Below are 47,677 nucleotides of genomic sequence, written 5' to 3'. Positions count from 1 at the left end.
GTTGCGTCTTGTTTCATTTGTGAAAGGGCTTCTTTGAGCCGATTAGTGTATATATAGCTTATTTTGCTATACACATTTTTAATCGACTTAAAGAAGCCCTTTTTGTGTTGTCTTTAAGTTAGGAAATACATGTATTAGACCATTTAGGCTAAACGAATAATAAAAGTGATTAAAGCACAATTTTAAGGTGCTTTTTTCTATTTCAAGGGGGAAGTACAAATGAAATTTTATAAGGTTAGTTATGGAGAAGAACTTGCTATAAAAATTATTGCAGCCAATAGTCCATATGAGGCAGTAGGGTTTTATTTAATGGAAGCGCAGAGTGATTATGGAGAAGTGGAGTACGTTAATATTAATCGATTAGGTTTGCGTGAGCGAGTAAAGGTAGATTATGGGCATATAGCAATCTATGACACAGTAGAAGAAATTTATCATCGTCAAAAGATTGTAGATTTACCATGTGTTATAGCAAATTTACTACCAAAAATTTAATAAAGTAGGTGTATATATATGAATGTTGAAAAAGAATTAAAAGAGATTTTACATTGTAAACAACTTATGAGGGATATGTTCTCTTTGTCAATTGAGAGAATTGAATATTTAGGTAAAGGGACAGTTTATATGTATTTTGCAGTAGTTTCAGAGTATGAACTGAATGTTTTCTATCGTATAGATAAAGATCTTGATACATTCAGGCTTGAAAAAGGCTCCTGGGTCTATGCAATTACACTGTAAAAAAGCAAATTTAAAGAATCTCAAATATTAAAAGCGGTAAGAAATTATAACCAAATCCAGGGCTTTATCATATCCTACTTTTGTTAAGAATTTCTGAACTCTCCGTTTTTAAGAACAATTTATAAAAGAGACATAGTACAGTAGTTATAGAATGGAATGCAACTATAGAAAATATGGGATTTATATATAAGTAAGGTACTTGTTGCAATGCTAAAAGCACAAGGAATTAGAAAATGTAAACCTGAGAGGAGCACTACAATATGATTACAGTTAACCGAGGATATATGTATGATCCAGATGATAATGAGGTCATAATTACCGAAATTTATTATGAAGCTGCTACAGATACTAAATTAGGAAGTAAAATGAATAGCTTATCTTATTCAGCCATTCCTAATGAGATTAAAGAAAAAATAGAAGCAGCTGCTTCATTATCCTATATGGAAAGCATTGAGATGCCTCAGCCATTAGCTGTCGTATATCAAAATGAAATTAGCATGTATGGAAAACCAGAAAAATTATACTTTGAGTTAACTAGTATATAAGAGGGAAAAAGACATTGGACGTATTTGTTCAATGTCTTTTTTATTAATTTATAGAGGAGAATATAAAATGAATAATGTAACTGAAATAGAAACAAGTCTTTGGACAATTTGTGTAGGGGATATTTTTAGTAATGGTCGTATGCCGTACCATCTAAAAGTTGTAAAAATTGAAGTAGAAGATATGATGAAACCAGACGATGCGAAGATATATAGTATACCTGTTCACCCTAAAATCATAGAAGACGTATGAAAATAATGGATGTATCAGAACATATTTCTTATCGAGCTTGGTATTATAATGAATTTTGGAGCAAATAATATACTATGGATGAAAGAGTGATACGGTTGTTTCACTCTTTTTTACTTGCATTAAAAATAAAGATAGTTTAATATACAGATATATTTATTGTTTAATTGATTCCGTTTATTCCCACACCTTTTTTTGTGTTGTGGTTGAGTTGTAGAAGCAAGTTGCGTCTTGTTTCATTTATGAAAGGGCTTCTTTGAGCCGATTAGTGTATATATAGCTTATTTTGCTATACACATTTTTAATCGACTTGAAGAAGCCCTTTTTGTGTTGTCTTCAAGTTTGGAGTTATTGTATAGCCAGCACTTTAGGCAATTATTTTATTAATTAGGGGGAAACATCATGAATTTAGTCATGGAAAAATCACAAAGGAAATTACAAAATGATGCTCATTTACATGACATTATTAAAGAAATTAAAGAACTAGCTAATCCTTTATGGATCAGTTCTGTATCAATGTTGCAAGCGCACAATCAAAACTTCAATACGAAAGCTACGACATTTAAGGATATTACCATTTCTTATTTAAGAGATTTAAAAGTAAGTTTAAGTCTCATTTATGCAGCAAGGAATATCAGTTGTAAAAGTATAGAGGATTTGAATAAGCGTCTATCCATTCAATCAGGGAAAGATATTACTTCCCATGAGGATTGGCTGCTTCATGAAAACAGAGGAATTATATGTGAAATGATTGATGAATTTCGAAAGAAAGAGTGGAAACACCCAGATTCGAAATAACAAGTAATACAGGAGGATTATTATGACAAATATAATGGAAAGTTTACAAGCTGAATTTCCTGTCGAACAATTAGGATGGAAAATTATAAATACATTTGAAAGCCAAGGTCGTTTTTTTGCGTTTGTAGCTCCATTTGTTGACGCACGCGCCATTCAGGACCGATTTGATGAAGTCTTTGGTATTGATAACTGGCAGGTGTCGTATGAAAAATGGGGTGAGAAAGCAACGAAATGTACCATATCAGTGTTTTTGAATGAACGTTGGATATCAAAAGAGGATGGAAGTGAAGAATCTGACTATAGTTCTGTAAAAGGTGGCTTTTCAAATAGTTTAAAAAGAGCTGCTGTGCTTTGGGGCGTAGGAAGATACCTTGTGTGAACTGTTCTCGCACAAAAAGTTGTGGAAACACACTATATAAAAGCGAGGGAACTATAAAATGTTCTAACTGCATGTTTGACTATCAAGACTCGGAAGTAAGTCTTGCAAGAACATCGTAAACTCTTGAAAAGGTCTAATACTACGGATAGCAATAATAGAGAACCCTATCATTGTTATGAGCCCGTTGAAGGCGGTGAAAATCGAACCTAAATTCCTCAGGGAACATGGTAAGAAAAGTAATCGGGACGCCATAAAATAGCTATGGATAGAATGAATCATAGATTCTGGCGAATCACTGAATGTACGTGTCGATACTATCCGTTCCTTAGAAATATGGAGGAGGTAAAACCATACCTTTTCAGTTGTGGAAATGATAATAAGGTATATCAAATCTGCGGATAGGGACTATACCCTATTCATCTAATGAATCAAATTACGATTAGTTCATTAGTAACTGACGGCATAAAGGTGAGTCCTAAGGCTATATGTAAGGCTAAAACATGTGGAACAGTTGAAGTTGGTGAGAACGTCATACGATGGTTAATTATCGGTTCGTGGATATAAGGTATTACACATACAATACTGAAGTTCCTTAACACCAATGGCAGTAGGGTCATAGTACCAAAGAAGGTTATGTAATATAACTAGAGGGAAGGGCCCAAGTCTAATAATCATGCAAAGGCAAAATTATTCTAGGAATGTGTAACAGTAACCGACTAAACCTTAGAGCAAAATCTCAGCAAAAGAGGTGATGCAATTTGGTGCGAAAACTAGAAAATACTCTTGAATCAGAAACAGAATTAAAGAGAACATTAGACAAGCTGTACTCAAAAACAAAAGAGCATATGGAAAAAAAGACGAGAATCAAACACACATCTCTCCTTGAAATTGCGATGTCAAAACCTAATATTGTCACTGCGATACACTCGCTAAAAAGCAATAAAGGCTCCATGACTCCAGGGGTAGACGGAAAAACAATCCAAGACTACCTCAGACTATCCGAAGAAAAACTTATCGAGTTAATTCGTGGTAGACTCACAAATTTCAAGGCGCACCTAATAAAACGTGTGTTTATTCCAAAGGCTAATGGCGGACAACGACCTCTCGGTATTCCAACCATAGAAGACCGGATAATTCAACAAATGATGAAGCAAGTCTTAGAGCCTGTACTCGAAGCACAATTCTTCAAATACAGCTTTGGGTTTCGACCAGAAAGAACTACCTATCATGCGTTGGAAAGAGTAAAAGTCCTTGTTCATAACACTGGGTATCACTGGATCGTAGAAGGTGATATTCGTCAATTCTTCGACAAAGTAAACCATAGGATTCTTATAAAAAAACTATGGAGCATGGGAATCAAAGATAGACGAATATTGTGCCTAATAACGGAATTCCTCAAAGCTGGAATCTTCAAAAATATCATTAGAAATGACAATGGTACACCCCAAGGTGGCATATTAAGCCCCCTCTTAGCAAATGTATACTTACATTCCTTCGACAAATGGGTTGCCAAGCAATTTGAAGAATTTACAACCAGACATGAGTATTCGAAACACGATCATAAATTACGAGGTTTAAAATCTTCTAACCTTAAGCCAGGCTATCTAATCAGATATGCTGATGACTGGGTTCTAGTCACTAATAACAAATCCCATGCTTATAGATGGAAGACTGTTATCAAGAATTTTCTTCAGAAAGAACTTAAACTTGAACTATCCGAAGAGAAAACAAGAATAACCAACATCAGGCATAAGCCAATAGAATTTCTTGGCTTCAAATACAAGGTAGTCTTAAAAGGTGTAAAAGGAAAAAAGAAGAAGGATAAAAAGACAAGATATATCAGCCAAATAACTCCTTCTGATAAGAAGATTAAAAGAAAAGTAAAAGAACTCAGAGCCACACTCACTTCTCTCGGCAAAAGATTAAGCCACGATAAACTGAGTAATGCACAGCTAATCTTAGCCTATAACTCAAAGGTTAGAGGATTAATAAATTATTATTCATATGCCACCGAATCTCCCATAATGGATAGAGAAGGTTATAAGTTAAGAAAAAAGACTTTTAATCTTCTATCTAGGCGTGGTGGGGTCTTACATCCTATCAACAAGTGTATTAACCTTGCGGACAAATACCCTAAACGGACACAAAAGACTTTAGCTATTAAAACCGAAGTTGGCTACATTGGCATTATGCATTTAAACCTAACCAAGATGAACGAAAACCTATATAAACAAAAGGTTCAAAATGAAACTCCATACTCTCCTTCGGGACGTAAATTAATCGAGCGAAGAAAGGGAACAAAGGAGTTCAGTGTCAGACTAGATGAAATTACAAGCCTCTCTCTCCTTGAGAAAGTCAGGAAAAAACTTGTGAATTCACCCCGATACAATTTTGAGTACTTTATGAATAGAGGATATGCGTTCAACAGAGATAGAGGAAAATGTAGAATTACAGGAGTCCCACTTGGGAAGCACAACCTGCATGTTCATCACATTAATCCTAATCTCCCGTTAGAAGAAGTCAATAAGCTGCCAAATCTAGCCTGTGTAGATAAGGAAATTCACAAGGCAATACACAATGAAGTTGATATGAGCAGCATCTTGAATAATAAGGAAATTAATAAACTGAAACGATTCAGGAACAAAATTCATGCTATTTGATTATTAGATGGAGCGCCGTATGAGGTGAAAGTCTCACGTACGGTGTGGACCGGGGGAAAAGCCACTCTTAACAGGTAATGCTGAAGAATTGGCTTACCTATCGGTATTATAATGTAAAACCTACTAAAGTAGAACTTTCTACATGTAGTAATGGCCCAAATAGTATCTATATTTCTTATCAAAAGAAAGGATATTATTTTATACCACCTACTATGTTACAGCAAAAACATAAACAAGGAAGTTCAAAGAAGGAACCATCGAATGGCCAAGTAAGTCTAGGTGTACTAATTCAAAACATACAAGAGCTTGCAAAACCATTAAGTATTACATCCAAGGAAATTCTACTTGCCTATAATCACAATTATAATGCGCAAGCAAGAACATTTGAGGATACGACGATTGGTGGTTTAGAAGGAATTCTAACTAGTTTACAGTTGATTCACGAAGCGAAGAATATCCGTCCTGGAAATGAGAAACAGCTTAACCGGTGGTTATCAGCTCTTATTCCTGGTGATGTTACATCCTTTAGAGAATGGTTACTTCATGATCATACAGAAGCCATTCATCAACTCATACAACAGTTAAAAAAACAACAAAGCGCGTAAAGCTTTGTTTTATAGCAGGAAAACGAATGAACAGGATATGAGGTCTGTTCTTTTTTTATTACTTTTTGGAGGGATTTATTATGAAATTTACTATTAACCGTACATTATTTATTGAAAAATTAGAGAAAGCAAGTGCTACTGTAGACGTTAAAAACCCAATGCCGGCATTACAAGGTGTTTTATTGGATTGTAATTCAAAGGGAATGATTCTAATGGGTTCAGACGGTACAGAAACAGTAACATTAGTAACTCGCTTTAATGTAAACAGTGGGGATTGTACTGAACCGGGGAAGGTGCTTTTTGCAGCTGCTCCGGTACTTAAAACGATTAAGAAATTCAAAAGTGAATTCATCGGTCTTGAACATAAAAACAATGAGCTAAAGATTGTAGAAAGTAAGAAGAAACAATTTAGCTTTTGTACCATGGATCACGAAGAATATCCTGAAATTAAAATCGAAGCAGGGGAAGATTGGATTTCACTTTCACAAGAACAATTTGTATCAATGGCCAACGGAACGTTACATGCTATTCCTGCAATGGATACACGTAAGATTCTAACAGGTGTGAACTTAAAATCAGTTGATGATAAGTTCTTTAGTATAGCAACTGATGCTCACCGTTTAGCCCGTTTACATTTTGATTGTACAAAGATCACTATCGCAAAAGATGGTGAAGTCGTGTTACCAATTAAGTCTCTTAAAACAGCTCTTAAGCTCTTTAATCGTGAAACAAATTTACAATTAAAGCTCATTAGTGATACACAGCTGTTGATCCGTGGCGAAAGTATTATCTATCAGTCTAGATTACTAGCTGGTACATATCCCGATACGGCACGTATGGTACCCGACGAATTTAAAAGTGAAATACAACTATCACGTGAAGAATTTAAAAATACGTTGGAGCAGCTTTCAGCATTTTCTTCCTTAATCGTACTTACGTCAGAAGGAAAAGAAAGCATCCATCTTAAACCACAAAATTCTCAAGTAGGTACTGCAAGTGTAGAAATTCCATGTAATCAAGTAGAAGCATTTACATTGGCTTGTAATGTGGAATATCTGCTACAAGCACTACAAACGATAACTTCTGAAACAATCGCGATAAAAATGATTAGTAATCAGAGACCTATCGTGGTAGTGGGAGCAGAGGATACAACTCACTCTAATCTGCAGTTAATTCTACCGGTTCGCGTGTAAGGGGGCATCCAAATGAGTATGAATCACAGTGACTTCTTTGACTTTTTACAGTCAAAAGAAGTCCTTCCTAATAATCAAGAACTTCGTCAATCCTTTGAATTGATTATAAATGGATTTATTGCGAACGAAATGCCTGATTTAGAAAACATACCATTAGAACATATAGATGAATTTGAAAAGCAATTTGAGCAGCTACGACATTATGTCACGTTTTATAGTGATAATTCATTTCGTATAAATGGTCCAGATTGTGAATTAAAAGAAATGCTACATTTACATCTTTTCACTGAACAACTAGAAGATGTGGAAAAGCAGGGGCTAGAAGATGAGATATTTATTTAATCAAGGAAATGAGATGAAAGTATACATACGGATACTACGCATACAAAAATTAATTCGTAAATATAACATCCCATTCTTAATCAATATCAATGATTTTCACAGGGACAAGTTGCATATCACAAGTGAACTATTATTCGAGTCGTTTGCGCGTTTTAACGAGCAAACAAGTATATTTTGTCACTTTGCCTTTGGAACTGAAGAAGACCTGTTAGATGGGACGTTATTTAGCTCAGAAGACATGTATTCGAATTTCGCTTCGGATATTAGTTCTATGGCTGCGGAAGGATGTTACTTCGATACAGCTGGTTACTATTTATGTATAGGCTCGGAACATATAACACAATCTGATTTTCAATTCGTGTTACATGAATTTTCGTTTAACACCTATCAAAGTGAAGCGTATCCCAGTCATATTTTGATTGAATTTCTAGAGGATGGTTATGAACAGTACTCATTTGATGAATGGGTACTTTCTTATTATGAAATTATAATCCGTCTTGCGGCAATGATTCGAGAAAAGACGAAGGGGAACCAGGTATGAAATTATTATTTACATACAATCACCAGAAAGTAAGAAAGTATCTACTTTCGTTAAAAATGCAAAAGAATGCTCACTTACTGCATGAATTACTTGCAGATAAGAAGCATGAAGAAGAAATCTATATATTAGATTGTTTAGAGCACTCAAGAGAAATAGACTTCAGTAAGATTTCAGAACGATCCATTCAACAAGTAATGGCTACTGTTTCTTATTTAGAGGAAGACTCGAATTTCCCAATTGGTTTAATTGATTCGAAAACCTTACTTGAAATAATTATGATTGCGGAAACATCTTTAGATACTGATCTTTCCTGCTTCTATACATCGCAATTCTATCTTATGGAGATATTTATACGTATGTATAAATTGGGGATTCCTGTAAAAGATTATTACCCAACTTATTTAGAACAAGATAATTTCGAAGAATACGATTGTGAGGATTCATTTAAAAGCTGGGGTGATGACTTACTTCAAGATATGAAATTACATCACGAAGAGGTAGATAGCGACGATAAAGATACCTTAATCCAATATTCGAATTTATTTCATATATCTATGGATGAAATAAACCGTATTGTTGAGAATGCATGGAGTCCAATTGGCGAAATGCTCTCTAATATCAAGATAGAGGATCAAAGTTTCTTTCAGTCAATCCAGAATCAGTTTGATATACGTATGCTTTACCAAGCTGATGAGGAAAAACTTTACCTTTTCTACGATGATGATACATATTTTCCAGCAATTAAACGAATTGAGATGTTACTTCGTATCTTTGAAGAGATACAGTTAACAAAAAATATAGCAAATTAGTACAGAGGGCCTAAAAATGAAGAAATTATTTAGCTATTCATCTAATGTAGCGATGTCAAACTACTTACTATCACTTAAGTTAAACAAAACTTACAGCATCGTAAGTTGGGAACAAATTAAACAAAGATATCAAGAGGAAATATATATATTAGAAAGCCTTTCTAAAGATATAGAAATAGATTTCAACAAAATCTCTCATGGGACAATTAGTAAAATCCAAACTTGTGTGGACTTTCTAGATGAAAACCAAACAATAAGGTGGGAGGACATAGAATCAACAGATACGATTGTCATCTTCTTACTTTCCATGAACCTATTAAACATAAATCTATCTAAATTTTATTCATGTCAATTTCATATCTTACGTTACTTTAAAAGCATGCATGAGCTTTCGATTGATGTAACACAGTATTCTCCCTCGTATTTAGACCGAGAGAATATCTATGAATTAGACCATGAAGAAGGATTTATAGAATTGGGTACGGACATGATCGAAGATATGGGCTTAGAAGCTTTTCCAATTGATGAAGAAGAGTATGAAAAGCTCTCTACACTATTCGACATACCATTAAAGGAAATAAAGGAAGCAGCAGAGGACACATGGGGTGCTATAGCTGAAACAATAGACGGCACATCACCGAAGCATAAAGAAAAAATTTCAAAATTACTAGATTGTTATCCAGTAAAGTATTCTTACCAAATTGATGAAGAATCTCTTTATCTCTATTATGGCGACGAACCACTATACGGGCCATATAAATTTGAGATGTTACTAGATTTATTAGAAACAATCTATACGCAGGGGGAAACAACAAATGAAGACAGTAGCAATATTTGATGCTTTAGAGCCAAAAGGAATTGTAACCATACAGCAATTTAACAACGAATTATCTCGTGGAGAAACTGCCGTTACTTTTAAGGACTTTTATTTAGCTTTAAAAGAAGTTATGGAGCAGGGTACACAAGATAATACTCATTACTCTAGTGGCGTACTCCCAAAAGGTTGTATAAAACACGAGGTGTTATCTAAGAGTGGAGATAAACAAGCTGTTTGGATTGAAGTACCAAAGGCTCAGTGGGATATTCATTTCTTTGAACGACCGTTTCAACAAGTAGGCTTTCCACGTCTATTATTTCGTTATACGGTGTACCAAAAACGAGTTACGAATATCTCTGTCTTTGCTGTAAAAGAAGATATGGAGTTAGAAGAAGGAATGAAATTATATCAATTTCCATATTCTAATGTTCATCCTAGTGGATCTGTATGTACAGGTAGAGTTGTGATACCTGAATTCCGGACTTTAAAAGATTTAGAAACATTTCATGTTTTATTTTTTGCAAGTTCTTTTAATCACGACCTTACACATACTCATACGGAACCAGTTGGAGAGCTATTTAAACGATTTGAAAACCAAAGTTTTGATGATTCTATTTTAATGGAATCGGAAATGACTTTTTAATACACGCTCTTTAGAGTGATTGTTTATTAGAAGCAGGGGAGTATTTATTAAGAATAATAATTTTGTTGGAGTTTAGATTATAAACATTGGATCCAACATGCTTAGGAGGAAATACGGTGTATTTAGATTATGAAACACGAATGAGAATTGAGAGAGAAAGACAACGAATTATTAAGTTTTTAAACGAGAAGGGTATTACACAAAATTCAGATGGCAAAAGAGTCAATGATTTACCACTTTGGCCATTAACTTTAATGGAAAATAAGTTACTGGCAGACAGTAATTGAGTACATCGAATTTCTGAAAATAGCAGAACTATATATAAGCAAAGATACTAGGAGGATTTTTTATTATGACAAACTTATTCGATTTTTTTGATATGGAAACACAAGTAGAGGAAACAACAGTACCAGTGAAAAAAGCTGCTTCAGAGCAAGCCACTGCTAAAAAGGAAGAAAAAAAGGAAAAAGCAAAAGGTAAGACAAAAAGTAGTAAGAAAGCTAAGGCTACAAAATCTACAGATTGTCTAGATAAAATCAATACAACAACGGTTGTTCGCCACGTAGTATTTGGGGATATACCATTAGTAGATTGGTTTACAGAAGAAGAAATTATACATGGAATCGCTGTTCAAAATGGGGATTCAACAGATGTAAGAAAAATAGAAGCAGAGGATATCCGCGTAAAATTAGAGCATCGTTATCCCTCATTTGTTAAAGGCTTAACTGTCATTAAATATGATGAGGATACAAATGCACTACTTCCGATTTTAACTGTCGGCGCAAAAGGAGCAAGTATTGTAGAGGGACAATCCATTTCAGATTGTCCTTTTTCTTTTCTTAGTACTTGGCTGAATCACTTTTTACCTGGGGATTTTATTCCGAGAACACTATTAATGGACTTTATTATTATTGCACAAGCCATTTCTCGTAAATGTGATTGCGAATTGCATGCTGATATCTATTTCAATAAAGAGCGTGGTTATTTTATGGATTTTCCACCTCAGCAGGTAGCAACTGAAATTGTAATCCCAGAAACGAATATAGAGATGCAGTCTATCGCTATGAAAGTTATGGAGATACACAGTCATCATCGTTTCTCTGCTGAACCAAGTGATTTAGATGATCAAAGTGAACGTGCTCCTATTCTTTATGCAATTGTTGGCAGAATAGAGGATGTTTTCCCTGAACTACGAGTACGGACTTGTATAGATGGAAAATTTTATTCTATTAATCCTAACTTTATATTTGCAGGAGAGTATGCAACGAAAGGGATAAGCCAAGATTACGATTTAAGTAGGATCACACTTTTAAAATAAACACACAAGGGGGCGTAAAAGAGACATATTTTTATGTCTCTTTCTTTATTATGACAACATTAAAAACAATTCACGTTTCAATGTTTACAAAGATAAAGCACTACATGTTAGTTCTTACAAAGAATAAACAAGCAATAGAGGAATCGCATGATGACTATAAGCTATTTCAATTTATGTGCAAGTTAGAGATGAATCACATATATGAAGCATTAGAAGGACAGAGGAAGAATACTCATATTGATTTAGACACACATCAAGAATATATAGACACGCTTGTTGTGCAGTTGAATTTACTTCAATATGTTGTAGGCATTGTGCAAGAGGAAGGAGTTATTTATGCTGCATCGATACTAGTGATGCATTCATTTGACTTGTATACCGTGCATAGGCTTACAAATTTATCGATTCCATTTCTACGAAATTTAGAGAATACACTATCAAAAGAAAATAGGGGGCTATAAAAATGAGTATTGTTATTGATATTGCAGAAGGAAAGAAGATTGTACCACATATTGTATTAGTAGGTGCTGGAGGAAACGGAGGATTAATTTTACAACATATTGCTCAAATGATGAGTATTTTTCAATTGGATGGCGAAATTGTAGTTGCAGATCCAGACACGGTTGAAGAAAAAGTGCGCCCATAAGGGCCTTGTAAACTCTGATTTAGTAAATCAGCGGGTGAAGTGAAACAAGATAACAACCCGACACCGGTAGCCTTATCCGTAATCGAAAGTGAACGGGGAGTGTAGCATGGCTGCAACGGGATAAGTCACTCTAATGTCATGAGTGCGACTGAATTTCTAGGTGTACCGTGGTAAACAAGGTTGAATGCTAAACTGCGTGAAGGATAAATCAAGGGGTCTTATCGACGACCATATCGAAATAGACATTGAAACGATATGTCTCTAGTTCAGCTCATCTATTTTTTGTGGAGAGAGGTGTGTTTCACACTAGAGAACCAACTAAAGTACATTAGTAAAGATTGAAAGTCCCAACCGACATTACTACAAACTATTTACAAGGTACTAAATGGGGATTACCTAAGTGGAAGCGCCATTTATGGCTATAGAGGATGATTTCAAGGTAAAAACCAAGAAATGTGGCTCTTGAATATTCCATATGGTAACGGAGCCTTCGTAGTAGTCAGAGATAGGGAAAGCCTATCACACTAACGTATGACAAATTACGTTAGGTCATGGTTGTGAAATCAGGATGGCGAAGGAAGGTAGTCAATTAGTTCATGATGATAATAAACAGGAAGGAAGCGAGATGCTGATGAGAAATCCAGTTTATGTATTGAACACCTTGTCGAAGAATACTATTAAAGAAAACTATAAGTTCAAAAGATTATATAGAAATCTTTATAATCCAGAATTCTACTATAAAGGTTATCAAGAAATATATGCCAATCCAGGTAATATGACCAGAGGAACCATAAATAACACTGTTGATGGCTTCTCAAAAAATAGAGTATCTAAAATCATCAACAACATTAAAAATGGTAACTATAAACCTACTCCTGTTAAGCGAGTATATATTGATAAAAAAGGGAGTAAGAAAAAACGTCCTCTTGGGGTACCGACATTTGACGATAAACTTGTCCAATTAGTAATAAAGTATATCTTAGAAGCAATTTATGAACCAAACTTCTCTGAGAACTCACATGGATTCAGGAAAAATAGGGGTTGTCATACAGCTTTGAAACAAATTAAAAAGAGTGGTAATGGAACTAAATGGTTTATTGAAGGTGATATTCAAGGTTTCTTTGACAATATCGACCACCATATCCTAATTGACCTACTAAGAAAACGTATCAATGACGAAACACTCATCGGATTAATATGGAAGTTCCTAAGAGCTGGGTACATGGAGGATTGGCAATTCCACAAAACATTCAGTGGAACACCACAAGGAGGGATTCTCAGTCCTCTTCTTGCCAACATATATCTAAACGAACTAGATATATACATGGAAAAATACGCTGAAAAGTTCGGAAAAGGTCAACCAAAAGACAGAGAAGTTGATAAAAGATATCAATACTTACACCTCAAAATAAAAAGAGGGCGTAAGAAAGCAGACTTACTAAGAGAACAAGGTAAACACAATGAAGCTCAGGAATTAATCAAGCAAGTCAACGAATGGGTTAAGGAAAGGGGACAACGTCCCTACTACAATCCAATGTCGGATAAATTTAAGTCACTAAAATATGTTAGATATGCTGATGACTTTATTGTAATGATAATCGGCAGTAAAGATGATGCCAAAGCCATTAAATCTGATATAGCTCAATTTCTCAATGAAGAATTAAAATTAACTTTATCAGAAGAAAAAACACTTATCACCCACTCTAGCAAGAAAGCAACATTTCTTGGATACAACGTCAATATCACTAGAAACGAGTTATTTACCAAATACTCGGTGAAAGGTGCAAAAAGAAGACATCACAATCTAAAAGTAAGACTTGAAATCCCCCATGAAGCATGGCGAAATAAATTACTTGCCCTGAATGTTTTAGAAATGAAGTATGTGAATGGGAAAGAAACTTGGAAACCAAAGCATAGACCGGAAATGGCACACCTAGATGATTTGGAAATACTACATAATTATGTATTACAGATCAGAGGGATGTACAACTACTACAAATATGCAGTTAATTCAACGGTACTCCAAAAATTCAGTTACGTTCTAGAATACAGCATGTATAAAACATTCGCCAATAAATATAAAAGCTCAATCGGAAAAATTAAGGGGAAATATTGCAAAAACGGTGTATTCATAGTCAATTACAAAGATAAAAAAGGCAAACAACACTCTCATTCTTTCTACAGGGAAGGATTTAGAACGGTTGATATAACTAAGATGAAAACACAAGAAAATAACATCGACAACTTGTTAGCCTCAAGAGTTCATATGTCAACAACTAGTCTTATGGATAGGTTGTCAGCCAACAAATGTGAACATTGTGGTAAAACCGATTCTAACTTAGTAATGCACCATGTCCGAAAAATGAAAGATGTTGAGAAAGGCAAAGCCAAATGGCAAAAATTAATGATTGCCCGTAGACGCAAAACATTAGCCGTATGTGAGGATTGCCATAATGAAATTCACTATGATATGAGAGTAGAACTTATAGCGAAAAACAGAAAAAAATAACTTTGACAAGCAATTGATGGAGAGCCGTATACTCTGAGAGGAGTACGTACGGTTCGGTGAGGGGTTTTGAGAAACCTATCATAGCAATATGACAAGGCGCTCGCTTCCTACTCTACAACCTTGGAAATCAACTCTTTATTCGACCTGATGTTGGTAAATACAAAGCAGAAGTACTGGCTCGTCGATATAAAGCTGGCTATAACGTTCCTATCTCTTCCTTTACGTCGCAGTATATAGAAGACATAGAAACAATGCAGCAGTTGTTTGGTAACAAATATGATTTATTAAAAAAACAACATAAAGACGATTACTTGTATCTGCCAATTGTAATTGGGGCAGTAGATAATATGTTTTCTCGCGAGGTCTTTCATCAATTCTTCCATCAATCAGATAATCTTCTTTACATCGATGTAGGGAATACAGCTGTAACAGTTCCTGATAATTGGAGAGAAGTAAATAAAAGACATTGGACACCTCAACAAATAGCTGATTATAAAAACAGTGGTTATAACGGACAAGCAGTATGTGGAGTTAAATTGAATGGCGAGGTCATTCTTTCACCGCTTGGTGATTTATTTCCGGATGCTTTTACGAAAAAAGAAACAGCTCCAAGTCAATTAAGTTGTTCCGAATTAGCTGCTTCAGAACCACAGCGCGTTATTACCAATAAGTTCGCTGCCATGACTGTTGCTCAATTCGTCAACGAACTCTTTGATGAAGGTACCGTATCGAATCACTATATCATTTTCCAAGCTCAAAAGGCTTTTATGAAAGCTGCACCAATTGAGGGGTAATGATATAGGAGGGGACAAGATGAGAGTGTATCAATTAGATTCCACTCAATTACAACACAGTTTAACACCAACAAACATGTGTAATGGTGTTCTACAATACTACCAATATAAACAGTATACCGTTGTATCTGTACTTGATTTATCAAAGCAAGATTCCGGAATGATACCATTGCTTCTGGCTTGTTTAGCAGAGGCTTTGATTCATTTCAATCCGGATTCTTTTTTAGCGAAGGATGAATCTAGCATTTTATATTGGTGTAGAAAGAACTTTAAAGGCTTTCATAGTATCTCTGACGATGGATTTTTACAAGATTTCAAGCAGATATACGAATGTTATCAAGCATTGCAGAACGTTGGGAAACAAGAGAAAAATATAAAAATAAATATGTAATAGCAAGGAGAAGGGAAACGTATGTATAATATACTTAAACGTCAATATAATTACTTTATCCGAGGAGTGATTCGGATTAACGAAGAAGTACAAAGGGAATTGGACCTATTAGTGCAAAAGATTCGTGAAACTGTATCTTCTGTCCAAAAAATCATCCTTTTTGGCTCTCATGCATATGGCACACCAAATGAAGACAGTGATTTTGATCTCTGTATTGTTGTGGAAGGTGTCGGAGAAAGAAAAAGGGAAGTCATTAATCGTATCAATTGGGGTATTTATGATGTTATGGAAACACCAGTTGATATTTTAGTGTACGGACCAGAAGAGTTTCAAGAACGTGCTAGCCGTACCGTTACTATGGAACATAAGATTGCACTAGAAGGGAAGGTCCTATATGAGGTGCGAGACGTTCTCGAGTAAGCAATACGGAAGTATAAGCGACAACGAGGACTGTTCTTAATTGGAAAAACAATCAAAGCAATAAAGAACAGGATAACTGTTCAGATAAGTGGTAGGAATGAAGGAGTAACGCCCCGAAACTACCCCAGTGAGATTCCCAACTGCATACACTAGGCATAGCGTGATGTGGAGAGCAGGGTAAAATATACGGTCACGGTTCGTAGTGCACAACTGTATAACCGAAAGCCAACAGGAGTAATAAACCGGTTGGAACTAACCAAGTACCGTATGCTGTCAACCGACATGGTGAGAATGTGGTAAACCATTGACGAACTTGCGAATGTACGCCTCGAAAAGGACACGGATCAGAAATGATTCGGAGTCTGAAAACAAGACTTGTCTAATGGATTGGGGATATCTCATAATTAACAATCCTAACGTTGTTATAGGCAACGGAGCTAGACACGGGGTATAGCAAGCACCTAAATCGGAGGTCAAAATGACCTTTAAAACAATGATAGTCTGAATGGAACGTCGAAAGCCACCAACGTTGAGAGTAATCTCTATCGGCGGATACAGTTGAATACGAAATGGACAACCAAGGGAAGTATTCTTAATAGTGGTGAGAGTAGTGGCACGACCGTTGAAGGTTCTGTAATGGAACTGGAGGAACAGCCACAAGTCTATATAGTAGGAACTGAAATTTCATCTAATCTTGCATGGATTCTGGTAAGACTCAAAAGGTCACCAAAAATCAATTTGAGAGTAGGTGATAGACCATGAATGGCAATTCTAAGTCCGCGCCAAAGGGGAATAAACTAAGACACAACGAATACTACGGTATTCAACCTGTCCTAGATAACCTATACCAAAAAGCAACAAAGGGAAATTCTTTCAAAAACCTAATGTCTATCATTATATCAGACGAAAATATACTTCTCGCCTACCGCAATATTAAGGGGAATAAAGGAAGTAGAACTGCAGCTTGTGATAATGTAAATATAAAGAATATTGAGGGAATGGAACAAAGCTATTTCTTGAATGAAGTTAAAAGACGCTTTCAAAACTACCAACCGCAGAAAGTAAGACGTAAAGAAATTTCGAAGCCCAACGGACAAACCAGACCCCTGGGAATACCGGCTATGTGGGATAGGATAATCCAACAGTGCATCTTACAAGTCATGGAGCCAATCTGCGAAGCGCACTTCAGTAACCGAAGTTATGGTTTTCGCCCAAACAGAAGTGCTGAACATGCCCTAGCAGATGCATCAGTGCGAGTAAATAAACAAAACCTTACATATGTAGTAGACGTAGACATTAAAGGTTTTTTTGACGAGGTAAATCACGTCAAGCTCATGCGTCAATTATGGACATTGGGTATCCGTGACAAACAACTTCTGGTCATTATCCGAAAAATACTGAAAGCCCCAGTGCAAATGCCTGATGGCACAACAATGTTCCCGACCAAGGGCACCCCACAAGGCGGGATTCTTAGTCCTATACTTGCCAACGTCAATCTTAATGAATTCGACTGGTGGATAAGTAGACAATGGGAGACATTCAAAGCTAAAAAGGTAAAACCGAGATGCATGAGGGGAATTTGGTGCAATGACGTTGTAACGACACAACTCACCAAAACTTCCAAGATGAAACCAATGTACATCGTAAGGTACGCAGATGACTTTAAAATCTTCACAAACACACGTAGTAATGCGGAGAAAATTTTCAAAGCGACTCAAATGTGGTTAGAAGAACGTCTAAAACTGCCTATCTCAGCCGAAAAGTCTAAAGTAACCAATCTGAAAAAGCAACAAAGTGAATTCTTAGGTTTCACCCTCAAAGCTGTAAAGAAAGGTAAAAAGAAGAACGGTGACACACGATACATTGCAGTAACACACGTTTCCCCAAAAGCACTGGAAAAAACAAAACAAGATTTAGCAAAACAAGTGAGAAGAATACAGAAAACCCCAAACTCTAATGAAACAATTAAGAGAATCAGCATATACAACAGCATGGTCATTGGTAAGCACAACTATTATAAAATAGCTACGCATGCCTCCCAGGATTTCAGTAAAATGAACCATAATCTTGACCACATAATGTATAACAGATTCCCTAAGTCAACAACTGGAGGTAAAAGCAATACAAATGGATACACGAATATAGGAGAATATAAAGGAAAAGACAAAGGTATTAAACCATATCTAAAGTCAAAAATGATGAGATTTCTCATGAAACGTCCCATCCTACCAATCTCCTATATTCAACACAAAAACCCGATGATGAAAAAGCAAGTCATTAACAAGTACACCGCAGAAGGACGAGCCCTGATACATAAAAACTTGGCAGACATAACCGAAGCGGAACTGAAATGGTTAAGAGAAAATCCAGTTATAAATGAACGGGCAACCGTAGAATACAATGACAACCGAATTTCTCTTTATGTCGCACAAAAAGGCAAATGCAGTGTAACAGGTGAGAAACTCTTACCTTGGGACATTCATTGTCACCATAAGCGATTATGGAGTGAAACAAAGGACGACAGCTACAAGAACCTTACCATCATCAAACCAAGTGTCCATAGACTAATACACGCAACCAAGATAGAAACCATAAACCAACTACTCAATGAACACAAATTCAATGAGGAACAGTTAGGCAAACTCAATAAATTGCGAAAATTAGTCAAAAACGAGGAAATCTGTATTTAATCACAAAATGAAGTGGAAATGAAACATGAATAACTAGCGTTGTTCGCTTAGAACTTATCATTATTTTGATGAAAAGAAAACTACAATATAGATGGACCGCGGTATGCCGTGAAAGTGGCACGTACCGTGCGGATCGGGGGAAAAGTTGGAGATAGCTTCAAAGACTTACCTATCGACAATAAATATTGAGGATCTAAAAGAGTGGGTATTTATTGCAAAATCTGATTTAGATTCTGCTAGTTACTTAACTCACATGAAACCTTTCCCAACTGCAATTATTTGTTATCATAGTCAACAATGTGTGGAAAAACTTCTAAAAGGATTTCTTGCACTAAACGGTAGGACAGTCCCAAAAACTCATAACCTTTTAATGCTGCACAAATCATGTCGGAAATTAGATGAGGAATTCTCATTGATTTTAGAACAGTGCGTGCAGCTAAATGGTTATGCTACAGACATTCGTTATCCGTATTTTGAAGCACTTACTGTTCAAGATGGATTAATCGCTATACAACATGCTCAAAAAGTAATGAGCTTTTATATGGAAAAGTTAAACAAGTTGAATATACATGAAATCACAGTTGATTAAAAATAGAGGATATACACAAAAGAGAGTGCCTATTAAATAGGGACTCTCTTTTTCTATCTAAAAACAGAGGAGGTATGCTCCATAGTAGTATGAAATGATACTTTGCTATGGGGATAACAATATAATGATGGATATATATAAAGAAATTAAAGAGGAAATGAAAAAAGTCTATTTATCTCGCGATTGTTGTTTTGTAGGTTACAGTGGGGGGAAAGATAGTTCTGCCATGTTGACGTTACTATGGGATGCAATTGCTGAGCTACCACTAGAGGAACGTACAAATCCAATTCATATCTTAACTTCCGAAGTTGGAGTAGAAACACCTGCTATGACAGCTTATATCTCACGGACATTACAAAAGATCCAGGAGAATGCAAATGAACAAAACCTACCGTTTGTTGTTCATGGTGTACAACCACTTATGAGAGAATCATATTGGTATAAGGTAATAGGTAGAGGCGTTTTACCACCGAGCGGAAACAGTAGATTGAGATGGTGTACTGACTCTCTCAAGGTCAAACCGATGCAGCGAAAGATGAAAGAAATCTTAATATCTTCTCAAACTACTACTGCAGTAGAATGCTTTGATGAATATGATGGAGTGCTTATGTTGGCCGTTCGTAATGAGGAGAGTGGTCGAAGAAGACACAGTATCCAAAGGCATGAGATAAGTACTGATTCCTTATTTTCACGTCATAATGACATGAAAAATATCCTCTGCTTTAATCCAGTTAAATTTTTAACCGGTGATGAAGTATGGATGTTACTTTTAGATAGAGGGATACTGCCTTTTGGCGTGGATGTGGAAGAAATGAGCATACAGTATGGACAAGCTATGTTTGAATGTGGCATAAAAACAGGTGGGAAACAGCAAGGAAATGCTTGTGGAGCTGCAAATTCACGTAGTGGATGTTGGACTTGCCTGATGATGAATGGTGAGGATAAAATGTTGACCCAGCTAATAAGTGAGGGGTATACGGACTATGCTTATCTACAATCCTGGAAAAGCTTCTTACGTTCGATTAGAAACGATATTCGGTATCGGAATGTAATGAATAGACGAAGCCTGCAAACGCTCCTTAGAAACGAAAATAAAAGGGATTCAGACTTGTTTTCCATATGTAATCATGTTGAATATGATTATATTATGTTTGATCGTACAGAAAAGGGAGACTATGCACCAGGAGGACTAACAGTAGAAGGTAGAAGAATGCTTTTAGAATATCTACTTTATATTCAACAAGAAATGAATACGAGTCTTATATCTGAAGAAGAAATTGAGGCAGTACTACAAGGCTGGTATGACACAGATGGTATTCGTGTATATCGAGATGAATTGGAGCCAATACATCACGCATGTCTTGGTGAATTGGTGTTCAAACCTGATTGTACAATAAATGAAGAAAAAACGACGTCTCCATTCCCTGTGTTTTTCGTGGAAATTGATGTTCATTTAGGGAAGCAGGAGATATTTCGTTGGATGAAGGAACGACAGAAAGTTACGCAGCAGAGTTTTTTCTTTTTCCCTTCAAATTATTCTAATGATTCTGCAAAGCTTACATGGAACAAACTAACCTTTGTTGTATCTAGATTTGATATAACAGAAGCAAGAGATGCTGAACGCATTATACGTCAATGGTTAGGTATGACGATGTACCATGAAAAGGCAGAAGCACAACATAAGAAGATGCTTGTACAGCTGTTCATTCATTCTATGAAGAATGAACAATTATTTAATCCGGATGAATTAGAAAATACGAAGATCCTATATACTACAGAGTTTATAAGTAGGCTCTCTCGATTGCTAGAAACAGCGGAGTTGCTATCCGAGGAGACTAATCACCTCTTTGCAAAAATACTTAAAGAAATGGCTAACGAAACATTTCTTATAGCGTGATATATAAATATTAGATATATTTAGAGAGTACCTATTCAATAGGTGCTTTCTATATTACAAAGGCAAGAGGAGATTATAATGGAATTTAAAAAACTTATGAAGTATATAGAAGAGAATAAGGAAGAACACTTTGATGAATTAATTAAAAAAAATGAAAACGCAATTAAAGAAAGCGATAAAAAAAATGAGAAGGAAACAGATTTTAAAAAATAGTTACGATATTTACCGAAGAACTATTAGGAACTTATAAATATAGGATTCAAGGAGGATACTTATGACTGAAATTAGTTTAAAAGACAGATGTATTCAAATTCTAGCCACAATTCCAACAATAGTATTTTTTATTTGGAGCATGTACTACTGCTTTCAGCTATTTGTAGGAAATGAAATACCTGGAGTAAATCCTTTTACAAAGTTTATACTTGGGTTGATTACACTGTTTATGGGAATAGGCGGACTTATTAATTTAACTAAGCCTAATGTAGATGCTGTCGAGTTCACCGTAAAGACACTTTGCGGGTTACTTGCAATTGGCTTTATATTATGGTCAGAGCAATTTATAGATATCGCAAAATTAATTAGTGAGTCATTGTAAATAAAAGACAGCAACACAAGCGTTGCTGTCTTTTATTTATGTATTGATTTAAAAAAGAACATTTAACTGTTTCAGAGTGATGAAGTGTTGAAAATCTTAATTACTTAAAAATTTTTGAATAACTTTTTCTTGTTCCAAATCCCAATCTTTTCCGCTTTTTATATAACATTCGTGCTTAATGGTTAGTTGAGTGTATTCATGCGAAGTAATTTCTTTATTAATTACAACACCACCACATTTTTTAGCAATTCGTTCGGCCATATCTTTATCTATAAAGAGAAATGCCACTTCTTCATCTTTTACAAACTCATAACTAAATGAAGTTTCATCGTATGGCATTCTGTGCAATCCACCTGCATAAAACAATTCTCCTAATTTTACTAAACATAAAGTTAAAGTGTTTTGCATAACATATATTCCTTTCTCGTGCATTTTTCTTATTCCTTTAAATACCTTTTGTGATGGACTTGTTCATCTAGAGCATTATTAACAGCTTAATCTTAAATATTGAAAATATCTTTTCAATGATATTTTAGTCTTAAAACCAATTCTATCAATTAATTCACTTTCAGAAAGTCCTTGCTTAATAAGGCGAAGGATAAATGTGTTCCTCATCTGCTGTGCAGAAATACGCCTATCTAATTCTGCTCGTTTCACTTCAAGTCGAATCATCTTTTGTATAGCAACCTCAGACAAAGCTTTTGGTGCATCATTTTCGTAAACCCATCGATAAGTACCTCGATTAAAATCAAATGCCACAAATAGAGGATTATCTGTGTGCTGTCGAGGTCTTACAGGTTCAGGGATAGTCGAATAATATTTGTAAAGCTGTTGTGTAGCTTCGGCTGTTAAGAAGATGGATCTAGTATCTCCGTTTTCTCCTGGAACAATTAAAGTGTTCCTAGCAAACTGTATATGGTTCATATTAAGCGATACAAGCTCTTGCAAAGACAAACCGTAGTTTACTATTAAATTAATTATACAAGCGTTTCTATCCATGATTAGAGGACGGTATTTAGCTTGTCTCTCTGTTAATCCCTTAGTTGATAGAACGGTTTGTTTTAAAAGTGCTTCTTCCGATTCGGTAATAAAATCATTGTCATTTAGTGATTGATCCGGAATTAAAGAGAGATGAATATCATCTAATGGACTAACTATACCTAAAAACAAGTGTAATTTCTTTAAAACCACCCATATCCTGTGCCTTGTTTTAAGCGAATATTCTCGTTTGTTTTCTAACACTGAGAAATAAGTTTGATAATCATCTACGGATATTTCATTCCATGATTTGATATGTAAAAGCAACTCATTTTCATTCAACCATCTATAAAAATCTTTAATATCGTATGCATAGCGTTGGATTGTAGAATGTTTTCGGCCTTTTTCACTTAAATATGTAGAGAAATCTTCTAAAGTTTTCTCTAAGCTAATTGTCTTGTTCAATATAATCACCTAATTTCTTTAGATATATTATAACAGAAAGCAAGTGAAAGACCTGCTACCGCCCTTTGCTACGCACGGTTGCTGGCATATCCAAAACGCAAACGGACAAACAACCCTTTGCGTCTTGGATATGTTGTTTATTAATTAAAAAGCCAGATAAATAGAGTTATCATAATACTCCAAAAAGGCACTACAAAAACTAATCCCCAAAGAATACCTTTAAAAAATCCAATCTCGTTATAGGTATTCATTTCTATGTAAGTTGTATCTTTTAATGCAGCCATGTTTAATCCTCCAATATAAATTGTTTATTAAAATGAAAAAAGGACAAACCTAGTCCTGGTAGGGATACATAGGTTTGTCCTTTTGTATGAGGGTAAATGATCTGTTTAATTACCATTATTATAACGCAATTTACAAATATTTTCAATTAGGTCGGACATCTTATTAACAATCATACTTGCTGTATTAAAAATCTAATATAAATATATATCTTATATAAAAAAGAAATAAAGATAAAACTATTATAGGTTATCAAAAACAGGGGAAAGATTTACTCTTACAAGGGAAAATTTCATGTTAGAACCTAAAAAATCATAAATAGCAGAAAATGTATTCGTAGATTCAATGATTATTAGACTTTTAATTCTACAAAAAAGCAGAAAGAAAATTATATGTTTCTACATGAAATCGGAAAGAAATTAATACAAATGACAGTATATTTATTCAACTGCTTAAATAGAATTTTTTTTACTTATTTTGGTGATTAAGTTGATTTTAACCGTCTGATTATCCACATATTATTCAGATTAGGCTGCTATTTGTTACCATTACTCAGTATTTACACATAACTCACATTTTTGTTGATGATTTTTATTAGATAAATACAACGACATTAATAATTACAATGATTTTAGAAAGATTATATCCACATTGGATCATATTTGTCCTCATATCCACTATTTTTATAATTTTTCTTTTGATTTTTTGTAGGTATTATGAGATAGGTTTTAATACATTAGAGGAATATACTCTAGTATTATGTGGAGAGTTATGTATTGATAGAATCAAATTTGTATAGAAGTGCATAAAAAAAGACTCCATTTTACATGAAGTTCTTTCGATTTAGTATTTATAAATAGAGTAGTAGGAAGGTGTTACTAATCAAATAAACACGAATAGCCCTCCACTTTTGTTTTTTTCAAAAATAGAGAGCTAGTTGCTATTATTTTATTTCCATTGCGGTTAGCACCTGATCTGGAGCTGTTATTGTTACACCAGCACGTACTAAACGTTCGAAGGTACGCATAAACTCTAGTAAATTAAACTGTTTTGGTAGCTCAATCACACGCAGCTGCTCTTGCGGTAGCTTATCAATTTCTTCAATAAACCATTCACGTACATCACTTGGAATTGTGCGTTCTTTATGGCCACGTACTTTTAATTTTTCACGCATTTCAATTTCTAAAGCAATATATGCATGAAGATTCACACCTTGATCATATGCATATTTTCTAAATAACGTTTCTTCCTGGTATTTTAAATAATTACGGTGATAAGATTCTTCTGTCACAGGTACCGCAAACTTCTGTTTCAGTAGTGCATGTACATTCTTAAATATCTTCTTAATGTTGTGTAGAGAGTACATAGAATAATGTAAACCGAAATTAAAGACAGCTTGCTCACGGTCACTATTTCTCTCTTTTGGTATATGTTGCGCAATAAGAGGGTAAATACCTTCTTTCGCTGCAGCATCAAGGATTTGATATTGAGATGTTTGATGTAATAGTTTTTTCAATGTATATACAATTTTCGTTGGATATCCTTCTTTTCGATCAATCATGTCACGGAGTCCACGAATTACGCTGCGGATTTGACGATGACAAGTATGCTTTAATACATGAATGAATTTATTCATGTCTGCAGACAGTTCACCGATATTCATCTCTTGTAGAACTGCTTCTATAAACTTCGCTTTACGAGCATAGGTAGTTTTTGGTGTAAATGGATCCCTATGTTGCTCTTCTCCAGATTCTTTTGTACATAAAAAGTCCGAATGAATAGATAAATATAAGGTTGTATATCGTTTTGTATGCTTTACCCCTTTTTGCATTTTGCAAATTTTGAATAGGGGATTCCCCGTACATGGTAATGCCGTTGTTAATTCATCGATAACGGAACGGATTTGATGCGGATATTTTTTATGTAAGAAACGATACATCCCACCGAAGTGAGTTTTGTTGCCTCTTTCGTCCTGCTTGTCCAATGAACGCTTTAATGTTGTTTCTGTATGTTGTTGCATGGCAATGTCTAAGAATAGTTTCTTAGCCGCTACAGATAGCTTAAAGAAAGCCTTGGTAAATACAACAGGACTAATATATACGTATGGATTTGCTTTTTCTGTTTCCTCATTCATAAAATGAGTCAGCTTGATTGTATATCGGCCATCTACTCCGTTTTCAATGGAGATAATGTTATGTAAGTTTAATTTCTTTAATGCAATATAGAATTGAGAGTGTTGGATATAAGCAAATTCTTCTTTATATTGCTTGTAATCTTCCCACATCATATGTATTGTTACATTCGGAATGACACCATTAGTAAAGCATTTCTTATGTAGATATAAGAAAACTTCGAGATCAGCATTCGTAATGCCGTATAATTTATGTTTTCTTCCCGTTTTTTCTGCAAGTGCAGACAATGCACGACGTGAAAAAGATGGTTTGGCTTTTTCGACAAAGCCTTCTTCGTCAGCAATACGTTCTTCGTATGTCATGTGTTGCAGAATATCTTCTAAATATGTATCTTTATAGCTGTAGTATTTCTCCTCAAATGTTTCCACAAATCTTTGCCAAGATTTTAATGTTACTAGCACAGCATTGGTTGTTTCCCCATTTAAGCTACGTTGATTTCGTATTACAAATGATTTCCCCATCTTTTTCACCTCCGTTCTGCAAATTCAGAAATATATGCCAAAAGACTATAAAATATTCCAATTTTGATTATATCAAAACGAATTTTGTAAAAACGTGCCCTTTAAGAGAGTTTTAAAAAAGAGGAAACACATGCTAAACCCTTGAGCTACAAGGCTTCAAAAAAAAGTTATAAAGAATTTCATGTGCAACTTTTGTGAAAATGTGTTTCCTGTTTCGATGCTAGAGGAAACAGGGAAATCACAATAAACCTTGATCTAATCACGTTTCTTACTCACTGTTCTTTAGTTACGCGCACGACTTGAGAAAAATGTTTCCTGTTTTCCGTTTTTTTACGCGCACGACTTGGGAAAAAAATAGAGTTTATTTATGTTTTGAAAAAATGAAGATACAATACAATTATTGATATAAAAGGGTTTATAGCAGGATTATAAAAGAAGTTACGCGCATGACTTGGGAAAAGTGTTTCCTGTTTTGTGTTTAAAGAAGAAATTTGTTTCCCAAAAGTAGTTTGTTTTGTTGCAGGTGTTTCCTTTTGTTATACGCACAACTTGGGAAAAGTGTTTCCTCTAAAAGAAGAAACACTACAAATTGAATCTGAAAAGTTAGCAAGGTATGATTAAATATATTGGGAAAGATGTTATAAGATAATTTTTAATAACATTTATACGGTGTACATATGTAGGGGGAATTAATTATGGAACAAAAAATAGAGAGAGCTATACAGAAATTAATAGATAATGACATATTCTTTCGTGTTAATAAAAATGTACTTGCACGTCACTTTTTAAATGATGTTCTTGAAGTAAATGTATTTCAATTAAATACAGAGGCAATTTCTAATAAGATTTGTGAGAAATATGATTATGATTTGGAGGAATTACCAAAGGGAAAAGAAGAATTATTTAGGTTAGTGGCAGAAGAGATAATGGGGCTTAAAGCTGATCTGGAACCGTATGAGGTTTTCAATAGCGAAGTCTTACTGGTAATGAAAGACTTAAAGAAAATTAATTCTCTGATCCAAAAATATGAAATACAGCAGCAAGTTAAAGATATTGATAGATATGAAAAGATAAAATATCAATACTTAGTTGAAAAGCTTAATAAGGCAAAAAATGAAGTTTGTGATTATATGGCAGAAAACATAAAATCATATGTATATAAGAAAATAAAGAGTAAAAAGAAACAACATAAAGATAATTTATTTTCAAATATCTTTTATGATATAACCAATCCTCCATATTCTTTTAGAGGTAATGAGAAAGAATATGAAATAACGGTATTTGCTGGATTGGACTATAAATTTAATCACATGACAATTAAGGAGAACATGGTATTAAAATCTCATTATATACATGACAAAAAAAAATTTCATGACCTCGTGGACAAATATATAAATTCAAATGATTTTTGTAATGATATTTTATCAATTATAGAGGGAAATCATATTCTTAATAAAAGGGGAATGATTAAAAAAGCTATAGAGATATATGGCGAAGAAAGAATGGAGTTGTTTTGTCAAATTATACCTCTTCAAATTGAAGGAATAATATATGATTATTGTATAGAGTTAGGGATTTCTCCCTCAAAAATAGATAGAGTTCCTTTTGATAAAAAATTAGAAGAGATAGTAGCTGTTGATAAAAATTTTAAATGTCACGAATACTTTATGTATGATTTTATTGAATTGAGAAATACTGCTGCGCACGGAAGACTACATAACGATGTGAATTATAAAGATACAGCTAATATGTTAATTTTAGATTTATTGTATTTATGTGAATTTGTGAATAGTTCTAATGCTACACCTGTTAATAGAATGAGAAACTTAGTAAATGAAATTGAACAGGAAAATACTCTATATGGTGAATGGGATGCTGAATTCAAAGTACTTGAATTTATAAATGAATATAGAAAAGAGCCACTTCCAACTTTTTACGATTCAAATGAAGGAATACAAAAAATAGTTAAATATGCTCATAGTGCAGACTTTATAAAATACATACATTTACTCGCTATGTATCCAGCATATTTATCACAAAAACAAATAGATGATATAAGAAAAATTCTTATTTATTTTAAAAAAACAACAAAATTTAAAGAAGAATGTACGGATTTATTAAAAGAATTATCAAAAACCGCTAACTATAAATAATAAATTTACCATTGCATTAGAGGTATTGGAGGGACATATGGATCAACTAAAACAATTGTTTCAAAATACTTTATTAGTGGCATACCCACTTTTTCACAATTTCAATAATAACGAACGTATTTTCCACAAATGGAAAGGCCTTTGTACATTAATTAATAGTGACGTAACATATGTAGATGATCCAGTGTATACATCTGCTTCCTTTAAAAAACTAGCAAATTGGATATCGTATAAGGAATCCCAAGGTGTTGGTATTATGGAAATTGTTGCGCAGATAGAAGGGTACCGACCTGAAGTATTTGAATTGCTTGCTAATGATATTGAAAAAGAATTTGAGATTCCTTTAGTGACACAAAAACGAGAAAAAAATTATACGGAAGAGCAGCAGAGCTTCATTGAGCATAGTAGTGCTGGTTTTATGTACCATTTAACGGACACAATTGCAAAAAACAATTTTACAGAAGATAAGGAATTAAATGCACATATTGCTGAGTTACCAGATAAAAGTAATAGTCTTGTAGTAGTGTCATCACGTTTTAATGACGGAGATATGAAATTAAGAGGTGCAGGAGAGTTAAATAGGTGGAATACATTAGTTGATTCTACTTTTGTTGATCGAGTAATGGATGATTTAACTGCAGATTGTTTAGATATTGTAACTGAAATCTGGGTGAAGTCGGCAAATGCAGAAAATAGCTCAGTGCATATAGGATATGAAGAGATACTCGAAATGTGTAGCATGAAGCAGGTGAGAAATGGTAAGTCTTATTATCGCAAAGAGGACCGTTTAAAGATTATGGAGCGTCTAGCTGCACTGGCAAGTATTTTTATATATGTAAACGAAGATAATGAAATAGTTATATTAAATGATGATGAAAATCCTAATGAGTCACTTGCTTATAAAAAGCAACGAGTACGAAGACTATTCGTAATGGATGAAATAGTATTTGCTAAAGATATAGAGACTGATGAAATGTTGGGTATTGAAAGTATGAATGTAGCGCCAGGAACATTTTTATCGAAATATTTATTTGGATCGGAAAAATTGACAGGTTTATTATCGAAGAAGGCACTTGAATACAATAGTAAACAGCAACGATATCATAAAAGGTTAACCAGGTATTTAAGTTGGAGGTGGCGAATTCAGCAGGCTTATCAGCATTTAGTTCATCCTTATTCAATTGGTGGCCCCAAAGGTCTTCTAAGTGTTATGGGTGTAAGTATGAATCAAAATCCTGCTAGAATAAGGAATGTATTCGAAAAAACGCTTGATGACTTAATGCGTGATGAAGTAATAAAGGAATGGCAGTATCAAACCCCGATTGATGAGGGGAAATGTTCTGGGCGTAACTGGCTTGAGAATTATTGGTTAAATCTTAAAGTAACGGTTACTCCTACTGATGAATTAGTATCTTTACAGCAAGAGCTCTTACAAAAGAAGAAAATAGCCCCTAAAAACAAATTGATAGAAACATTAGCAAAAGAGACAGTAATAGAAGTACAGGAAGAGGATATTCAGCCACTTCAAATGAATCAGCAGCAAGTAAATAAGGATATCAATTGGTACCAGCAGAAAATCCTGCAATATAAAGAGGAAAATAAATGTAGTTTAAGGGATATTGCAAAAGAAATAGGGATATCACCATCTAATCTTTCAAAACTATTAACAGGTAAAAGAAAAAGATTAAGCGAGGAAACATGTAATAAATTAGATAAGTGGATTGAGCGTCAAGAGGTAGTTAATCTGTTGTAATGTGAGTGTATAAATATATATGTTAATATAAAGAGGCTTAGCCAATGTAATGGCTAAGCCCTTTTAATTTCATTAAATACTCCATATACACTTATTATAAGTGCTTTATAAGCCTTGAAACATTAAATAGTTTTCTTTATCCTATTAAAAGGAAGGGGATTTATATGGATACAAAAACAGTAATAACTATTATCGGTTCATTTTTAGCCGCATCTACCGCACAATTAATAAGTCACATTCTTACCCTAAGAAGAGAAAAGAAAAACTATAAGAAAGCATGTTATCAAAACTTATATTCACCAATAATTTTTAAATTAACCGAATATATAAGATCAGAGGGATGTGATAAGGAGTTTCATGAACTTATCAATATTCACCAAAGCTCTTCTGAAATATTTAATGAAATAATGCAACATATTGAAAAAAACTTGGCTTATACAAGTTTGGATATTATAAATATCTTTCAAGTCTGGAAAAGGGATTTCTCAAACCCTTCAAATAAAGGTGAAGTACCTAACACTGTACAAAAAGAGAATGAAATTGATTTAAACATTACATTTGCTAATGTTTTCTTTGAGCAGTTTATAAAAATTAACAAATCATTAAAGTTTAAGCACAAAGTAGTAGATGAGGAATTAAGAGCTCCTTATTTTTTTACTCATTTTTTCTTACTTATTAAGGAATGTACCCGACCTTATTCTATAACATTCGCGGAAATATTTGCTATGTATGATTTAATAGAAGCTATGTTATTACCAGATAACAATTATACAGAGCGAATTATCTCTATTCGAGATGCTTTGGACAAAGTTCACTCTACAAATCTTTATAAAAATGATGAACGGGTTCATGAATCGTATCTTTCTGCGTACGAACTCTTATATGAAATTGTAAACGAGATGGCAATCATTAGTGAAGATAGGGCGACAGATTTTAAAGAATTTCTTGACTCTCAAATTCAAAAGTAGTTTCAACAAATGAAAAGGTTAAGGGATTAGCAGAACAAGTTTATAATGAAGAAATAGAAAAAGAGGCATTTTAAAATGCCTCTTTTTCTATTTAACATTTATTCTTTTGGAGAAAATATATTTTTCGTCCCAATAGTACACACATTAGTTCGCTAGCGGCAGCAACTTTTGTAAAAAAATCTTGAAATGTAAATCTAAAATGTATAATATATAGGTATATTGTTAGTTTATTTGATTCCGTTTATTCCCACACCTTTTTTTGTGTTGTGGTTGAGTTGTAGAAGCAAGTTGCGTCTTGTTTCATTTGTGAAAGGGCTTCTTTGAGCCGATTAGTGTATATATAGCTTATTTTGCTATGCACATTATTAATCGACTTGAAGAAGCCCTTTTTGTGTTGTTTTCAAGTTTGCAGGCGGGGTTATTTATTAAGAATAAAATAACAAATTAAACAGTAGAGGAGATAGTAAAATGAAAAAAGATTGTAGACACTTAAAATTAGTACCAACAGTAGAGGAACATAAAACACGAATGGAAAAAAATCAGAAATCATATGCTGCTGCAGCGATGTCATCTGAATCCAGAGCAAGAGTGAATCAAATGAGAGGATGTTTTGAAGCTGAAATTATATTACCAGATGGGAAATTTCAATACTTTAAACCAGATACTCTTAATGAAAAGGTTGCTATTCAAGAAATCGCTTTATACATTGAAGGCATACAGGAAGCAAAAGAAGGCTACGTAATCTTATGGCGTTTTGTCGGGCAACAAAGTTTTTACCATGGTACAAAGATCGTAGCTGAACCGAAGTTTCGTACAATCCTACGTAAGCTGAAAGATTATTTTTTCGATTACGAAGAAGTTGTATATGAACCTGAAAAATAAGAAGGATAGAGGGATATGAAAATGAAAAAAGATAGCATTTGGACAGAATTAGATGATCCAAAAGAGCAGGAAACAAGAAAACAATCCCAAGAGCCGGATGATATTTTTGCTGGTATGGATGAGCTACCGGAGATTACAGATGAAGAACTACCTTTTTAATAAAGTCGAGGTAGTTTATAGAGGGTAAAAGGAAGAACTAAGTGATGTATTTACTTGGATCTTCCTTTTTTTATTGTAAAAAAAGAACTTGGAGGGAACGATTATGCGGTGCGAGACGTTCTCGAGTAAGTAATGCGGGAGCATAGGCGACAACGAGGACTATTCTTAATTGTAGAAACATCGAAAACAATAAAGAGTAGGATAACTGTTCAGGCGAGTGAGAGGAATGAAGGAGTAACGCCCCGAAACTCTCCCAGTGAGATTCCCAACTGCATACACTCGGCAGAGTGAGATGTTGGAAGCAGGGTAAAACATGCGGTTACGGTTCGTAGTGTCTATATGGATAACCGAAAGCCAGCAGGAATAATAAACCGGCTGGAACTAACTAAGTACCGTATGCTGTCAACCGACAAGGTGAGAATGTGTAAACACTGACGAACTTGCGAATGTACACCTCGATAGGTTTACGGGTCAGAAATGATTCGGAGTCTGAAAATAAGACTTGTCTAATGGATTGGAAACATCGCATAGTGACCAATCCTAACGTTGTTACAGGCAACGGAGCTAGACACGGGGTAAAGCAAGCACCTAAATCGGAGATTGAAAGATCTTTAAAACAACGATAGTCTGAACGGAACGTCGAAAGCCACTAACGTTGGGTCTATGACTCTATCGGCGGATATAGTTGAATACGAAACGGGTAACCGAGGGAAGTATTCTTAATAGTGGTGAGAGTAGTGGCACGACCGTTGAAGATTCTGTAATGGAATTGGAGGAACAGCCACAAGCCTATTTGTAGGAACTGAAATTTCATCTAATCTTGCATGGATTCTGGTAAGACTCAAAAGGTCACCAAATCAATATGAGAGTAGGTGATAGACCATGAATGATAGAACTAAGTCCACGCCAAAGAATAAGAAACTAAGACACAACGAATACTACGGTATCCAAACTTTCTTAGATAACTTATACCAGAAGGCAACAAAGAAAAATTCTTTTAAAAATTTAATGCCTATCATTATATCAGATGAAAATATACTCCTCGCGTTTCGTAATATTAAAGGAAACAAAGGGAGTAAAACAGCAGCTTGTGACAATGTAAACATTAAGGATATTGAGAGAATGGAACAAAGCTATTTCTTGAACGAAGTAAAAAGACGCTTTCAAAACTACCAACCGCAGAAAGTAAGGCGCAAGGAAATACCGAAACCCAATGGGAAAACCAGACCTCTGGGAATACCAAGTATGTGGGATAGGATTATCCAACAATGCATCTTACAAGTAATGGAGCCTATCTGTGAAGCACACTTCTGTAACCGAAGTCATGGATTTCGCCCAAACAGAAGTGCTGAAAATGCTATAGCAGACGCAACAAAACGGGTAAATCAGCAAAACCTTACATATGTGGTGGATATAGACATTCAGGGATTCTTTGACGAAGTAAGTCACGTCAAACTCATGCGCCAACTATGGACACTGGGTATTCGTGACAAACAACTACTAGTCATTATCCGGAAAATATTGAAAGCGCCAGTGCAACTGCCTAACGGCAAAACGATATTTCCGACCAAAGGTACCCCGCAAGGTGGTATCCTTAGTCCACTACTCGCCAATGTTAACCTTAACGAATTTGACTGGTGGATTAGTAATCAATGGGAAACTTTCAAAGCCAAGAAGGTAAAGCCGAGATTGAAAGATGGGATTTGGAGTAATGACACTGTAACATATTGTCTATCCAAAACATCCAAGATGAAACCAATGTATATCGTAAGATACGCAGATGATTTTAAAATCTTTACAAATACACGTAGGAATGCGGAGAAAATTTTCGAAGCAACTCAAATGTGGTTAGAAGAACGTCTAAAACTGCCTATCTCAACCGAAAAGTCTAAAGTAACCAATCTGAAAAAGCAACAGAGTGAATTCTTAGGTTTCACTCTTAAGGCTGTAAAGAAAGGTAAGAAGAACGGTAACACACGATACATTGCAGTAACACACATCTCTCCAAAAGCACTGGAAAAAACAAAACAAGATTTAGCAAAACAAGTGAAAAGGATACAGAGAACCCCAAACTCTAATGAAACAATTAAGAGAATCAGTATATACAACAGCATGGTCATTGGTAAGCACAACTATTATAAAATAGCAACGCATGCTTCCCTGGATTTCAGTAAAATGAACCATAGTCTTGGTCACATGATGTATAACAGATTCCCAAAGTCAAAAATTAGAGGAAAAAGCAACACAAACGGATACACGAATATAGGGAAATATAAAGGGAAAGACAGAGGTATTAAACCATACCTAAAGTCAAAAGCGATGAGATTTCTCATGAAATGTCCTATTTTACCAATCTCCTATATTCAACACAAAAAACCGATGATGAAAAAGCAATCTATTAACAGATACACCGCAGAAGGACGAGCCCTTATACACAAAAACTTGGCAGAAATAACCGAAGCGGAACTGAAATGGTTAAGAGAAAACCCAGTTATAAATGAACGGGCAACCATAGAATACAATGATAATCGAATTTCTCTTTATATTGCACAAAAAGGAAGATGCAGTGTAACAGGTGAGAAACTCTCGCCTTGGGACATCCACTGTCACCATAAGCGATTATGGAGTGAAACAAGGGATGACAGCTACAAAAATCTTACCATCATCAAGCCAAGTGTCCATACACTAATACACGCGACCAATATAGAAACCATAAACCAATTCCTCAATAAATTAAAACTCAACGAGGAACAGTTAGGCAAACTTAATAAATTGCGGAAATTAGTCAAAAATGAGGAAATCTGTATGTAATCACAAAATGAAGTGGATATGGAACATGAACAACTAGCGTTGTTTGCTTAGAGCTTATCATTATTAGATGAAAAGAAAACTACAATATAGGTGGACCGCGGTATGCCGTGAAAGTGGCACGTACCGTGCGGATCGGGGGAAAAGTTGGAGATAACCTCAAAGACTTACCTATCGACAATTTTAGGAAATGATTTAGCGGCTGGATTTTATCCAACACCACTAACAGAAGGGAATCATTTAATACAGTTATTACAAATGGAATCAGAGCGAGCTTATGCTTGCTTTGATCCATGTTGTGGAGAAGGTACAATTTTACGAAGTTTTGCAGATGCGATGAAGCAAGTTGGTATACAACTTGATACATATGGTGTGGAATTAGATGCAAATCGATATAACAAAGCAAAAGAGCAATTAGATGTAGTGATACGCTCTAGCTTTGAAAGTATGATGATTAGTCATGACTATTTTCCACTTATCTTTCTAAACCCACCGTATAATACAGAGCTTCGGACAGAAAAAAAGAAATCAGAGAAAATGGAATTTAACTTCTTAAAGCGTGCACACCATTATTTACAAGATGGTGGCATTATGGTGTATGTCATTCCATACGATCGTTTTGCCCGTGATGAAATTAGCTACTTTTTAGCTAAGAATTACGAGGAAATTGGATTAATGCGTTTTGGTGATGAAAATAACGAATTTGAGCAATTTAATCAATGTGTCTTTATTGGCCGTAAGCGTGCAGCTACGAAAAATGATACATATTTTAACGATCGATTCGCTAATTTTTGTGAGAATATGTCAGAATTGGCTTTTGTTAAAGAACATGTAAATACATTAGCAGAAATGGTGAATCGTAAAAGTTGGGTTATACCTGAATTGCGACATCAAAACAAATTGATTTTCACATCTCGAGTGGATTATAAAAATGCTTATGAAGGTGTAGGCAAATCAGAGGGGATCTTAACATTAAAGAAACGATTAAATAGAGGAAATGGTTACTCACTTCAAGCTGAAAAAACAGCTGCAGAGAGAGCGAAAATGCCAATTGCTTCTGGACAATTAGGGCTATTGCTGATAACGGGTGTGGCAGATGGGTTGCTAGGCGAAGGGGATACACTCCATGCTGTTCGTGGTTCTGAAAATGTGTTTTTTGAAACTTCATTCGAGAAACTGGAAACAACAACGAAAGAAGTTGTATTACAAAAACGCCGCGCGAAATTTATCATCGCAACACCAACTGGTGAAGTCAAAGAACTTGTCTAGGAAAGGAAGAGAGATATGTCTGTACTGTTAGGGATAGGAGCACTATACATTGTATGGGAGTTTAGCAATCGTATATTTCGTATTGCTATTGTACTTACAGTCATTTGTTTATGTGCTTCTCAATTAGGTGCAGGTACATATTTGAAAGTATTAGAGCAATTCTCTGTCTTTCAAGGTGCAGGTGATATGCTACATGCGGCTGAACAGTCATTACCAGAGTGGAAACAGTTTATAGATTTTTAACCAATAAATTGAATGAGTAGGACATGAAACGTATCGAATAAGATGCGTTTTTTATTTTAGGAGGGAAACTTATGTTACAAGAAATAATTAAACAAGATACATTTGACCATGAACAAACACCAGCGATGTTGCAATTGGAGACAGGCACTGCTTCACATTCAGCTTTCTGCTTTGCTATGGCAGTTAATCATAACAACCAAATGCAATTTGCAGTGTTAGGTGCGAATGACAGTACATTAAAGTCATTCAGAGCAGCCATATCAATGGGTACTAGTCGTTTGTATTTTGGAGAGGGGCAAAAAGAAGAATTACATTATGTATTAGGCAAAAAAATGAATGTAAATTCGAAAGGACAATTTGAGTTTATAAATACACAAACAGTAAATAGAAAAAAGGCAATTATTGCGTTTTCTAAAGAATTAGAAGAAAAGTATATTGTGGCAATTGATGAAGCACCAGAAATGCAAGTAAGAGATTTCTTAATGGCTCCTCCATATGGTCTCCCAATTTTAGAAGAATGGGCGAAACCAATTTATGAAGAGATGTTAACAAGAAATTTGTTACAACCATTAAATGTGTATTTTGATAGAAATGAATTTACTTCTCTATCTATTGCGCAGGTAGCGTTAAAAGAGGAGGATTGTAAAGAGTTTTTATCAGAAATGATACGTACTGGAAAATGTCAATTCCCGCAAGAGGGTACAGGTGAAAAGATCAATGAAATTAATGATTTAAATGAATATCTATTGGAATATTCGCCTGTCATGCTTGATAAAGTAACAAAATTAGATGAGCCTTTACATCAACCGATGAAAGAACAGGCATTATCTCATTTTGATACATACCAAAGACCATTATTCCCTGTACAGGCACATGTAGCAACAGGTGCAGCAAAAGCATTACAAGTACAAAAAGGGATCATTATACAGGGGGAAATGTCGAGCGGAAAAAGTGCAATTATGACAGCGACAGTAGATGGATATTTCCATTTGACAGGACAAAAAGGATATCGTACCTGCGTATTTGTGCCACCGACTCTAACTGAGAAGTGGGCAAAAGAAGAAATACGACACTTAATACCAGACGCAGATGTACATCTGATTAAACGTACAGAGGATTTAATTCGCATTCATCAATCTTGGATCCAGGCAGGAAGACCAAAACCAGAAAAGCCAACCTTCTTTGTCATTAGTTTTACTACAATGCGAGGGGATTCTATTAAACAGATGCCATTACCTTATAAGCAAATTGCACTTTCCAAGAAATCGGAGGAAGAGGTGCAAAGATATTATAAGAATGGATACTATTGTCCAGATTGTGGTGCTAAGTTACGTAAAAAAACGTCTTCTATTATAGTTCAACAAGCTAATGGTGAACAGAAAGAAGTCTGCCAGTATAAAGATTTTACAGCAAGTGACTTAGATTCGAAAACAAATAAAAATAGTGTATGTGCTGATTGTAATTCAAACATTTGGAGTCCAAAAGTAAAAACGAAATATGCGAGTTTTAAAGATTGGACCAAATATGAAAATAAATTAGTACAAGCAATAAAAGAGGGAAATAAACCGCTGCAAAAACAACTAGAGCTAGAGAATCGTGTGAAGCCATATGATGCGAAACAATCAGGAAGAGCATATCGAAAGGTAGCTACTGTTGAGTATATTCGTAGAAAAATGAAACACTTCTTTGATGCTCTTATCGTTGATGAAGTTCACGAATGTGTGACACGTTACCTTATAAGTGTCGCTTAATTGATACGAAATAGGTGGCCTAAAAGTATTTTAGGTACAACTGATATACCGATGTCAGGAATGAAAGCCGTCATGTTGAGCTGAAACTGACAGTCTAATACTCCTGCATGCATTTATCTTGATAGAGATACATTGCGTTATGTATGAAACTAGGTGAAGTCGGCTGAATCTAATTCTAAAGCCACTCTTACAGAGAGGGTATGGTTAGAGATAGGCCGGGACGCTATAAAATACCTATGATGAGAATGTTCCATGGGGAACTGACGAAGACTGCGAATGTACGCGCCTATAGGACTAAAGAATGGGAAACCTTTCTTGCTACTTATGTAGTGTGAGATACCGATGAGTAAGATTATTCGTTATGAAAATCGGCATAGTCAACAAAGAGACTATAAGGCTCACAGGTGTAAAGCAGCCATCTAAGGGTATATGTAAAGCTAGGTATATTGGAACGTGGTAAGCAGCCAACTTCTATACCAAACACCTATCAGTGGGAAGTTCACTATAAGATTCAATAATGAATCGAAATGTGTTTATGGTTGTGAAAGTAGGGTCACAGTACCGTTGAAGCTATGGAAACATAGTGGAGGGATAGGCCCAAGTCTAGTTTTACTAATAGAAATTCGAGTTAGAGTTGTAGCTCATATTTCGGGTAAGAAGGTGAGTTGGAAATCACTTAGAGGAGCTGATTTCTACACCAATGAGCGCGATAGCAAATCGACATAAACAATACTACGATTTCACAGGAATACAGAATGATTTATTCCAAAGAAGTCGTGAGGGTACTAAGAATTTCAAGAACCTACTAGAGATTGTCATTTCGGATGAAAATATTTTATTAGCATATAGGCAAGTTAAATCAAACACCGGTTCAAAAACCCCGGGTACTGATGACAAAACAATTTGGGATCTTGCTAATACTAATCAAGATGAGTTCATTCATTATATGAGAGAACTAGTGTTAAACTACAAACCAAAATCGGTTAGACGTGTATGGATAGATAAAAATTACTCAAAAGGGAAAAGACCTTTAGGTATTGCTTGCATACAAGACAGAATCGTCCAACAAATGTTCCTGAACGTTCTGGAACCAATATGCGAAGGGAAATTCTACAATCATTCTTATGGTTTTAGGCCAACACGTACTACACGACATGCGGTTGCAAGAGTTCAAACATTAGTAAATATCAATAAATATCACTACACGGTTGATATTGATATAAAAGGTTTCTTTGATAATGTAAATCACTCCATTCTTCTTAAACAAGTCTGGAATATTGGCATAAGAGACAAACGAGTAATCGCTGTAATTAGCAAAATGCTTAAAGCACCGATTAAAGGAGAAGGTATACCAACAAAAGGCGTACCCCAAGGTGGAATTCTTTCACCACTGCTATCTAACATTGTCCTCAATGACTTAGACCAATGGGTAGCCGATCAATGGGAATGCTTTGAAACGAGGTACCAATACTCCGTCAACTATTCCAAATACGTTAACCTTAGAAGAAATTCTAAACTTAAAGAAGGATTCTTAGTGAGGTACGCAGATGATTTTAGAATCATGACTAACACTCACGATTCAGCGGTTAAATGGTTTCATGCAGTAGTTGATTTTTTAAATAAAAGACTAAAGCTTGAAATCTCACCAAATAAATCAAAAATTATTAATCTTCGAAAGAAGTCTTCTTCCTTCTTAGGTTATAAATTTAAATCTACTATCAAGGGAAACAAAAGGGTATTCTTCTCGCATATAGATGATGACAAACAAAAACAAATCATCACGAAATTAAAAGAAAGAATCTATGAGATACAAAAGCATCCTTCGGCCGGCAATGCAAATCTTTACAATTCAGTAGTATTAGGAGTCCAAAATAATTTCCAATATGCTACTCACATTGTTAAGGATATGAGCGACATTGAATATAGGGTTTTACGAACTCTTAACAACCGACTGAAAAAAATTGCATGGTATGGCAAGCCCAATGAACTTCCAGAGAAAGGGGCATACCTAAAGTTTTACAAAAATACACGTAAAACATACAGGGTAGCAGGTGTATATCTTTTTCCTATAGGACAGGTTACAACAAAGAATAATCTAAATTATTCACAGTCCATTAACCCCTATACAGATGAAAAAGTATTCGATTGGGACAAAGAACTTACCGAGCTGATGAAATCCAGACTTCCTAATAGAAGCATCGAATATATGGACAATAGACTATCCAAATATTCCGCACAAAAAGGGAAATGTTTTATTACTGGATTACCGCTTAAAGCTAGAGATGTTCACTGTCATCATAAGAAACCCACTTTCCTTGGTGGAACAGATGAGTTTCAGAATCTTATTATCGTTCATAAAGATATCCATACATTAATCCATGCATCACTAGAAGGCACCGTACTAAGGTATGTTAATAGATTACGATTGCACACAAAACAAATTGAGAAAATCAACCAACTCAGGAAGCTATGTAAACTCGAAAGAATTACTATTAGATAAAACTAGAGGGAACGCCGTATGAGCTGAAAGGTTCACGTACGGTGTGGAGCGGGGGAAAAGGTGGAGATTACTTCAAAACCTTACCTATCGCTATTAAAGAGTGAAACAGCACAAGGAACTGCTTTAGGAAGTTTAGCAAGGGTTTGTAAGAAAGTCGTAGCTGGAACAGGTACATTATTTGGTGGGCGCGCAAGCGACGTATTCTATACGTTATGGCGTCTGTTCCCTCAAAAAATGGTGAAAAGTGGGTTTGAATACAGTTCTTTAATGGAATGGAATGAAACCTACGGAAATATCGAGAGAACATATTACCATGATGGTGAGGTCACATCTAATATAGCTTCACGTGGAGCACAAGGTAATTTAGATAAAACCAAGGTCGTACCTGGTATTTCACCTTATGTGTTTACCCAATTTTTAATGGATACAACCATTAATGTGCGCTTAAAAGATGTGTGGCCAAATCCTGTGGAGTTAATTAATGTACCTACGATTCTTGTCGATATGTCAGAAGAACAAAAACAGGCTTATGAGCATATGAAAGAATCTTTTGAGAAGGCGATTGAAGGGGCGAAAGGTACACCAGATGTTGGGAAACTATGGCTCTCTTATATTCGTACAGGAAATTCGTATCCAGACAATATGAATCACTACCCAAACTATCACTTAGATAATGCGGAAAGAGAATTAGTTTGGTCCAACGAAGAATTCAGATTTGATGAGGATTGTATACAGCCGAAGGAGAAGAAGCTGCAAGAAATATTGCATACTGAAATCTCTGAAGGCCGTCCAACCATCATTTATGTATCTGATACAGGATCTACAGTGAAAGAACGAGACATTCAGCCTCGTTTACAAAAGGTTGCAGAGCAAGTGCCTGGGGCAAAAGTAGCTATACTTCGTACGAATACAGTTACTCCGCCAAAGCGCAGTGCATGGTTAAAAGAGCAAGTAAATAGCGGTGTGAATGTTATCATCTGTTCACAAGAATTAGTTAAGGTAGGATTGGACTTGCTGGCGACGCCAACATTAATTTTCTACCAATTATCATTCAGCTTATTTACATTAAATCAGGCTGCAAGAAGACATTGGCGCATTGGTCAAACAAAGCAATGCAGAACTTTCTATCTTGGATATCGAGAAACATTCCAAGAACAGATGGCGCAATTAATTGCCCAAAAGAATAAAGCTGCTGAAGCAATGAATGGTGATGCAACAAGTGATGGACTGAATGCAATGCTTGGTGATACAGGAGATCTTCAGACGTTATTAATCCAAAATATTAAAAGCGGGAATCAATTAAAAGGTTCAACAGAAGAGTGGACACAGGCAGCATCGGAAGAATCTAAGCGAGTACTTGCAAATATCGGTAAAGTAATTACACCAGTGTTTGAATCAATTGAGATCCAATTTACAAACTGGGTGAAAACATTACCGAGTACATTTGACGTATCGTATATGGAAGATGCGAAATTTGTGCAAAAAGCCGTTGAATATATCCAAGAAGAAAAAGTTCCTGGCGTTGTAGTAAAGCAACGTAAACTTGAAATTGACGGGAATGTAGAAGATATCATACGTACTTTAACAACATTGAATGCCGATAAGCGTATGCTTGTACAAAAACAAGACATTACACTCTGGGATGAATTGATTGTGGAAGTAGATGGTTCTCAAAAGAAAGGAAAAGGAAAACGAAAAAATAAAGTAATTGAAGGACAATTTGAGTTTGATTTATTTGGTTAAACGAGAGGGGAAAGTCATGTTTACGAAACTTCTTATCGCACTAATTTGCTATATGGTTTATGTAGTTTGCAAAACCAAAAGAAACATGTTGATAGAAGAGAAGAAAAAAGAAAAAGGGCCAGAACCGGTGGAACGACCTGTTTATTGGTGTCCGAGAGAAAATAGACCTATTGGTAGGGAACAAGAACGTGTTACTGTTCCAACGAAAGAGATTACCTTAGAAAAGGATGTAGCCAATATATACGATTTAGTTGCTACATCTATTCGAATAAATGTAGGCGAAGAAGAAAAAGCGTTTGAGCAGGACAAGGAAGTTGCAAAAGAAGTGGAGTATGCTGAAGAATTTCATCATACTCCTGCTTCTGAAGCAGAATATGAAATTCCTTTTCCGAGCGATGAGGATATACCAGAGGAAGTATTTAAATATGAGGAGATGTTTTCGGAACTAGAACAGTTGCCAATCCCACTAGAAACAGAACAGAATCTACCTTTTCCACAAGGAGTATCAGAGGTAGAAGATATGAATCGGGTTGGGTGGACTGCAAAAGTAATAAGACGAGAACAAGGACTGACACGCGTACTGAATATGTCGGATAACAAGCGTTATTGGATTCATACAGAGGGAGAAATCTTACCAGAAAATCGACCGTTGTATTTAGAATTACAAATTGATTCACCGTATTCTTATACATTAGTTGAATGGAGCGATAGACAACTAGGGAATATATAAATTAATTTCCTAGTTGTATTTTTATAGATAGATAGTATGAATGCAGCATTTTTCCACTCATTTGTACAAGGATAAAACATTTTTTTATTTTTGTACAAATGAGTGGGACAGAATGATTCACCATATAAGAATATTCGACTATAATGAGACATTGTACGTCATTGTAATATTAAAATGTTTAAGATTAAGTGATTATAATCTTAAAACAGGAGAACTGAGAACTCTCCGCAATATAACAATGCTTAAAATAGATTAAATCCAAACATGAGGATTATATGAAGTAAAAATATTTATGATTTAAAAAATAACAATTTTGAAAGGTGAATGTAAATGATTATTAATTCCCTAAGTAACAATGTAGTAGAAAAATTAGAACAAACGGTGCGCTATGAAAAGAAACAAGTTCAGGTATTACGTGTAAGTAAAAGTAGCTCAAATGTACATGCTTACATGATTTTTCCGGAATTCTCAGAGGTTAAAATTTCAAATACCGAACTGGATGAATATATAGAAAACTTGTCAACAAGCGTGAAGTATGTCATTGATCGTAAGTTGAGTCAACAAGAAATCGAAAAGCAAAATCATTCTTTTATTATGACGTGTGAAGTTGAAGAAGATGGTGTGATAGATGATGAAACTCTTCATTTTAATACGACTTATGTTAAACCACCAACAATTGCAAATAAAGTATTTAAATTAGTATGTGGATTAGGAAATCGTCTAGATAGCCTAAAAGAGTTACATATCACAGTACTAAATAATAATATTAATCGAATTGAAATTGAATTTTACAATGAAAATGAAACATACATTGCAGTAGAGAAGGAAGAAATTGCGAATGCTATTATGGGAGCATATACGAAAGCAAATATCTATTATGCAGCAGATCTTTATTATGTTGCGGAAGGAAATCAAATCAAATTAAAAAGCGTTAAACCGAAATTAGCGGGTGATGTGTGATGAAACAAGAAAAAGGGATGATTGGAGTCCTATGTACGCTTATTTTAATGATTTTACTACTTATACCCTTACAAGCGGCTCAAGCTTCTGTAAAACCAAGTTTTAATGAAGGAAAAGGGAGCGAACTTTCGTCGTCCTTTCAAAAGGGATTAAACAATCGAGCAAAAGCAACAGAGAAAGATGATTCATTTGGCTCATCAATCATACAAAAGATTGAAGGTATGTATGCACCGGCTTTTAAAGTAGGAGTAAATATCTTTTCTATTTCATTCGTATTAGGCGTTATTGTCATGGTTATGGCATTAATTACAAAGAATGGTCAATGGATGAAGTGGGCGACTGGGAGTATGATTTTCTCATTTATTAGCATGATGTCCATGAGACTAAGTGTGTACTTCTTATTTAGTTCCGATGTATTTTCGTTTATGAACATCTTTACGGATTTTTTAGACCTGTTTAAAGCAACAGCACTTATTTTCACACCATTTATGTTAATTGCAGGTATTCGTTTAAGAAAGATTCATGAAAGTACGAAACAGCCTGAGTATTATCGTTGGTCTAACCGTGTCATAACAGGATCTTGTTTGCTGTGTATGTTAGCCGTACTCGCTCCATGGCTATTTGCTAATATGTAAAGAACCATATATAAAGATAGAAAAGGTACTGAATCTAAATTCAGTACCTTTTATCTACCCATTAGGTTACTTCTTTCATATTCCGCAAATGTTTCCTTAGTTATAGGAGATAATATGCCACTTAGATACACTGCTCTATATAAAAAATATTGTTCATCTTTAGTTTGAATGGTAAGAGTTCCGTGTTCCTCATTATAGGGAATAATTCGATCAATTTTTAGTTGTTTTTTGTCGCAAATGATTTCTTGTATTGTATAGAGATTATGTATTGTCAATCTTTCGATATACAGACAACTACGCTCTAACAGATAGAAAGTGAGTGCCATTTGTAGAATGAACACAACTTGTAGTAGAGCTGGTATGCCTGCAAAACTGACAAGGAAAATGGAAACTAAAATAATATTTAACTCGGAAAACCATTTCTCGTATTGTTTCATAGAAAGAATACTTGTCTTTGTTTGAAAGACTAGGAACCTCGTTATAAGGAACAGAATTGTAAATATCCCTTCATAACTAAGCAAAATATGCCACTCCGAATTAGAAAGTTCTATGGCTAAATATATGATGCTGGTTGAAATAAGAATTGGTACGAGGTGTACCAGGGTAAATACTATTGTATGTTCTAACATTCTTTTCTTATAGATGTGATTAGTCATTGAATCCAAGTTTCCTAACTCCTTCTGCAATTTTCATGATGACACCGCCAATAAGTAGATGGTATTCGCCTATGCCCTTTTCGTTCACATACCAGCACATATAGTGTCTGATGCCTTCTTTTGCTCCGTGATCATGTAAAGGGAAAGGAGAAGCATATTTTTCTGGGCAGTTATTATTAAAAGGAACTTGTTCTGCAAGAGTAAAGCGTTTTTTTGAGTCATTTACAATCCAACAACCAAAATCTATTGTTCCATACCACATTGCATCTTTATGAATCGGATCAATAGAAGGTTGTGCTGGATAATTTTCAGTTAAGATTTGCGCTTTTTCTTCACGAAGTCGTTGATGTATATGTGAATTCAATGGATCTTCCGTTCCAATTTCATAGGTTTCTTCAAAGTTCCCACATTCATAAGGGATATGGGGATTATTTGAATCAGCTGCTAATTGTAGACTACAAGAATCTGATTTTGAAAGATAATATACGCAGTCTTTGCAGGTGAAAAAGTTTGAAAAAGCTGAATCTGTTTTTGGTTCCGGTTCTGTTACGGTATTATCTACTACAAGTTTTAACATATCTATCACAATCCTTTATAGGCTATTTCAAAATTTAATATAGACGTATCATATCATGCTTATTTTTAAATGTAAATATTTTCCATTTAAAAACACCCTAATTTATTTTGAAAGGAATGTTTGTTTTGAAAAGAAATCGGGAATATATTGCTTTGCGGAATTCTATTTTAATAGGTTGGTTGCTTACAATCATTGTTATAAGTCTATCTATCTATTTTTCATCTATCGTTTATTTATTAATTGGATGTTTCATTTTATCGCTTAAATACGGATTAACGGGCACTGTAAAGAATGTGGAAAAGCGTTTGCCTACCTGGGCAAATTTTGGAGTTATTGAAAAGCCAGTAAATCGAAGAGTGACAAGACCGTTTCCGTTTAGGGGCGGGCTCCTTCTTTCATTAGCCTTAGGATTTGTAGAGATGGTGATAAAAGGCTTATGTATCTCATATTTTATTTTAGGATTAGAAACATATATCTATCGTCTAATGCGCAGAAACGTAAGAGTATGAAAAGGAGGATTTTATAATGAAAGTATTGATATTCGAGTTAATTCTCATTGCAATTCTAATTCCATTAAATTTTGTTGTGAAAAAACATGTGCCAAAATGGAAAGGGAAAGTCGGAGAAAAATTAGTGAAGCGTACATTGAGCAAATTGGATTCAGAAAAGTATTGCGTGTTACATGATGTTACGATTCATACTGAGTATGGTGATACAACGCAAATTGACCATATTGTTATCGCGGAAACCGGTGTATTTGTTATAGAGACGAAAAACTACGAAGGATGGATCTATGGAAATGAGAAAGCTGCAAGGTGGACACAGGGTATTTTTAGAAAGAAATCTTCTTTTCAAAATCCATTTCGACAAAATTATAAACATATAAAAGCTATTGAATGGGTAATGGAACAACAGCTGCCGTCCATCTCTATTGCAGCGTTCCATCCAAAATGCAGTCTAAAAAGAGTAAATGTTCAATCTAAAGATAAACATGTCCTGTATTATAACGATCTACAAAAATGTATTGAATCATATACTGAAGCGCAACTAACAAATGATGAGGTCCAGCACATCTACCAAACAATATTACGAGCGAACATTATGGATAAGGATGTTGAAAAGAAACATGTGAAGTATTTACATAATAAGTTCGCTAAACAATAAGAAATGGGGAAAGAGAGACATGTTATATGTAATAGGTTTTTTAGTAATCTCCATAGTAGCTATTCGTCTTAACATGAAGTATTACAAACTAAAAGGCGACCCTAAATATTTTATGATGAAGAAAAATAAGTGAATTTCCTAATAAAAAAGGTTCTAGGGGACTAGGACCTTTTTGTGAATAGTAT

Annotated in this window: 46 protein-coding genes and 3 pseudogenes; 43 read left to right on the top strand and 6 right to left on the bottom strand. The window is 34.8% G+C overall.

Going from position 1 to position 47,677, the window contains the following annotated elements:
- Positions 1-219: 219 nt before the first annotated feature.
- The 27 genes and pseudogenes from KI356_RS00240 to KI356_RS00115 all read left to right on the top strand — a co-directional run bounded on the left by KI356_RS00240 (position 220) and on the right by KI356_RS00115 (position 22,163).
- Positions 220-492 carry a hypothetical protein gene (locus KI356_RS00240; RefSeq protein WP_000675279.1) on the top strand — a complete coding sequence of 91 codons (273 nt, stop codon included), beginning with the start codon at positions 220-222 and terminating at the stop codon, positions 490-492.
- Between the two features lie 18 nt (positions 493-510).
- On the top strand, positions 511-735 hold the full coding sequence (locus tag KI356_RS00235) for a hypothetical protein (protein WP_001100171.1): 225 nt from the start codon (positions 511-513) through the stop codon (positions 733-735).
- A gap of 260 nt (positions 736-995) precedes the next feature.
- Positions 996-1,280 (top strand): hypothetical protein, encoded by a 285-nt coding sequence (locus tag KI356_RS00230; RefSeq protein ID WP_000633806.1) that lies wholly within the window; start codon positions 996-998, stop codon positions 1,278-1,280.
- A 67-nt stretch (positions 1,281-1,347) separates the two neighbouring features.
- Positions 1,348-1,598 (top strand): annotated as a pseudogene (locus KI356_RS00225) (hypothetical protein).
- 331 nt (positions 1,599-1,929) lie between these two features.
- Entirely contained in the window at positions 1,930-2,325 is a 396-nt protein-coding gene (locus tag KI356_RS00220) for a hypothetical protein (protein WP_001055070.1), read from the top strand.
- A gap of 22 nt (positions 2,326-2,347) precedes the next feature.
- Positions 2,348-2,698: pseudogene (locus tag KI356_RS00215) on the top strand (Rad52/Rad22 family DNA repair protein); the annotation flags it as partial.
- Positions 2,699-3,465: 767 nt separating this feature from the next.
- Positions 3,466-5,364: a group II intron reverse transcriptase/maturase gene (gene ltrA, locus KI356_RS00210; protein ID WP_002019929.1), complete on the top strand. Its 1,899-nt coding sequence runs from the start codon at positions 3,466-3,468 to the stop codon at positions 5,362-5,364.
- A 77-nt stretch (positions 5,365-5,441) separates the two neighbouring features.
- Entirely contained in the window at positions 5,442-5,969 is a 528-nt protein-coding gene (locus KI356_RS00205; RefSeq protein ID WP_000917103.1) for a hypothetical protein, read from the top strand.
- Positions 5,970-6,049: 80 nt separating this feature from the next.
- Positions 6,050-7,162, top strand: coding sequence for a DNA polymerase III subunit beta (gene dnaN, locus KI356_RS00200; protein WP_000673198.1), 1,113 nt, complete (start codon positions 6,050-6,052; stop codon positions 7,160-7,162).
- Positions 7,163-7,174: 12 nt separating this feature from the next.
- Positions 7,175-7,504 carry a hypothetical protein gene (locus tag KI356_RS00195; protein ID WP_000062335.1) on the top strand — a complete coding sequence of 110 codons (330 nt, stop codon included), beginning with the start codon at positions 7,175-7,177 and terminating at the stop codon, positions 7,502-7,504.
- Positions 7,488-8,045, top strand: a complete 558-nt coding sequence (locus tag KI356_RS00190) for a hypothetical protein (RefSeq protein ID WP_001269722.1) — start codon at positions 7,488-7,490, stop codon at positions 8,043-8,045. The genes KI356_RS00195 and KI356_RS00190 overlap by 17 nt, the downstream gene beginning before the upstream one ends.
- Positions 8,042-8,854: a hypothetical protein gene (locus KI356_RS00185; protein WP_212934544.1), complete on the top strand. Its 813-nt coding sequence runs from the start codon at positions 8,042-8,044 to the stop codon at positions 8,852-8,854. The genes KI356_RS00190 and KI356_RS00185 overlap by 4 nt, the downstream gene beginning before the upstream one ends.
- A gap of 16 nt (positions 8,855-8,870) precedes the next feature.
- Positions 8,871-9,692: a hypothetical protein gene (locus KI356_RS00180; RefSeq protein ID WP_144605643.1), complete on the top strand. Its 822-nt coding sequence runs from the start codon at positions 8,871-8,873 to the stop codon at positions 9,690-9,692.
- Positions 9,670-10,314, top strand: a complete 645-nt coding sequence (locus KI356_RS00175) for a hypothetical protein (protein ID WP_000859312.1) — start codon at positions 9,670-9,672, stop codon at positions 10,312-10,314. The genes KI356_RS00180 and KI356_RS00175 overlap by 23 nt, the downstream gene beginning before the upstream one ends.
- Positions 10,315-10,430: 116 nt before the next feature.
- Positions 10,431-10,601 carry a hypothetical protein gene (locus KI356_RS00170; RefSeq protein WP_000280379.1) on the top strand — a complete coding sequence of 57 codons (171 nt, stop codon included), beginning with the start codon at positions 10,431-10,433 and terminating at the stop codon, positions 10,599-10,601.
- Positions 10,602-10,666: 65 nt separating this feature from the next.
- Positions 10,667-11,632, top strand: coding sequence for an MPN domain-containing protein (locus KI356_RS00165; RefSeq protein WP_000182855.1), 966 nt, complete (start codon positions 10,667-10,669; stop codon positions 11,630-11,632).
- 50 nt (positions 11,633-11,682) lie between these two features.
- Complete coding sequence (locus KI356_RS00160; protein WP_000209415.1) at positions 11,683-12,093, top strand: hypothetical protein; 411 nt, start codon at positions 11,683-11,685, stop codon at positions 12,091-12,093.
- A 2-nt stretch (positions 12,094-12,095) separates the two neighbouring features.
- Positions 12,096-12,278, top strand: coding sequence for a ubiquitin-activating E1 family protein (locus tag KI356_RS00155; RefSeq protein ID WP_000029266.1), 183 nt, complete (start codon positions 12,096-12,098; stop codon positions 12,276-12,278).
- Between the two features lie 631 nt (positions 12,279-12,909).
- Entirely contained in the window at positions 12,910-14,787 is a 1,878-nt protein-coding gene (locus KI356_RS00150; RefSeq protein WP_042512162.1) for a reverse transcriptase domain-containing protein, read from the top strand.
- Positions 14,788-14,903: 116 nt separating this feature from the next.
- Positions 14,904-15,581, top strand: a pseudogene (locus tag KI356_RS00145) (ubiquitin-activating E1 family protein); the annotation flags it as partial.
- Between the two features lie 19 nt (positions 15,582-15,600).
- On the top strand, positions 15,601-15,972 hold the full coding sequence (locus tag KI356_RS00140) for a hypothetical protein (protein ID WP_001267129.1): 372 nt from the start codon (positions 15,601-15,603) through the stop codon (positions 15,970-15,972).
- Between the two features lie 21 nt (positions 15,973-15,993).
- On the top strand, positions 15,994-16,392 hold the full coding sequence (locus KI356_RS00135) for a nucleotidyltransferase domain-containing protein (RefSeq protein WP_000282369.1): 399 nt from the start codon (positions 15,994-15,996) through the stop codon (positions 16,390-16,392).
- A gap of 758 nt (positions 16,393-17,150) precedes the next feature.
- A complete protein-coding gene (ltrA, locus tag KI356_RS00130; protein WP_001014145.1) occupies positions 17,151-19,082 on the top strand; it encodes a group II intron reverse transcriptase/maturase in 1,932 nt (643 codons plus the stop codon).
- 145 nt (positions 19,083-19,227) lie between these two features.
- Positions 19,228-19,671, top strand: a complete 444-nt coding sequence (locus KI356_RS00125) for a HEPN domain-containing protein (protein ID WP_048568098.1) — start codon at positions 19,228-19,230, stop codon at positions 19,669-19,671.
- A gap of 124 nt (positions 19,672-19,795) precedes the next feature.
- Positions 19,796-21,568, top strand: a complete 1,773-nt coding sequence (locus KI356_RS00120; protein ID WP_033666464.1) for a phosphoadenosine phosphosulfate reductase domain-containing protein — start codon at positions 19,796-19,798, stop codon at positions 21,566-21,568.
- A 78-nt stretch (positions 21,569-21,646) separates the two neighbouring features.
- Positions 21,647-21,781: a hypothetical protein gene (locus tag KI356_RS28380; protein WP_000394600.1), complete on the top strand. Its 135-nt coding sequence runs from the start codon at positions 21,647-21,649 to the stop codon at positions 21,779-21,781.
- A 61-nt stretch (positions 21,782-21,842) separates the two neighbouring features.
- Positions 21,843-22,163, top strand: coding sequence for a hypothetical protein (locus KI356_RS00115; RefSeq protein ID WP_000136247.1), 321 nt, complete (start codon positions 21,843-21,845; stop codon positions 22,161-22,163).
- 96 nt (positions 22,164-22,259) lie between these two features.
- Here the strand turns inward: KI356_RS00115 and KI356_RS00110 are convergent, their stop codons facing one another.
- The 4 genes from KI356_RS00110 to KI356_RS00095 form a co-directional block, all read right to left on the bottom strand.
- The gene (locus KI356_RS00110; protein ID WP_002042156.1) at positions 22,260-22,571 is read right to left on the bottom strand and encodes a hypothetical protein; all 312 of its coding nucleotides are present in this window, start codon (positions 22,569-22,571) and stop codon (positions 22,260-22,262) included.
- A gap of 78 nt (positions 22,572-22,649) precedes the next feature.
- Positions 22,650-23,615 (bottom strand): tyrosine-type recombinase/integrase, encoded by a 966-nt coding sequence (locus KI356_RS00105; RefSeq protein ID WP_002042157.1) that lies wholly within the window; start codon positions 23,613-23,615, stop codon positions 22,650-22,652.
- Positions 23,616-23,746: 131 nt separating this feature from the next.
- The gene (locus KI356_RS00100; protein WP_000729369.1) at positions 23,747-23,890 is read right to left on the bottom strand and encodes a hypothetical protein; all 144 of its coding nucleotides are present in this window, start codon (positions 23,888-23,890) and stop codon (positions 23,747-23,749) included.
- A 941-nt stretch (positions 23,891-24,831) separates the two neighbouring features.
- Entirely contained in the window at positions 24,832-26,541 is a 1,710-nt protein-coding gene (locus tag KI356_RS00095; RefSeq protein ID WP_000520273.1) for a hypothetical protein, read from the bottom strand.
- A gap of 695 nt (positions 26,542-27,236) precedes the next feature.
- Between KI356_RS00095 and KI356_RS00090 the strand changes: the two genes are divergently transcribed.
- From KI356_RS00090 to KI356_RS00025, 14 genes are all read left to right on the top strand, one after another.
- Positions 27,237-28,694: a hypothetical protein gene (locus KI356_RS00090; protein ID WP_000435649.1), complete on the top strand. Its 1,458-nt coding sequence runs from the start codon at positions 27,237-27,239 to the stop codon at positions 28,692-28,694.
- 37 nt (positions 28,695-28,731) lie between these two features.
- Positions 28,732-30,447, top strand: coding sequence for a helix-turn-helix domain-containing protein (locus KI356_RS00085; protein ID WP_000372479.1), 1,716 nt, complete (start codon positions 28,732-28,734; stop codon positions 30,445-30,447).
- A 164-nt stretch (positions 30,448-30,611) separates the two neighbouring features.
- Positions 30,612-31,415, top strand: coding sequence for a hypothetical protein (locus KI356_RS00080; RefSeq protein ID WP_000380115.1), 804 nt, complete (start codon positions 30,612-30,614; stop codon positions 31,413-31,415).
- A 468-nt stretch (positions 31,416-31,883) separates the two neighbouring features.
- Positions 31,884-32,297 (top strand): DUF6018 family natural product bioysynthesis protein, encoded by a 414-nt coding sequence (locus tag KI356_RS00075; protein ID WP_000710687.1) that lies wholly within the window; start codon positions 31,884-31,886, stop codon positions 32,295-32,297.
- 21 nt (positions 32,298-32,318) lie between these two features.
- Entirely contained in the window at positions 32,319-32,456 is a 138-nt protein-coding gene (locus KI356_RS00070; RefSeq protein WP_000711095.1) for a hypothetical protein, read from the top strand.
- An 882-nt stretch (positions 32,457-33,338) separates the two neighbouring features.
- The gene (gene ltrA / locus KI356_RS00065) at positions 33,339-35,267 is read left to right on the top strand and encodes a group II intron reverse transcriptase/maturase (protein ID WP_000999901.1); all 1,929 of its coding nucleotides are present in this window, start codon (positions 33,339-33,341) and stop codon (positions 35,265-35,267) included.
- Between the two features lie 144 nt (positions 35,268-35,411).
- Positions 35,412-36,533, top strand: coding sequence for a DUF6094 domain-containing protein (locus KI356_RS00060; RefSeq protein WP_000406894.1), 1,122 nt, complete (start codon positions 35,412-35,414; stop codon positions 36,531-36,533).
- Between the two features lie 15 nt (positions 36,534-36,548).
- Positions 36,549-36,776, top strand: coding sequence for a hypothetical protein (locus KI356_RS00055; RefSeq protein WP_000114821.1), 228 nt, complete (start codon positions 36,549-36,551; stop codon positions 36,774-36,776).
- Between the two features lie 71 nt (positions 36,777-36,847).
- Complete coding sequence (locus KI356_RS00050; RefSeq protein ID WP_000938765.1) at positions 36,848-38,527, top strand: DEAD/DEAH box helicase family protein; 1,680 nt, start codon at positions 36,848-36,850, stop codon at positions 38,525-38,527.
- 700 nt (positions 38,528-39,227) lie between these two features.
- Positions 39,228-41,027, top strand: a complete 1,800-nt coding sequence (gene ltrA / locus KI356_RS00045; RefSeq protein WP_212934543.1) for a group II intron reverse transcriptase/maturase — start codon at positions 39,228-39,230, stop codon at positions 41,025-41,027.
- Between the two features lie 60 nt (positions 41,028-41,087).
- A complete protein-coding gene (locus tag KI356_RS00040) occupies positions 41,088-42,770 on the top strand; it encodes a DEAD/DEAH box helicase (protein WP_080466598.1) in 1,683 nt (560 codons plus the stop codon).
- Between the two features lie 16 nt (positions 42,771-42,786).
- Positions 42,787-43,500 (top strand): hypothetical protein, encoded by a 714-nt coding sequence (locus KI356_RS00035; RefSeq protein ID WP_000494456.1) that lies wholly within the window; start codon positions 42,787-42,789, stop codon positions 43,498-43,500.
- A gap of 330 nt (positions 43,501-43,830) precedes the next feature.
- Positions 43,831-44,460: a hypothetical protein gene (locus KI356_RS00030; RefSeq protein WP_000586356.1), complete on the top strand. Its 630-nt coding sequence runs from the start codon at positions 43,831-43,833 to the stop codon at positions 44,458-44,460.
- The gene (locus KI356_RS00025) at positions 44,460-45,095 is read left to right on the top strand and encodes a hypothetical protein (protein ID WP_000806908.1); all 636 of its coding nucleotides are present in this window, start codon (positions 44,460-44,462) and stop codon (positions 45,093-45,095) included. The genes KI356_RS00030 and KI356_RS00025 overlap by 1 nt, the downstream gene beginning before the upstream one ends.
- Positions 45,096-45,145: 50 nt before the next feature.
- Here KI356_RS00025 and KI356_RS00020 read toward each other — a convergent pair whose 3' ends face one another.
- Complete coding sequence (locus tag KI356_RS00020; protein WP_000377936.1) at positions 45,146-45,760, bottom strand: hypothetical protein; 615 nt, start codon at positions 45,758-45,760, stop codon at positions 45,146-45,148.
- Positions 45,744-46,328, bottom strand: a complete 585-nt coding sequence (locus KI356_RS00015; protein WP_000916405.1) for a hypothetical protein — start codon at positions 46,326-46,328, stop codon at positions 45,744-45,746. The genes KI356_RS00020 and KI356_RS00015 overlap by 17 nt, the downstream gene beginning before the upstream one ends.
- Positions 46,329-46,453: 125 nt before the next feature.
- On the opposite strand from KI356_RS00015, the gene KI356_RS00010 reads away from it, so the two are divergent.
- Complete coding sequence (locus KI356_RS00010) at positions 46,454-46,837, top strand: hypothetical protein (RefSeq protein ID WP_000828164.1); 384 nt, start codon at positions 46,454-46,456, stop codon at positions 46,835-46,837.
- 16 nt (positions 46,838-46,853) lie between these two features.
- On the top strand, positions 46,854-47,492 hold the full coding sequence (locus KI356_RS00005; protein ID WP_000865997.1) for a nuclease-related domain-containing protein: 639 nt from the start codon (positions 46,854-46,856) through the stop codon (positions 47,490-47,492).
- Positions 47,493-47,677 lie beyond the last annotated feature (185 nt).

The organism is Bacillus hominis, from assembly GCF_018332515.1.
In the GTDB taxonomy this organism is placed as follows: Bacteria; Bacillota; Bacilli; order Bacillales; family Bacillaceae_G; genus Bacillus_A; species Bacillus_A hominis.
This window is presented reverse-complemented; position numbering and strand designations above follow the sequence as displayed.

Bases quoted from the DNA above. Each gene is read 5' to 3' on its own strand.
- KI356_RS00240 (WP_000675279.1), top strand. From the start codon at position 220: ATGAAATTTTATAAGGTTAGTTATGGAGAAGAACTTGCTATAAAAATT.
- KI356_RS00235 (WP_001100171.1), top strand. From the start codon at position 511: ATGAATGTTGAAAAAGAATTAAAAGAGATTTTACATTGTAAACAACTT.
- KI356_RS00230 (WP_000633806.1), top strand. From the start codon at position 996: ATGATTACAGTTAACCGAGGATATATGTATGATCCAGATGATAATGAG.
- KI356_RS00220 (WP_001055070.1), top strand. From the start codon at position 1,930: ATGAATTTAGTCATGGAAAAATCACAAAGGAAATTACAAAATGATGCT.
- KI356_RS00205 (WP_000917103.1), top strand. From the start codon at position 5,442: ATGCTGAAGAATTGGCTTACCTATCGGTATTATAATGTAAAACCTACT.
- dnaN (WP_000673198.1), top strand. From the start codon at position 6,050: ATGAAATTTACTATTAACCGTACATTATTTATTGAAAAATTAGAGAAA.
- KI356_RS00195 (WP_000062335.1), top strand. From the start codon at position 7,175: ATGAGTATGAATCACAGTGACTTCTTTGACTTTTTACAGTCAAAAGAA.
- KI356_RS00190 (WP_001269722.1), top strand. From the start codon at position 7,488: ATGAGATATTTATTTAATCAAGGAAATGAGATGAAAGTATACATACGG.
- KI356_RS00185 (WP_212934544.1), top strand. From the start codon at position 8,042: ATGAAATTATTATTTACATACAATCACCAGAAAGTAAGAAAGTATCTA.
- KI356_RS00180 (WP_144605643.1), top strand. From the start codon at position 8,871: ATGAAGAAATTATTTAGCTATTCATCTAATGTAGCGATGTCAAACTAC.
- KI356_RS00175 (WP_000859312.1), top strand. From the start codon at position 9,670: ATGAAGACAGTAGCAATATTTGATGCTTTAGAGCCAAAAGGAATTGTA.
- KI356_RS00165 (WP_000182855.1), top strand. From the start codon at position 10,667: ATGACAAACTTATTCGATTTTTTTGATATGGAAACACAAGTAGAGGAA.
- KI356_RS00160 (WP_000209415.1), top strand. From the start codon at position 11,683: ATGACAACATTAAAAACAATTCACGTTTCAATGTTTACAAAGATAAAG.
- KI356_RS00155 (WP_000029266.1), top strand. From the start codon at position 12,096: ATGAGTATTGTTATTGATATTGCAGAAGGAAAGAAGATTGTACCACAT.
- KI356_RS00150 (WP_042512162.1), top strand. From the start codon at position 12,910: ATGAGAAATCCAGTTTATGTATTGAACACCTTGTCGAAGAATACTATT.
- KI356_RS00140 (WP_001267129.1), top strand. From the start codon at position 15,601: ATGAGAGTGTATCAATTAGATTCCACTCAATTACAACACAGTTTAACA.
- KI356_RS00135 (WP_000282369.1), top strand. From the start codon at position 15,994: ATGTATAATATACTTAAACGTCAATATAATTACTTTATCCGAGGAGTG.
- ltrA (WP_001014145.1), top strand. From the start codon at position 17,151: ATGAATGGCAATTCTAAGTCCGCGCCAAAGGGGAATAAACTAAGACAC.
- KI356_RS00120 (WP_033666464.1), top strand. From the start codon at position 19,796: ATGATGGATATATATAAAGAAATTAAAGAGGAAATGAAAAAAGTCTAT.
- KI356_RS28380 (WP_000394600.1), top strand. From the start codon at position 21,647: ATGGAATTTAAAAAACTTATGAAGTATATAGAAGAGAATAAGGAAGAA.
- KI356_RS00115 (WP_000136247.1), top strand. From the start codon at position 21,843: ATGACTGAAATTAGTTTAAAAGACAGATGTATTCAAATTCTAGCCACA.
- KI356_RS00110 (WP_002042156.1), bottom strand. From the start codon at position 22,571: ATGCAAAACACTTTAACTTTATGTTTAGTAAAATTAGGAGAATTGTTT.
- KI356_RS00100 (WP_000729369.1), bottom strand. From the start codon at position 23,890: ATGGCTGCATTAAAAGATACAACTTACATAGAAATGAATACCTATAAC.
- KI356_RS00095 (WP_000520273.1), bottom strand. From the start codon at position 26,541: ATGGGGAAATCATTTGTAATACGAAATCAACGTAGCTTAAATGGGGAA.
- KI356_RS00090 (WP_000435649.1), top strand. From the start codon at position 27,237: ATGGAACAAAAAATAGAGAGAGCTATACAGAAATTAATAGATAATGAC.
- KI356_RS00085 (WP_000372479.1), top strand. From the start codon at position 28,732: ATGGATCAACTAAAACAATTGTTTCAAAATACTTTATTAGTGGCATAC.
- KI356_RS00080 (WP_000380115.1), top strand. From the start codon at position 30,612: ATGGATACAAAAACAGTAATAACTATTATCGGTTCATTTTTAGCCGCA.
- KI356_RS00075 (WP_000710687.1), top strand. From the start codon at position 31,884: ATGAAAAAAGATTGTAGACACTTAAAATTAGTACCAACAGTAGAGGAA.
- KI356_RS00070 (WP_000711095.1), top strand. From the start codon at position 32,319: ATGAAAAAAGATAGCATTTGGACAGAATTAGATGATCCAAAAGAGCAG.
- ltrA (WP_000999901.1), top strand. From the start codon at position 33,339: ATGAATGATAGAACTAAGTCCACGCCAAAGAATAAGAAACTAAGACAC.
- KI356_RS00055 (WP_000114821.1), top strand. From the start codon at position 36,549: ATGTCTGTACTGTTAGGGATAGGAGCACTATACATTGTATGGGAGTTT.
- KI356_RS00050 (WP_000938765.1), top strand. From the start codon at position 36,848: ATGTTACAAGAAATAATTAAACAAGATACATTTGACCATGAACAAACA.
- ltrA (WP_212934543.1), top strand. From the start codon at position 39,228: ATGAGCGCGATAGCAAATCGACATAAACAATACTACGATTTCACAGGA.
- KI356_RS00035 (WP_000494456.1), top strand. From the start codon at position 42,787: ATGTTTACGAAACTTCTTATCGCACTAATTTGCTATATGGTTTATGTA.
- KI356_RS00030 (WP_000586356.1), top strand. From the start codon at position 43,831: ATGATTATTAATTCCCTAAGTAACAATGTAGTAGAAAAATTAGAACAA.
- KI356_RS00025 (WP_000806908.1), top strand. From the start codon at position 44,460: ATGAAACAAGAAAAAGGGATGATTGGAGTCCTATGTACGCTTATTTTA.
- KI356_RS00015 (WP_000916405.1), bottom strand. From the start codon at position 46,328: ATGTTAAAACTTGTAGTAGATAATACCGTAACAGAACCGGAACCAAAA.
- KI356_RS00005 (WP_000865997.1), top strand. From the start codon at position 46,854: ATGAAAGTATTGATATTCGAGTTAATTCTCATTGCAATTCTAATTCCA.